The organism is Streptomyces sindenensis (assembly GCF_014649035.1).
GTDB classification, from domain to species: Bacteria; Actinomycetota; Actinomycetes; order Streptomycetales; family Streptomycetaceae; genus Streptomyces; species Streptomyces sindenensis.
On record NZ_BMSG01000005.1, the window covers coordinates 170,835 to 226,809 of the forward strand.

Annotated in this window: 51 protein-coding genes and 1 pseudogene (1 of these 52 running past the window's edge); 26 read left to right on the forward strand and 26 right to left on the reverse strand. The window is 73.1% G+C overall.

The window, feature by feature from the left end; genetic code table 11:
• Window positions 1-812 carry the end of a malto-oligosyltrehalose synthase gene (gene treY / locus IE145_RS09030; protein ID WP_189520388.1) on the forward strand. Its footprint begins 1,567 nt before the window's first position, so the window shows 812 of its 2,379 coding nt (coding positions 1,568-2,379); the start codon falls outside the window, past its left edge; its stop codon occupies window positions 810-812.
• A gap of 27 nt (window positions 813-839) precedes the next feature.
• Here treY and IE145_RS09035 read toward each other — a convergent pair whose 3' ends face one another.
• Together IE145_RS09035 and IE145_RS09040 are read right to left on the reverse strand one after the other, a co-directional pair.
• Window positions 840-1,874, reverse strand: a complete 1,035-nt coding sequence (locus IE145_RS09035; protein WP_189520393.1) for a cytochrome P450 — start codon at window positions 1,872-1,874, stop codon at window positions 840-842.
• Between the two features lie 333 nt (window positions 1,875-2,207).
• Window positions 2,208-2,945, reverse strand: a complete 738-nt coding sequence (locus IE145_RS09040) for a DUF1707 and FHA domain-containing protein (RefSeq protein WP_189520394.1) — start codon at window positions 2,943-2,945, stop codon at window positions 2,208-2,210.
• 453 nt (window positions 2,946-3,398) lie between these two features.
• On the opposite strand from IE145_RS09040, the gene IE145_RS09045 reads away from it, so the two are divergent.
• Window positions 3,399-4,310, forward strand: coding sequence for a GNAT family N-acetyltransferase (locus tag IE145_RS09045; RefSeq protein WP_189520396.1), 912 nt, complete (start codon window positions 3,399-3,401; stop codon window positions 4,308-4,310).
• Here IE145_RS09045 and IE145_RS09050 read toward each other — a convergent pair.
• On the reverse strand, window positions 4,282-5,433 hold the full coding sequence (locus IE145_RS09050; protein ID WP_189520397.1) for an alpha-L-fucosidase: 1,152 nt from the start codon (window positions 5,431-5,433) through the stop codon (window positions 4,282-4,284). The two genes, IE145_RS09045 and IE145_RS09050, sit on opposite strands and share 29 nt — an antisense overlap.
• A complete protein-coding gene (locus IE145_RS09055) occupies window positions 5,430-6,851 on the reverse strand; it encodes a GH1 family beta-glucosidase (protein WP_189520399.1) in 1,422 nt (473 codons plus the stop codon). Before IE145_RS09055 ends, IE145_RS09050 begins: the two co-directional genes overlap by 4 nt.
• 171 nt (window positions 6,852-7,022) lie before the next feature.
• Here IE145_RS09055 and treZ point away from each other — a divergent pair, with 171 nt between their 5' ends.
• Entirely contained in the window at window positions 7,023-8,783 is a 1,761-nt protein-coding gene (gene treZ / locus IE145_RS09060) for a malto-oligosyltrehalose trehalohydrolase (RefSeq protein WP_189520401.1), read from the forward strand.
• Between the two features lie 18 nt (window positions 8,784-8,801).
• Here the strand turns inward: treZ and IE145_RS09065 are convergent, their stop codons facing one another.
• Window positions 8,802-9,956 (reverse strand): aminopeptidase P family protein, encoded by a 1,155-nt coding sequence (locus IE145_RS09065; protein ID WP_189520403.1) that lies wholly within the window; start codon window positions 9,954-9,956, stop codon window positions 8,802-8,804.
• 149 nt (window positions 9,957-10,105) lie between these two features.
• Window positions 10,106-10,777 carry a nucleoside/nucleotide kinase family protein gene (locus IE145_RS09070; RefSeq protein WP_189520404.1) on the reverse strand — a complete coding sequence of 224 codons (672 nt, stop codon included), beginning with the start codon at window positions 10,775-10,777 and terminating at the stop codon, window positions 10,106-10,108.
• A 103-nt stretch (window positions 10,778-10,880) separates the two neighbouring features.
• On the opposite strand from IE145_RS09070, the gene IE145_RS09075 reads away from it, so the two are divergent.
• Complete coding sequence (locus IE145_RS09075) at window positions 10,881-11,273, forward strand: VOC family protein (RefSeq protein ID WP_073778806.1); 393 nt, start codon at window positions 10,881-10,883, stop codon at window positions 11,271-11,273.
• 92 nt (window positions 11,274-11,365) lie between these two features.
• On the opposite strand, the gene IE145_RS09080 is transcribed toward IE145_RS09075, so the two are convergent.
• From IE145_RS09080 to IE145_RS09105, 6 genes are all read right to left on the reverse strand, one after another.
• On the reverse strand, window positions 11,366-12,292 hold the full coding sequence (locus tag IE145_RS09080; RefSeq protein WP_069739914.1) for a LysR family transcriptional regulator: 927 nt from the start codon (window positions 12,290-12,292) through the stop codon (window positions 11,366-11,368).
• Window positions 12,293-12,341: 49 nt separating this feature from the next.
• Window positions 12,342-13,544 carry a glycine C-acetyltransferase gene (locus tag IE145_RS09085; protein ID WP_189520405.1) on the reverse strand — a complete coding sequence of 401 codons (1,203 nt, stop codon included), beginning with the start codon at window positions 13,542-13,544 and terminating at the stop codon, window positions 12,342-12,344.
• 36 nt (window positions 13,545-13,580) lie between these two features.
• Entirely contained in the window at window positions 13,581-14,609 is a 1,029-nt protein-coding gene (gene tdh, locus IE145_RS09090; RefSeq protein ID WP_189520406.1) for an L-threonine 3-dehydrogenase, read from the reverse strand.
• Window positions 14,610-14,903: 294 nt separating this feature from the next.
• Window positions 14,904-17,207: a bifunctional serine/threonine-protein kinase/ABC transporter substrate-binding protein gene (locus IE145_RS09095; protein WP_189520407.1), complete on the reverse strand. Its 2,304-nt coding sequence runs from the start codon at window positions 17,205-17,207 to the stop codon at window positions 14,904-14,906.
• Between the two features lies 1 nt (window position 17,208).
• Complete coding sequence (locus IE145_RS09100) at window positions 17,209-19,389, reverse strand: bifunctional serine/threonine-protein kinase/ABC transporter substrate-binding protein (RefSeq protein ID WP_189520408.1); 2,181 nt, start codon at window positions 19,387-19,389, stop codon at window positions 17,209-17,211.
• Between the two features lie 8 nt (window positions 19,390-19,397).
• Window positions 19,398-20,219, reverse strand: coding sequence for a hypothetical protein (locus IE145_RS09105; RefSeq protein WP_189520409.1), 822 nt, complete (start codon window positions 20,217-20,219; stop codon window positions 19,398-19,400).
• Window positions 20,220-20,584: 365 nt separating this feature from the next.
• Between IE145_RS09105 and IE145_RS09110 the strand changes: the two genes are divergently transcribed.
• Window positions 20,585-23,095, forward strand: a complete 2,511-nt coding sequence (locus IE145_RS09110; RefSeq protein ID WP_189520410.1) for a GTPase-associated protein 1-related protein — start codon at window positions 20,585-20,587, stop codon at window positions 23,093-23,095.
• 34 nt (window positions 23,096-23,129) lie between these two features.
• On the opposite strand, the gene IE145_RS09115 is transcribed toward IE145_RS09110, so the two are convergent.
• Window positions 23,130-23,888: a hypothetical protein gene (locus tag IE145_RS09115; RefSeq protein ID WP_189520411.1), complete on the reverse strand. Its 759-nt coding sequence runs from the start codon at window positions 23,886-23,888 to the stop codon at window positions 23,130-23,132.
• A gap of 332 nt (window positions 23,889-24,220) precedes the next feature.
• Window positions 24,221-24,552: pseudogene (locus IE145_RS09120) on the reverse strand (VOC family protein); the annotation flags it as partial.
• 242 nt (window positions 24,553-24,794) lie between these two features.
• Here IE145_RS09120 and IE145_RS09125 point away from each other — a divergent pair.
• A complete protein-coding gene (locus tag IE145_RS09125) occupies window positions 24,795-25,154 on the forward strand; it encodes a GvpU-like protein (protein WP_189520412.1) in 360 nt (119 codons plus the stop codon).
• A gap of 62 nt (window positions 25,155-25,216) precedes the next feature.
• Here IE145_RS09125 and IE145_RS09130 read toward each other — a convergent pair whose 3' ends face one another.
• Complete coding sequence (locus IE145_RS09130; protein ID WP_189520413.1) at window positions 25,217-26,446, reverse strand: serine hydrolase domain-containing protein; 1,230 nt, start codon at window positions 26,444-26,446, stop codon at window positions 25,217-25,219.
• Between the two features lie 283 nt (window positions 26,447-26,729).
• Here IE145_RS09130 and IE145_RS09135 point away from each other — a divergent pair, with 283 nt between their 5' ends.
• Window positions 26,730-27,671 (forward strand): LysR family transcriptional regulator, encoded by a 942-nt coding sequence (locus IE145_RS09135; RefSeq protein ID WP_229825442.1) that lies wholly within the window; start codon window positions 26,730-26,732, stop codon window positions 27,669-27,671.
• A 154-nt stretch (window positions 27,672-27,825) separates the two neighbouring features.
• On the opposite strand, the gene IE145_RS09140 is transcribed toward IE145_RS09135, so the two are convergent.
• Entirely contained in the window at window positions 27,826-28,287 is a 462-nt protein-coding gene (locus IE145_RS09140) for an ATP-binding protein (RefSeq protein ID WP_189520414.1), read from the reverse strand.
• Window positions 28,288-28,440: 153 nt separating this feature from the next.
• On the opposite strand from IE145_RS09140, the gene IE145_RS09145 reads away from it, so the two are divergent.
• Complete coding sequence (locus tag IE145_RS09145; protein WP_189520415.1) at window positions 28,441-29,319, forward strand: helix-turn-helix domain-containing protein; 879 nt, start codon at window positions 28,441-28,443, stop codon at window positions 29,317-29,319.
• Complete coding sequence (locus IE145_RS09150; protein ID WP_189520416.1) at window positions 29,316-29,561, forward strand: DUF397 domain-containing protein; 246 nt, start codon at window positions 29,316-29,318, stop codon at window positions 29,559-29,561. The genes IE145_RS09145 and IE145_RS09150 overlap by 4 nt, the downstream gene beginning before the upstream one ends.
• A gap of 7 nt (window positions 29,562-29,568) precedes the next feature.
• On the opposite strand, the gene IE145_RS09155 is transcribed toward IE145_RS09150, so the two are convergent.
• On the reverse strand, window positions 29,569-30,396 hold the full coding sequence (locus tag IE145_RS09155) for a hypothetical protein (RefSeq protein ID WP_189520417.1): 828 nt from the start codon (window positions 30,394-30,396) through the stop codon (window positions 29,569-29,571).
• Between the two features lie 272 nt (window positions 30,397-30,668).
• Here IE145_RS09155 and IE145_RS09160 point away from each other — a divergent pair, with 272 nt between their 5' ends.
• The 3 genes from IE145_RS09160 (at window position 30,669) to IE145_RS09170 (ending at window position 32,066) form a co-directional block, all read left to right on the forward strand.
• On the forward strand, window positions 30,669-31,139 hold the full coding sequence (locus IE145_RS09160; RefSeq protein WP_189520418.1) for a hypothetical protein: 471 nt from the start codon (window positions 30,669-30,671) through the stop codon (window positions 31,137-31,139).
• Window positions 31,140-31,209: 70 nt separating this feature from the next.
• Entirely contained in the window at window positions 31,210-31,851 is a 642-nt protein-coding gene (locus IE145_RS09165; protein ID WP_189520419.1) for a VOC family protein, read from the forward strand.
• 68 nt (window positions 31,852-31,919) lie between these two features.
• Window positions 31,920-32,066 carry a hypothetical protein gene (locus IE145_RS09170; RefSeq protein ID WP_164873563.1) on the forward strand — a complete coding sequence of 49 codons (147 nt, stop codon included), beginning with the start codon at window positions 31,920-31,922 and terminating at the stop codon, window positions 32,064-32,066.
• A 114-nt stretch (window positions 32,067-32,180) separates the two neighbouring features.
• Here the strand turns inward: IE145_RS09170 and msrB are convergent, their stop codons facing one another.
• From msrB to IE145_RS09190, 4 genes are all read right to left on the reverse strand, one after another.
• A complete protein-coding gene (gene msrB, locus IE145_RS09175) occupies window positions 32,181-32,588 on the reverse strand; it encodes a peptide-methionine (R)-S-oxide reductase MsrB (RefSeq protein WP_189520420.1) in 408 nt (135 codons plus the stop codon).
• A 52-nt stretch (window positions 32,589-32,640) separates the two neighbouring features.
• Window positions 32,641-34,041: a UDP-N-acetylmuramate--L-alanine ligase gene (murC, locus tag IE145_RS09180; protein ID WP_189520421.1), complete on the reverse strand. Its 1,401-nt coding sequence runs from the start codon at window positions 34,039-34,041 to the stop codon at window positions 32,641-32,643.
• A gap of 72 nt (window positions 34,042-34,113) precedes the next feature.
• The gene (locus IE145_RS09185) at window positions 34,114-34,566 is read right to left on the reverse strand and encodes an indole-3-glycerol phosphate synthase (RefSeq protein ID WP_175467699.1); all 453 of its coding nucleotides are present in this window, start codon (window positions 34,564-34,566) and stop codon (window positions 34,114-34,116) included.
• Between the two features lie 162 nt (window positions 34,567-34,728).
• Window positions 34,729-35,517, reverse strand: a complete 789-nt coding sequence (locus IE145_RS09190; RefSeq protein ID WP_189520422.1) for a pyrimidine reductase family protein — start codon at window positions 35,515-35,517, stop codon at window positions 34,729-34,731.
• Window positions 35,518-35,554: 37 nt separating this feature from the next.
• Here IE145_RS09190 and zapE point away from each other — a divergent pair, with 37 nt between their 5' ends.
• The 4 genes from zapE (at window position 35,555) to IE145_RS09210 (ending at window position 39,767) form a co-directional block, all read left to right on the forward strand.
• Window positions 35,555-36,649: a cell division protein ZapE gene (zapE, locus tag IE145_RS09195; protein WP_189520423.1), complete on the forward strand. Its 1,095-nt coding sequence runs from the start codon at window positions 35,555-35,557 to the stop codon at window positions 36,647-36,649.
• Between the two features lie 104 nt (window positions 36,650-36,753).
• Window positions 36,754-37,179 (forward strand): OsmC family protein, encoded by a 426-nt coding sequence (locus IE145_RS09200; protein ID WP_069739933.1) that lies wholly within the window; start codon window positions 36,754-36,756, stop codon window positions 37,177-37,179.
• A gap of 206 nt (window positions 37,180-37,385) precedes the next feature.
• Complete coding sequence (locus IE145_RS09205) at window positions 37,386-38,759, forward strand: alkaline phosphatase PhoX (RefSeq protein ID WP_189520424.1); 1,374 nt, start codon at window positions 37,386-37,388, stop codon at window positions 38,757-38,759.
• A 267-nt stretch (window positions 38,760-39,026) separates the two neighbouring features.
• The gene (locus IE145_RS09210) at window positions 39,027-39,767 is read left to right on the forward strand and encodes a polysaccharide deacetylase family protein (protein ID WP_229825446.1); all 741 of its coding nucleotides are present in this window, start codon (window positions 39,027-39,029) and stop codon (window positions 39,765-39,767) included.
• Between the two features lie 193 nt (window positions 39,768-39,960).
• Here the strand turns inward: IE145_RS09210 and IE145_RS09215 are convergent, their stop codons facing one another.
• Together IE145_RS09215 and IE145_RS09220 are read right to left on the reverse strand one after the other, a co-directional pair.
• Window positions 39,961-40,158 carry a hypothetical protein gene (locus IE145_RS09215; RefSeq protein WP_444545673.1) on the reverse strand — a complete coding sequence of 66 codons (198 nt, stop codon included), beginning with the start codon at window positions 40,156-40,158 and terminating at the stop codon, window positions 39,961-39,963.
• 109 nt (window positions 40,159-40,267) lie between these two features.
• Window positions 40,268-40,942, reverse strand: coding sequence for an AIM24 family protein (locus IE145_RS09220; RefSeq protein ID WP_189520426.1), 675 nt, complete (start codon window positions 40,940-40,942; stop codon window positions 40,268-40,270).
• Between the two features lie 71 nt (window positions 40,943-41,013).
• On the opposite strand from IE145_RS09220, the gene IE145_RS09225 reads away from it, so the two are divergent.
• The 5 genes from IE145_RS09225 to IE145_RS09245 all read left to right on the forward strand — a co-directional run bounded on the left by IE145_RS09225 (window position 41,014) and on the right by IE145_RS09245 (window position 46,876).
• A complete protein-coding gene (locus IE145_RS09225; RefSeq protein ID WP_189520427.1) occupies window positions 41,014-41,742 on the forward strand; it encodes a peptidyl-tRNA hydrolase in 729 nt (242 codons plus the stop codon).
• 140 nt (window positions 41,743-41,882) lie between these two features.
• Window positions 41,883-42,629, forward strand: coding sequence for a DUF4142 domain-containing protein (locus tag IE145_RS09230; RefSeq protein ID WP_229825459.1), 747 nt, complete (start codon window positions 41,883-41,885; stop codon window positions 42,627-42,629).
• Between the two features lie 121 nt (window positions 42,630-42,750).
• A complete protein-coding gene (locus IE145_RS09235) occupies window positions 42,751-44,127 on the forward strand; it encodes an MbnB/TglH/ChrH family RiPP precursor modification enzyme (RefSeq protein ID WP_189520429.1) in 1,377 nt (458 codons plus the stop codon).
• Window positions 44,128-44,132: 5 nt separating this feature from the next.
• The gene (locus IE145_RS09240; protein ID WP_189520430.1) at window positions 44,133-45,155 is read left to right on the forward strand and encodes a TIGR04222 domain-containing membrane protein; all 1,023 of its coding nucleotides are present in this window, start codon (window positions 44,133-44,135) and stop codon (window positions 45,153-45,155) included.
• A gap of 158 nt (window positions 45,156-45,313) precedes the next feature.
• Window positions 45,314-46,876 (forward strand): alpha/beta hydrolase, encoded by a 1,563-nt coding sequence (locus IE145_RS09245; RefSeq protein WP_189520431.1) that lies wholly within the window; start codon window positions 45,314-45,316, stop codon window positions 46,874-46,876.
• Between the two features lie 160 nt (window positions 46,877-47,036).
• On the opposite strand, the gene hemQ is transcribed toward IE145_RS09245, so the two are convergent.
• A complete protein-coding gene (gene hemQ, locus IE145_RS09250) occupies window positions 47,037-47,765 on the reverse strand; it encodes a hydrogen peroxide-dependent heme synthase (RefSeq protein ID WP_189520432.1) in 729 nt (242 codons plus the stop codon).
• A 4-nt stretch (window positions 47,766-47,769) separates the two neighbouring features.
• On the reverse strand, window positions 47,770-49,233 hold the full coding sequence (gene hemG / locus IE145_RS09255; RefSeq protein ID WP_189520433.1) for a protoporphyrinogen oxidase: 1,464 nt from the start codon (window positions 49,231-49,233) through the stop codon (window positions 47,770-47,772).
• Window positions 49,234-49,359: 126 nt separating this feature from the next.
• Between hemG and IE145_RS09260 the strand changes: the two genes are divergently transcribed.
• Window positions 49,360-50,343, forward strand: a complete 984-nt coding sequence (locus IE145_RS09260; protein WP_189520434.1) for a DUF4349 domain-containing protein — start codon at window positions 49,360-49,362, stop codon at window positions 50,341-50,343.
• A 68-nt stretch (window positions 50,344-50,411) separates the two neighbouring features.
• On the forward strand, window positions 50,412-51,803 hold the full coding sequence (locus IE145_RS09265) for an FAD-dependent oxidoreductase (protein WP_189520435.1): 1,392 nt from the start codon (window positions 50,412-50,414) through the stop codon (window positions 51,801-51,803).
• A gap of 31 nt (window positions 51,804-51,834) precedes the next feature.
• Here IE145_RS09265 and hemE read toward each other — a convergent pair whose 3' ends face one another.
• Window positions 51,835-52,932: a uroporphyrinogen decarboxylase gene (hemE, locus tag IE145_RS09270; RefSeq protein WP_065477806.1), complete on the reverse strand. Its 1,098-nt coding sequence runs from the start codon at window positions 52,930-52,932 to the stop codon at window positions 51,835-51,837.
• A 92-nt stretch (window positions 52,933-53,024) separates the two neighbouring features.
• On the opposite strand from hemE, the gene IE145_RS09275 reads away from it, so the two are divergent.
• From IE145_RS09275 to IE145_RS09285, 3 genes are all read left to right on the forward strand, one after another.
• Window positions 53,025-53,687 carry a DUF3000 domain-containing protein gene (locus IE145_RS09275; protein WP_189520436.1) on the forward strand — a complete coding sequence of 221 codons (663 nt, stop codon included), beginning with the start codon at window positions 53,025-53,027 and terminating at the stop codon, window positions 53,685-53,687.
• A gap of 211 nt (window positions 53,688-53,898) precedes the next feature.
• Entirely contained in the window at window positions 53,899-54,561 is a 663-nt protein-coding gene (locus IE145_RS09280; RefSeq protein ID WP_003965521.1) for a response regulator transcription factor, read from the forward strand.
• A gap of 115 nt (window positions 54,562-54,676) precedes the next feature.
• Window positions 54,677-55,951 (forward strand): HRDC domain-containing protein, encoded by a 1,275-nt coding sequence (locus IE145_RS09285; RefSeq protein WP_189520437.1) that lies wholly within the window; start codon window positions 54,677-54,679, stop codon window positions 55,949-55,951.
• Window positions 55,952-55,975: the final 24 nt, after the last annotated feature.

Genomic DNA, 55,975 nt, shown 5'->3' on the forward strand with positions numbered 1-55,975 from the left:
TGTCGCAGTGCCCGGAGCGGTGGGCGGCCCTGGTGACGGAGCTGACGGCGGCGACGCCGGTCGCCGCCCCGGACCCCCAACTGGCTTGGTCCGCGTGGCAGTCGGCGTACGGCTGCGCGGAGCTGCCGGCCGAGGAGCTGTTCGAGCGGCTGGAGCCGGCCCTGTTGAAGGCGGTCCGCGAGGCGGGGCTCTTCACCAGTTGGACGGAGTCGGACCCGGCCTACGAACGCGCCGTGTCGGACTTCGTCGCGGCCGGGCCGGGACGCGGGGAGGGTGTGCCCCGGAGACTGATCGCCGAGTTCGCGGACGCGCTCGCCCCGCATGTCCGGGCGCAGGTGCTGGGGGCGGCGCTGGTGCATCTGACGATGCCGGGCGTGCCGGATCTCTACCAGGGCACGGAGGGCGAGTATCTGGCCCTGGTCGACCCGGACAACCGGCGGCCGTTCCGGCGGCTTGAGGTACCGGACGAGAAGCAGGAACTGACGGGTACCGCGCTTGCGCTGCGCCGCGAACTGCCCGGTGTGTTCGGTGAGTCGGGGACGTACGCCCCCCTCACGGCGACCGGACCCGCCGCCCCGCATCTGCTGGCGTTCTGCCGCTCGGGCAAGGTGGTCACGGCGGTGACCCGGCTGTCGCTGCGGCTGGCCGAGGGCGGCGGCTGGCGGGACACGGTGCTGGAGCTGCCCGCCGGCGGGCCCTGGCGGGATCTGCTGTCGGCCACCCCCGGCCGGGAGTTCCCGGGCGGCGCGGTGGCGGCGGCGGAGCTGTTCGCCGAGCGGCCGGTGGCGCTGCTGCGGCGGGTGCGGGACTGACCAGCCCGGGGGCCGTGGCCCCGCCCGTCAGGACGGGCGTACGAGCAGGGTTCGCGGACCCCGGGTCAGCAGGCCGCCCGCCACCGGGCGGAAGCCCTCGGCCCAGCGGATGCCGGGCATCGCCGTCAGCAGGGCGCGCAGACCGTGCTCGGCCTCCAGCCGGCCGAGGAGGGCGGCGGGGCAGCCGGCCGGGCCGATGAGCAGCGGGTCGGCGTCGGTGCGCAGCGGGTCGAACCGGTCGGGTGCGCCGAACCGGGCCGGGTCACGGCCCGCCGCGCCGATGAGGCAGGCGACGGGCGCGTCGGCGGGGAGCGTGCCGCCGCTCACGGCCACCTCGGTACGGGTGCGGCGCAGCACGATCTGGACGGGCGGATCGCGGCGCAGCGTTTCGGTCCAGGCCCGTCCCAGCAGCGTCCCGGGCCCGGATCCGGTCCCGGGGCCGGCCGTCGCGGCGGCCAGCAGATCCGGGTCGTCGAGCATGTTCGCGAGGAACGAGGCGAGGGCGTGCTCGCGGAGCGCGGTGGCCCCGGCGCAGTCACCGGCTCCCCCGCCGGTACGCCGGTGGCGGGCGCCCCGGGGCAGGGTGCTCAGGTCCGGGTAGGAGAGCCCGGCCGCCGCCTCGGCGGCCCCGGCGGGCAGCCATCGGCAGAAGTCGGCGACCAGGTCCGCCCGCTCGCGCCCGGCGATCCGGCGGGCCAGGACGTACGCGGTCCGCTCGACGGCGGGTGCGGCGGCGCTCCACGGCACGGCGGGCGGGCCGCAGACCAGGCTGCCCCGGCAGAGGCCGAGCGGGACGGGTGCCCGGCCGCGCGGACCGTCGTCGTGCGGGTAGCCGGTGAATCGGGGGTCGGTGAGGGCCTGGGCGACATCCGTGTAGCGGCTCAGCAGCCAGGCGCCGAGGCCCGGGTCGTAGCCGAGGGGGTAGTCGGTGCGCAGCAGGCGGTAGAGGCGCAGCCGGTACGGATCCGTCGTGGCCCCGGGCGTCAGCAGTCCCGGCTGCCCGCCCGCGAGCCGGTGCGGACGGCGGGCGGCGGGCAGGGATTCGGGGCGTTCGACTGACATCTCGCACCCCCTGGAAATCGGTGCGCCGGCGGCCGGCGCGGGTTCTCCCAGGGGACCACCGCCGGGGGCGCACCGCAGTCGGCGTACGCCCGTTCGGGTGAGGTGGCGGTGGGGTGCGGAGGGCGTATCCCGGTGACCGGCGGGAGATGACCGCGGAGAGCCGGCTGGTGGTCGGCCGGGACGCGGAGCCCGCCGAGGTGGCCCAGCACATCCACGCCCGTCCGACGCTCTCCGAGGCGGTGGGCGAGGTGTTCCTGACGTTGGCCGGACGCGGGCTGCCCAGCGGCACTGACGCCCGGGGCCGGGCACGGGCCCGGGCGCCCCGGCGTGGGGTCAGCCGGGCGGGAGGCAGGGGCCCTGCGGCGGGCGGTCGGAGCCGCCCTCCGGGAGGCCGGGCCCGTGCGACGGGGGTTCGGGGGCGGGCGGCGGGAGCTGGGGCGGGACGGCGGCGGAAGGCCGGGGCGCGTGCGGCGGCAGCTCGGGCGGGTGGTCCTGCGGCCGGGACGTCGGGGTCGGGAGCCGGTCGGGGGCGGTCAGGCGGAAGCTCATCCGGCCGAAGCTCACCTGGTCGCCGTCGCGCACCGGGATGGAGCCGACGAGCCGCTGGCCGTTGACGCAGGTGCCGTTGGTGGAGCCGAGGTCGCGCAGCACCCAGCGGCCGTTCTGCGCGGAGAGTTCGGCGTGCAGCCGCGAGACCGTCTCGTGGTTGAGGCGCAGCCCGTTCGCCGGGTCGCGGCCGATGAGCAGCGGATACGGGCCGGGCGCGGGGAGCAGCAGCTTGGGGAGCCGCTCGGTCTGCCAGGCGCGGCGCAGCCGCCCGGGGAAGGCGGAGATCCCGCCCACCGCGCGGACCAGCCCCTTCGACCAGCGGCCGTCGCTCTCCAGATCGGCGGTGAGGGCGGCCAGCTCCTCCGGGCGACGGGCGACGAGGGCGAGTTCCATGCGTCGCATGAAGGTGTCGTGCGACAGCTTGCCCTGTGCGGCACCTTCTCTGAGCACGCCGACGACACGGTCGCGCTGGGCGTCCGACAGCCGCGCGGGACTCATGGGGAACTCGAAGGAGGATGTCACGTCGACGATTGTCGGGCCGAAGGCCCCGGAGTGTCCAGACAAGCCCGTGTTTCCTCCCGCGCTGACCTGCGCCGCTGTCTCACGCGGCGGCCGCGGGCGAAGCAGGGCCGCCCGCCGTCGGCAGGCCGCGCTCCGCGATCGCCGCGAGGCGTTGCAGCGCCGGAGCCACGACCTGGAGTGAGGGGCCAGGCCCGACCGGGAGTGAGGGGCCCGGGCGCGCCCGCGAGCAGGGTTCCGGACGCTCACCGGATATTCGGTGGACAGCGGGTGCCGGTGGTGGCTACGGTCTGCTTCGACATCCGACGCCCGTCGTGGAAGGAGGCGAGAGACATGCGCGCGAACAGCCGCACCAGCAATCGCAGTACACCCCTTTCGCGCTCCCGTCCCGTCCGCCGGGCGGTGTCGGACCTCGTCTGACCGGGAGCGCGGCATTCCGTCCCGGAGGACACCTTCATGACCGATCCGGTCATCCGCGCGCTCACGCCGAGCGACGCCGCACTCTTCACCACGTTCCAGGACAGCCCCTTCGTGGGCCGGGCCGCCTTCGGCCAGGCCTACACCTCGACCGCCGACGGCGGCGAGTACCGCCCCGACTGGTCGTGGGTCGCCCTGCGCGGGGACACCGTCATCGCCAGGGCCGCCTGGTGGGGCGGGCCCGGAGACACCGAGCCCGTCGTGCTCAACTGGTTCGACTTCGCGGACGGGGAGGCGGAGGCGGGCGCCGAACTCCTGCGCCGCGCCCCGTTCGACAAGGAGTACGAGCTGATCGCACCCGCCGGATGGCGGGACGACCCGGCGGCGCGGGCCGCCGTCGAGGAGCGGGTCGCCGCCGCGACGGCGGCCGGGATGAAGCCGCTGGTCGAGCGCTACCGCTACCGCTGGACCCCCGGCTGCCCGCTCCCCGAGCGGACGGGCCGGCTCACCTACCGCCCCGAGCCGGACGACGAGGTCATCCTCGATGTGCTGCGCCGGGTGCACTCGGCGACGCTGGACGCCCACGCCCGCAAGGCCATCGAGGGCCCCGGCGGTCTGGAGGCGGCGGCCCGGGAGGAGTTGGACTTCTTCCACTGGTGCCCGTCGCCGCGTGAGTGGTGGCGGCTCGCGTACACGCCGGACGGCGAGGTGGCGGGCATCCAGGTGCCCGCGCACAACCCGTCGGGGCCCTGCGTCGGTTTCATCGGGGTCGTGCCCGAGGCGCGCGGGCACGGGTACGGCTACGACCTGCTGGTGGAGTGCACGAACTTTCTGGTCGAACAGGGCGCCGAGTTCGTCGCGGGGGCGACGGACCAGGGGAACGCGCCGATGGCCGCCGCGTTCGCCCGCGCCGGCTACCCGGTCACCCAGGAATGGGTCCATCTGGCGTGAGAGCCCCGGCCTCCTCGGCCAGCCACTCCAGGCGGAGCCGCTGCTCGGCGGGGATCGTCGCGTCCTCGCCGCGCGGCCCCACGTTGAGCAGCACGTTCCCGCCGTCGGCCGCCGTGTCGCGGACCAGTGAGGTCAGCGCCTCACGGCCGATGAAGGCGTCCGGAGCGGAGTTGCGGTTGTAGCCGAAGCTGTGGTCGACGCCCCGGGTGATCTCGTACGGGTCGGAGCCCTCGTAGCGGGCGTACTCCGGGGTGCGGAAGTCGAAGACGGGCGGTGTGCGCGGGACGAAGCCCTCGCCCTGCGCCACCGTCCGGCGATCCCACCAGTTGTACAGCGCCTTCGCTCCCGGCAGGCGCAGGCCTCGCCAGTACGGTGCGTAGGGCAGCAGCCGGTCGTTGACGACGCCGTGCGGGACGGTGAAGCGGTAGAAGTCGACCAGCGAACGGATCTCGTCGGCGGAGGCGGGCCAGGCGATGTCGTTCCAGAGGATGTCGGGCCGGTAGCGGCGGATCAGCTCCCGCAGCTGGGCATCGGCGTAGGCGGGGTAGCGTCCGCGCGGGACGGCGGAGAACATGTCGGCCGCCGTGCCGATGGGCCGGTCGTCGAAGGTCCAGTCGAGTCCGCCGGAGTAGTAGACACCGAAGCGCAGGCCCTCTGCCCGTACGGCTTCGGCGAACTCGCCGACCACGTCCCGGGTGGTGTGCCAGCCGGAGCGGTGGGGGTTCTCCGTCTCCGAGGGCCAGAGGCAGAACCCGTCGTGGTGCTTGGTGACCAGGACCGCGTATCCGGCCCCCGCCTCGCGGAAGGAGCGGGCCCAGGCGGCCGGGTCCCAGCCGGCGAGGCCGTCCTCGAAGTCGCGGCCGAAGTCCGTGTAGGGGCGGTTCCCGTAGGTGGCGCGGTGGTGGGCGGCGACCGGGGAGCCGGGGAAGCGGAGCGCGTTCTCGTACCACTCCGCGTACGGGGTCCAGCCCAGCGGCGCACGCCGGCCCGCCGCCGGGAGTTCGGCGGCGGGGGCGTGGGGCGGGGCCCACCCGGGGACGGATGCGGGTGTCCAGTGAACGAAGATCCCCAGCCGGGCCCGGGACCACCATGAAGCAACGACCATGGCGGGAGTATTGATCATTCGGGCGGTGCCGCGTAAGCCCCCTCGACCGCCGGATTCCGCTTCCGGGCCGCCTGGGTCTCCTGCGCGCTCCGTGTCCTCTGGGCGCGGATCAGGTCGCGGTACCAGGCGTACGAGGCCTTCGGCGTACGGGCCAGGGTCTCGTAATCGATGTGGACCAGGCCGAACCGCTGCGAGGCCCCTTCGGTCCACTCCACGTTGTCGGTCAGTGACCAGGTGAAGTAGCCGCGTACGTCCACCCCGGCGTCCATCGCCGCGCGCAGGGCGGTGAGGTGGCTCTCCAGATAGGCGATGCGGCGGTCGTCGGCGTGGGGCTCCTCCAGGGCGCAGCCGTTCTCCGTGATGTAGAGCGGCGGGAGGCGGTCGCCGTAGCGGGTGTGCAGGGTGGTGAGGATCTCGGTGAGGCCCTCGGGGACGACGGGCCAGCCGAAGCCGGTCTTCTCGTACCCTTCGATCTCCCGTATCCCGAAGGGGAGTTCGGGGGGCATGGTGTAGCCGGAGAAGGTCTCCAGGGCTTCCGGGCGGGGTGCGCCGACGAGGGTCGGGTTGTAGTAGTTGATCCCGTACCAGTCGAGCGGGGTGGAGATGACCTTCAGGTCGTCGGCGACCGGCCCCGGCATCAGGGCGGCGAGGTTCTCGTCCGGGTAGCGGCCGGTGAGGACGGGGTCGGCGAAGAGCCAGTTGGTGAGCGTGTCGTACAGCTCCGCGCCGAAGCGGTCCTCGTCGCTGTCCCCGGCCGTCCAGACCGGGGCGTGCGAGAAGGCGGCCCCGATGTTGTCCGCGCCCGCCGCGCGCAGGGCGCGGACGGCGAGGCCGTGGGCGAGGAGCTGGTGGTGGGCGGCGGGCAGGGCGTCGAAGAGGAGGGTGCGGCCGGGGGCGTGCTCGCCGAGGGCGTAGCCGAGGAGGGTGACCTCGGCGGGTTCGTTGATCGTGATCCACATGGGGACCCGGTCGGCGAGGCGTTCGGCGACGATGCCCGCGTACTCGGCGAAGCGGTAGGCGGTGTCCCGGTCGAGCCAGCCGCCCGCCTCCTCCAGCGGGAGCGGGGTGTCCCAGTGGTAGAGGGTCGGGGCGGGGGTGATGCCGTGGGCGCACAGCTCGTCGACGAGCCGGTCGTAGAAGTCGAGCCCGTCGGCGTTGACGGCGCCGCTGCCGCCGGGCACCACGCGGGGCCAGCTGACGGAGAACCGGAAGGCGTCGGCGCCGAGCCCGGCCAGCAGGGCGACGTCCTCGCGGTAGCGGGCGTGGAAGCCGGTGCCCCGGGTGGTGTCGGTGCCGTCCTTGATCCGGCCGGGCAGCGCGGCGAAGGCGTCCCAGCCCGAGGGGCCCTTGCCGTCCGCGTCCACCGCCCCCTCGGTCTGGAACGCGGAGGCGGAGGCTCCCCAGAGGAAACCGGGCGGGAAGATCGGCAGGGTCATCGCGGCCTCCAGCAGCCGTACGTGGGAATCCGTATGAGCGGGCGCCTCGCCGGGCAATGATCAGGACCAGACCTTAATCGCCGGTGGCGGGCGGCAACAGAGCCTGTCGCGAGGATCGTGGAGCCCGTCCCCGGGCGTCCGCGCGCCCCGCCCAGGGACGAGGAGTGGTGGATGCAGTTCGAGGTGTGGGCCCCCGACGCGGAATCGGTCGTGCTGGAGGCGGCGGACGTCCGGTGCCCGATGGAGCGTGACGCGGGGCGCGAGGGGTGGTGGACGGCCGAGGCGGCGGCGTCGGACGGGGACCGGTACGGGTTCCGGGTGGACGACGGGCCCCGGTTGCCGGACCCCCGTTCGCGGCGGCAGCCGGACGGGCCCGACGGGCCGAGCGCGGTCGTGGACCAGGAGGCGTACGCCTGGCGCAACGGGTGGGCGGGGCGGCGGCTGAACCGGGCCGTGCTGTACGAGCTGCACGTGGGGACGTACACCCGGGAGGGCACGTTCGACGCGGCGGCGGCCCGGCTGGGCCATCTGGCGGAGCTGGGGGTCACCCATGTGTCGCTGATGCCCGTGTGCCCGTTCCCGGGGGTCAACGGCTGGGGGTACGAGGGCGTCTCGCTGTGGGCCGTGCACGAACCGTACGGCGGGCCCGAGGCGCTGAAACGCTTCGTCGACACGGCGCACGGGCTGGGGCTCGGAGTGGTCCTGGACGTCGTCCACAACCACCTGGGCCCCTCCGGCAACCACCTCCCCGCCTTCGGCCCCTACTTCACCGACACCCACCACACCCCGTGGGGCGCGGCGGTCAACCTGGACGCGCCGGGCTCGGACGAGGTGCGGGCGTTCCTGCTGGGCAGCGCGCTGGCCTGGCTGCGCGACTACCGGCTGGACGGGCTGCGCCTGGACGCGGTGCACGCGCTGGCGGACACCCGGGCGCTGACGTTCCTGGAGGAGCTGTCGGCGGCGGTGGACGCGCTGGCGGTGGAGCTGGGACGGCCGCTCGGGCTGATCGCCGAGTCCGACCTCTGCGATCCGCGCACCACGACCCCGCGCCCGGCGGGCGGCCTCGGGCTGCACGCCCAGTGGAACGACGACTTCCACCACGCCCTGCACACCGCGCTCACCGGTGAGTCCCAGGGCTACTACGCCGACTTCGCCCGGGCCCCGCTGGCCGCCCTCGCCAAGACGGTGACGTCGGCGTTCTTCCACAACGGGACGTGGTCCAGCTTCCGGGGCCGGAGCCACGGCCGCCCGGTCGACGTGTCCCGTACCCCGGCGCACCGCTTCGTCGGGTACGCGCAGACGCACGACCAGATCGGCAACCGGGCGCTGGGCGACCGGCTGGCCTCCGCCCTCTCCCCCGGTCTCCAGGCGTGCGCCGCCGCGCTCGTGCTGACGGGTCCCTTCACCCCGATGCTGTTCATGGGCGAGGAGTGGGGGGCGCGCACCCCCTGGCAGTTCTTCACCGACCACACGGACCCGGAGCTGGCCGAGGCCGTGCGGAGCGGCAGGCGGCGGGAGTTCGGGGCGCACGGCTGGGCGCAGGAGGAGATCCCCGACCCGCAGGACCCGGCGACCCGGGACCGGTCCTGCCTCGACTGGTCCGAGCCGAAGCGTGAACCGCATGCGCGGCTGCTCGCCTGGTACCGCAAACTGATCGCGCTGCGGCGCACGTTGCCCGATCTGCACGACCCCGATCTGGCGTCGGTGAAGACCGCGTTCGACGAGGACGCGCGCTGGTTCGCCTACCGCCGGGGGGACCTGCGGGTCGTGGTGAACCTGGCCGGCAAGCCGGCCGCGATCCCGCTCGGCCTCGGACGCCACCGCCGCTCCGGGGGGCGGGTGCTGGCGGCCTGGGAGCCGGTCGGGGCGCCGGGGCCGGACGGGGTGCTGCACCTGCCGCCGGAGTCCTGCGTGGTGCTGGCGGACGACTGAACTACCGCGCCCGCGCGGCTACTCCACGACGGCGAGCTCGCGGGCGGTGGTGTTGAGCCGCCGCCCGCCGTCCTCGGTCACCGCCACGATGTCCTCGATCCGGACGCCGAAGCGGCCGGGGAGGTAGATGCCCGGCTCCACGGAGAAGCACATGCCGGGAACGAGGGGCTGCTCCTCGCCCTCGATCATGTACGGCGGTTCGTGGGTGGTGACGCCGATGCCGTGGCCGGTGCGGTGGATGAACCGGTCGCCGTAGCCGAACTCGGTGATCACCGCGCGGGCGGCCCGGTCGATCTCCTGGCAGGCGACGCCGGGCCGCACGGCGGCGCAGCCCGCCTGCTGGGCCTCGCGGACGATGTCGTGGACCCGCTGCTCCTCGGCGGTGGGCTCGCCGACATGGACCGTACGGGAGGTGTCGGAGCCGTAACCGTGCTTCAGGCCGCCGAAGTCGAGGACGACCATGTCACCGCGCTCGATGGTGCGTGTCCCCGCTTCGTGGTGCGGGTTGGCCCCGTTGGGGCCGGAGCCGACGACGGTGAAGTCCACCTGGGAGTGCCCGAACTCCCGCAGCAGCGCGGCGAGATCGGTCGCCACGTCGACCTCCCGGCGGCCGGAGAAGCGCACCTTGAGGATTTCCTCGTACGTGGCGTCGGCGGCGGCTCCGGCGGCGGCGAGCCGTTCCAGTTCGGCGGCGTCCTTCACCGCGCGGAGCATCGGGAGGGCCTCGGTGAGCGCGGTGTAGGAGGTGCCGGGCAACTCCCGCTGGAGGCCCAGCAGATGCATGGCCCAGGCGTTGTCGCTGACGCCGAAGCGGCCCTCGGCGGCCAGCAGCGGGGCGGTCACCGCGTACGGGTCCTTGCCGTCGGTCCAGTCGCGCAGGGTCAGCGCGGGCGCCCCGGTGGCGGCTGCCGCGTCGGGGGCCTCCAGGGTCGGGACCACCAGCACGGGGTCGTGGCCGGCCCGCAGCACGAGGAGCGTGAGGCGCTCGGTGCTGACGGGGCGGTAGCCGGTGAGGTGGACGAGGTCGGGGCCCGGCGCGACGATCACCCCGGCGAGCCCGGCCTCGGCGGCGGACTCGGCGGCCCGCGCCATCCGGGCCCGGTAGTCGTCGGCGGTGAAGGGCGGGGGCGCGGCGGACTGCTGGGCGAACGGGCTCGGGGTCGGGCTCGGCATCAGGACCTCCTGGCGGTGCGACACGGCACACAGCATCCTGCCCGCCGGGCAGGGCGTACGCGACCGACTTCCGGGCGCGTGTCAGGCGCCGGCGTGTTCGTGACCGGCTTCCGGCTTCCGGATCCGCGTGCCTGTCGGGCCGTCAGCCTTCAGTCGCCGGCCGCCGGTCGTCGCCCGTCGGGCAGCCGCACGATCAGGTCCGCCCGTGCGCGGCCCCGCAGCACCAGCCGGGCGTTCGCCTCGTCGGACCGGGCCACCCACTCCTCCGCGTCGCGCCGGAGCCTGCCGTGGTGCACATGGCGGTCGACAAGCCGGCGTACCCGCACGTCCGGGGCGAGGTCCAGGAACCACACCTCGTCCAGCAGCCCGCGCACCGGGGCCCAGGGCCCGTCGTCGAGCAGCAGGTAGTTGCCCTCGGTGACGACGAGGGGGACGTCCGGCGGGACGGGCAGCGACCCCGCGACCGGCTCCTCCAGGGACCGGTCGAAGGCCGGGGCGTAGACCGCGTGCACCGGGTCCGGCGTCCGCAGCCGCCGCAGCAGGGCCGCGTACCCAACCGCGTCGAAGGTGTCGGGCGCGCCTTTGCGGTCGGCGCGGCCGAGGCGGTCCAGTTCGGCGGCGGCGAGATGGAAGCCGTCCATCGGGACGAGGGCGGCGCGTCCGTCCAGGGCCGCGACCAGCCGGTCCGCCAGAGTGGACTTCCCGGCTCCGGGTGGGCCCGCGATCCCGAGGATGCACCGTTGTCCGGTGTCCGCGAGGGCGCGGGCCCGGTCGTTCAGCGCGGCCCGGCCGCCGGTGGTCGTAGCGTCCACGAAGTCCATGCGGCGCATTGTGCCCGGCGGCCGGGGACCGACGCGCTAGTGTTACGTATAACTTCATCGCTCCCGGACTCCCCGCCCCCGCCGAGCCTCCGAAAGGCCCCCCATGTCCCACATCGCCCTGGTCACCCTGGTCGTCCGCGACTACGACGAGGCGCTCGCGTTCTACCGCGACGCGCTCGGCTTCGAGCTGGTGGAGGACACCGACCGGGGCGACGGCACCCGCTGGGTGGTGGTGCGCCCGCGCGGGGCGGCGGACGGCACGGGGCTGCTGCTGGCCCGGGCGAAGGACGAGGCGCAGGCCGGGGCCGTGGGGGCGCAGACGGGCGGCCGGGTCGGCTTCTTCCTGCACACCGAGGACTTCGCGGCCGACCACGCGCGGATGCGCGCGGCCGGGGTGCGCTTCCTGGAGGAGCCGCGCCACGAGACGTACGGCTCGGTCGCGGTCTTCGAGGACCTGTACGGCAACCGGTGGGATCTGCTCCAGCCGGCCGGCTGAGCAGTCGCCTTTCGGCCCACGGCCGAGGCGCGGCCGGACGCCCTCCGACGACGGGTCCATCCCCGTGGCGGCGACGACCTGGAACCCCGGCGTCAGGACCGGGCAGCCAGCCCCGCCTCGCGTACGGCCACCGCCTCCATCGCGTCCAGCACCGGCCGGATCAGCGGATGGCCCTCGGCCCCCTGGCGTACGGCGGCGAAGACCCGGCGGGTGGGGGCGCTGCCCTCGACCGGGCGGACGACGGCCCCCGTCAGCTCCATCCCGCGCAGCGCGGAGCGGGGCACCAGCGCCACCCCGGCGTCCGCCCCGGCCAGGGCGACCACGGCGTGGAAGTCGTCGGACGAGTGATCGAGGCGCGGGGCGAAACCGGCGTACTCGCAGGCCAGGACCACCACGTCGTGGCAGGGGTTGCCCGGGTACGGACCGATCCACGGGTCCTTCGCCAGGTCGGCGACCGCCACCTGGGCCTGGCCTGCGAGGCGGTGGCCCACGGGAAGCACCGCGTCGAACGGCTCCGAGTACAGCGGGACGCGGGTGAGCCGGCGGTCGTCCTCGGCGGGCGCGCCCCGGTATTCGACGGCCACCGCCACGTCCACCTGCCGGTCCAGCACCATGGGGACGCTCGCGTCGCCCTCCGCGTCCTGGACCTTGACCCGGATGCCGGGCGCGGTGCGGGCCAGCTCGGTGAGGGCGGGGGCGAGGACGAGGCCGATGCCGGTGGCGAACGCGGCGACCGTGACCGTACCGGCGATGCCCGCGCTGTAGTCGGCCAGCTCCGCCTCGGCCCGCTCCAGCTGGGCGAGGACCAGGTTGGTGTGGCTGAGCAGGATCTCCCCGGCGGCGGTGAGCCGGGCCCCGCGCGCGCCGCGTTCGACGAGGCGGTGGCCGGTCTCCTGCTCCAGGGCGGCGAGCTGCTGGGAGACGGCGGAGGGGGTCAGGTACAACGCGGCGGCGGCCGCGGTCACCGTGCGGTGGTCGGCCACCGCACGGAGGATTCGCAGCCGCCGCGCATCGATCATGTGCCCATTGTCCCAGGTGGCGGCGGAACCACCGACCGGGTCGGACGTGTCAGGCGGCCTCCGCCTCCAGCGCGGACCGGGCGTCGATGAACGCGTCCACGGCGCGGTTCACGTCGGCGGTGGAGTGGGCGGCCGAGAGCTGGACCCGGATGCGGGCCGCGCCCTGCGGGACGACGGGGTACGAGAAGCCGATCACGTACACACCGCGCTCCAGGAGCAGTTCCGCCATCCGGCCCGCCTTGCCCGCGTCGCCGATCATGACGGGGGCGATGGCGTGGTCGCCGGGGAGGATGTCGAAGCCCTCCGCGGTCATCCGGGTGCGGAACAGCTCGGTGTTGGCGGCGAGCTGCTCGCGCAGGTCCCCGGCGGACTCCAGCAGGTCGATGACCTTGAGGGAGGCGGCGGCGATGACCGGGGCGAGGGTGTTGGAGAAGAGGTACGGGCGCGAGCGCTGGCGCAGCAGGGCGACGATCTCGGCGCGGGCCGCGACGTAGCCGCCGGAGGCTCCGCCGAGCGCCTTGCCGAGGGTGCCGGTGATGATGTCGACCCGGTCCATCACCCCGTGCAGCTCGGGCGTGCCGCGGCCGCCGGGGCCGACGAAGCCGACGGCGTGCGAGTCGTCGACCATGACCATGGCGTCGTAGCGGTCGGCCAGGTCGCAGATCTCCTGGAGGGGGGCGACGTAACCGTCCATGGAGAAGACGCCGTCGGTCACGATGAGGCGGCGGCGGGCCCCGGACGCCTCCTTGAGCTGCGTCTCCAGCTCGGCCATGTCGCGGTTGGCGTAACGGTGGCGCTTGGCCTTGGAGAGCCGGATGCCGTCGATGATGGAGGCGTGGTTGAGGGCGTCGGAGATGACCGCGTCCTCGGGGCCGAGAAGGGTCTCGAAGACACCGCCGTTGGCATCGAAGCAGGAGGAGTAGAGGATCGTGTCCTCCTGGCCGAGGAAGGCCGAGAGCCGCTGCTCCAGCTCCTTGTGGACCTCCTGGGTGCCGCAGATGAAGCGGACCGAGGCCATCCCGTAGCCCCAGCGGTCCAGCGCCTCGTGGGCGGCGGCGACGACGTCGGGGTGGTCGGCGAGGCCGAGGTAGTTGTTGGCGCAGAAGTTGAGGACCTCGCCCGGGCGGCCGCCGGAGGTGACCTCGACGGTCGCGGACTGCGGGGTGCCGATCACGCGCTCGGGCTTGTGCAGCCCGGCGGCGCGGATCTCGTCGAGGGTGGTGCGCAGATCGTCGCGTACGGAGTCGAACATGCGGGTTCCTTAAGGATGCGAGGAGAGGTTCGAAGGTCAGGCGGTCCAGTCGAGGATGACCTTGCCGCCGAGTCCGCTCGCCGCGTCGTCGAAGGCCGCCTCGAAGTCGCGGAAGCCGTACCGGCCGGTGATCACGGGGCTGAGGTCGAGGCCGCCCTCCAGCAGGACGGACATGGCGTACCAGGTCTCGTACATCTCGCGGCCGTAGATGCCCTTGATGGTGATCATCGAGGTGACGACGCGGGCCCAGTCGACGGCGAACTCCTCGGCGGGCAGGCCGAGCATGGCGATCCGGCCGCCGTGCGTCATGTTCGCGACCATCTCGCGCATCGCCTCGGGGCGGCCGGACATCTCCAGGCCGATGTCGAAGCCCTCGCGCAGGCCGAGTTCGCGCTGCCCGTCCGCGATGGTGCGGTCCGCGACGTTCAGCGCGAGGCTGACGCCGACCTTGCGGGCGAGGGCGAGGCGGGCCTCGCTGACGTCGGTGATGACGACGTTGCGGGCGCCGGCGTGCCGGGCGACGGCGGCGGCCATGATGCCGATCGGGCCGGCGCCGGTGATCAGGACGTCCTCGCCGACCAGCGGGAAGGAGAGCGCGGTGTGCACGGCGTTGCCGAACGGGTCGAAGATCGCCGCGATGTCGAGGTCGACGGGGACCCGGTGCACCCACACGTTCGAGGCGGGCAGGACCACGTACTCCGCGAACGCCCCGTCCCGGCCGACCCCGAGGCCGACGGTGGAGCGGCAGAGGTGGCGGCGGCCGGCGAGGCAGTTGCGGCACTTGCCGCAGACGAGGTGGCCCTCGCCGCTGACCAGGTCGCCGGTGGCGATGTCGGTGACGTCGGAGCCGGTCGCGGCGACCTCGCCGACGAACTCGTGGCCGAGGATCAGCGGGGTGGTGACCGCCTGCTGGGCCCAGCCGTCATAGGCGCGGATGTGCAGGTCGGTGCCGCAGATACCGGTGCGCAGAACCTTGATCAGGACGTCGGTGGGGCCGTACTCCGGTTCCGGCACGTCCATCAGCCACAGTCCGGGCTCGGCCTTCTGCTTGACGAGTGCCTTCACGGCTGTGGCTCCCTGACGTCGGTACGCGAGTGAATACCCCGGGCCGCGGGGCATGTCGGAGGAACCCTGCGGCCCGGGGTGGTCTTGGGTGTCACCCCCCATGGTGGGGGTTCGGCCGGACGGGACGGAGCATCTCGGAAAGCTCCACGCGCCGTCCCCGGCCGTCACCGAAAAGGCTGCCGTACGGCGGTGCCCCGGGTCCATCGAGGATTTCTTAAGCACCGCCGCAGGAGATCTTCACACCTGGCCGTGGCTTCACCGACCGCTGCCGCTCTCCGGGCTTCGTTTCCTCGGTCACAGCTCGCCGAACGGGCCGAGGAAGCGGGGGCGGCCCTGCTCGATCCGGTAGAGGAAGATCCCGTTCTCGTACCGCACCTGGCGGATCGACGGACGGAAGGCGAGCGGACGCACGATCCCCCGGTGCTCGGTACCGCGGATCAGCCGGGCCATGCCCCCGCGCACCGACCCCGGGGCTGCGGCGGCCCCGGCGGCGCGGGCGATCAGACCGACCGCGTCGTACGCCTCGGCGGCCCACGTGGCCGGGGGCGCGCCGAAGCGCCTGCGGTGGTCGGCGGTGAACGTCCTGGCCGACGGGAGGGCCGCGGGGTCGGCGTACGCCTCGGCGAAGACCCAGCCGTCGGCGGCGGCGCCCGCGCCGGTGAGGAAGGCGGGCCCGAGGGCGGGTCCGGCGGCGATCCGGGTACCGGAGTAGTCCTCGTCCGCCAGTGCGGTGGCGAGGCGGGCGGCCCGGGCCGCATCGCCGCTCGCGAGCACCACGGCGTCCGCCCTGCTGGTCACGGCCTTCCGGGCGGCCGCACCGTAGCCCGTGTCGCCCCGTGGCAGTGCCTGGGTGATGACGGTGGTGTCCGCGGGCACGGCCTCGCGGAAGTCGCCGGCCAGCTCTCCGCCGAGGCCGGTGTGGTCCTGGACGAGGAGGACGCGCTCGGCGGGACGGGTGTGGACGACGTAGCTGATGAGTCCCGGAGCGAGCATGCGGTCGTACGGGCGGGTCACGCAGAGGTGGGCGGCCGTTTCGGACGCGGTCGTGGAGCCTGCCGCGACGACGACGAGGGCGAGCCGTGCCTCGGCGTACCGCTGGACGACGTCTTCGGCCAGCACGGCGCCGGTCGGCCCGACCGCGGCGATGACCTCGGGGCCGGACCCCAGCAGACCGGCCGCCCGCAAGGCCCGTCGCGGGTCGCCGGCGTCGTTCTCGGTCCGCAGGGCGAGGCGGAACGCCGTATCGGTTCGGGCGTTGTGATCGGCGACCGCGAGCCGTACGCCACGCTGGTGCGCCAGCCCGGCGGCGCGGCCGGGGCCGCTGAGGTCGGCATGGAGCCCGATCGTGTACGTGGGCGGTGTGCCGGAGCCCGACGCGGCCCGGGCGGACCGCCGCCGGGCGAGCCAGGCCGCGGTGGAGCCGCCGGTGACCACGACACCTCCGGCGGCTCCGGCGATCAGGAGCCGCCGTCGCGTCAGGCCCTTCGCGGGTGCCGCTTCGTCCTCGCCCGGGGCGACGGGGGCGGGCGGCGGCTCGGGATCCGGCAGCGCGAGGGCCTGCGCCGAACGTTCCGCGATCAGCGCGGCGAGGCCGGGCGGCGCGAACCAGTCCCCCGCGTGCGGGGCGGTGTCCGGCTCCTGGGGCGGGGCCCTGTCCGGGGCGGTCCCGGCAGCTCCGTCGGGAGCCGTCCCGAAGGCTCCGCCGCCCCCGCCCAGGGGCGTCCCCGCAGCCCCGCCGGGAGCCCAGGCCACTCGCGGATCCGGCGGGCTCTTCCCCGTCCGGTCGCTGTCCGCTCCCCCGGCCGCCTCCAGCTCGTCGCCGATCCGCCCCGCCGACGGCCGGGTGGCCGGGTCCTTGCTGAGGCAGGCGGCGAGCAGCGGCAACAGTCCGGGCGGCACGCCCGTCAGGTCCGGCTCCTCGTGGACCGTGCGGAACAGCACTCCGGCCGCTCCGCCCTCGCCGAACGGTCGCCGGCCCGTCGCCGCGTACGCCAGGACGCAGCCGAGCGAGAACACGTCGCACGCCGGTCCCACCGACCCGGCCGACGCCTGTTCGGGGGCGAGGTAGCCGGGCGTGCCGATCACCGCGCCGGTGGCGGTGAGCGCCGTGGCGCCCTCGTGGCGGGCGATCCCGAAGTCGATGAGGCGGGGGCCGTCGAGGGCGAGGAGCACGTTGTCCGGTTTGACGTCGCGGTGGATCAGCCCGGCCCGGTGGACCGCGACGAGAGCCGAGGCCAGCCGGCTGCCGATCGCCCGGACGGTGGCCGTGGGCAGCGCGCCCCTCGCGCCGACCACCTCGGCCAGCGAGGGCCCGGGGACGAACGCGGTCGCCAGCCACGGCTCGCGGGCCTCGGTGTCCGCGCCGAGCACCGGAACGACCCACGGGCCGGTGATGCGGGTGGCGGACTCCGCCTCGCGCCGGAAGCGGGCCCGGAACGCCGGGTCGGCGGCGTGCTCGGCGCGGATCACCTTGACGGCGACGAGCGTCCCGCCCGCCGAGCGCGCCAGGTAGACCACGCCCATGCCGCCCGCGCCGAGCCGGACGAGGGTGCGGTACGGACCGACGGCACGGGGGTCCTCGGAGGTGAGGGGCCGCACGTCAGCTCTTCGGTTTCGGGGCCGGGCCGAGGTAGTCCAGGCGTCCGTCCTTCACCCGGTACAGGTGCGCGTCCTGGCCGACGAGCTGCTGCCGCTCCTCGTCGAACGCGTAGCTGCGCGAGACCCCCTCGTACCGGGAGGCGGCTATCGCGGCGGTGAGCTGGGGGCGGGTGGGGCGGGGCGCCCCGGAGGGACCGGCGCTCGGCTTCGTGCTCTTGGCCGCGCCGTCGGCCAGGGCGGCCAGCTCGCGGGCGACGAGCCCCGCCACGTCGTACGCCTCGGCCGACCAGGCGGCGGGGGCGGCGCCGAAGCGCTTGCTGTGGGCGGCGGCGAACGTCGCGGCGGCCGGGGCGCTCGCGTCGGTGAACGGGGCGATGAACTCCCAGCCGTCGGCCGCTGCCCCCGCCTGTTTCAGGAACTCCGGCCCCATGACGGTGTGCTGGGCCATGCGCGGTCCGGTGTAGGAGAGGTCGGCCAGGATGCGGGCGACCCGGGAGGCGCCGGTCGCGTCACCGGCGTAGAAGACGGCGTCGCTGCGGTGGGAGAGCAGGTCGGCGACGACCGGGTCGAAGACGCTCGTCCCGGCGGGCACCACCCGGGGGTGGGTGGTACCGGTGGTGAGGTTGGGCGTCATCAGGTTCGTCGCGTAGCCCGCCTGGTACGCCGCCTGTCCGCCGGCCCGGTCGATCAGGATGCCCAGCCGCTCGACCTCGGGGCGCAGCAGGAGGCGGTTGACGATGGGGATCGAGAGGGACGCGTAGGAGGGGCCGGCCTGGAAGAAGGAGGCGTTGGCCCGGTCCGGAAAGGCAATCTGGAGGGCGGACACCGTCAGCACCGGCAGGGTCGCTTCGTCATACCGGGACAGCGCCGCCGCGGCCGTGACGTCGCTCGTGGGACCGATGACCGCGGCGACCTCCGGGTCGCCGGCGAACTGCTCGGCGACCTGCGCGGAGCGGGTGGGGTCCCCCGCGTCGTCGAGGACCTTCACCGCGAGCCGGAAGGGCCGGTCGTCGAGGGCGTTGAAGCGGTCCACGGCAAGCCGGACGCCACGTTCCTGGGCTCGCCCGGCGGCGCTCTGCGGCCCCGTCAGGTCGGCGTGTACACCGATGATCCAGCGGCGCCCGCCCGGTGCGCCGTCGGCGTTGCCGCCGGTCCCGTCGGCGCCGATCCGCAGGGCGGCGAACGCACCCGCGCCGAGGGCCACCGCGCCGCCCGCCGTGAGCAGCAGGAAGCGCCGTCGGCCGGGGGCGGGTTCCGGCGGGCCGGGCTCCTCGGCGACGGTGGCGTCGATGCCGGGCAGGGCCAGCAGGGCGGCGGACCGGTCCGCGATGATCCGGACGATGTCCTCGGGCAGCCAGTCCGCTCGCTCCCCGGCCGGCACGTCCTCGGTGATCAGCCCGTCGAGAGCGGCGGCTTCCGGCCGTTCGGCGGGTTCCTTGGCCAGGCACCGTTGCAGCAGTCCCCGGAGCCACGGCTCCTCGATGCCGTCGAGGTCGGGCTCGTCGTGGAGGGTCCGGTAGAGCAGCGCGTCGACCGCTCCGCTGCCGAACGGCGGCCGGCCGGTGGCCGCGTACGCGAGGAGGCAGCCGAGCGAGAAGACGTCCCCGGCCGAGCCCGCGGTGTTGCCGGACGCCTGCTCGGGCGGCAGGAAGCCGGGGGTGCCGACGACGAGTCCGGTGGCGGTCAGGACGGTGGCGTCGGCCGCGCGAGCGATCCCGAAGTCGATCAGCCGGGGGCCGTCGGCCGTCAGCAGGACGTTGCCCGGCTTGACGTCGCGGTGGACAAGCCCGGCACCGTGCACGGCGGCCAGGGCGCGGGAGAGCAGCCGGCCCAGGACCGCGACACTGCGCACGGGCAGCGGTCCGCGCCGCGCGACGACGTCGGAAAGGGTCGGTCCGGGAACGAACTCCGTGGCGAGCCAGGGGCGTTCGGACTCGGTGTCAGCATCGGTCACCCGTACGGCCCAGGGGCTGTCGACCCGGCGGGCGGCCTCGGCCTCGCGCCGGAAGCGGGTCCGGAAATCCTCGTCCTCCGCGAGTTCGGGCAGGATCACCTTGACGGCGGCGAGCGCACCGGCATCGGTCCGCCCGAGGTAGACGACACCCATGCCGCCCGCTCCGAGGCGGCCCAGGAGCCGGTGGCCGCCGACACGGGCGGGATCAGTGGGTCGCAGATCGTCCATGCCCGGCCTCAGCTCTGCTTCTCGACGGCGTTCTCGAGCCGGGAGAGCATGACTCCCTGCGCCTCATTGACGAACCTGTCGATCTCCTTCGTGGTGCGGCCCTCGGCTCCCTTGCCGGTCACGGCGACGGTGAACTGGAGGGTCTGCGCCTGCTGCCAGGAGTAGTGGTGCGGCCCGCCCAGTTCGGAGCTCTGGTATTTCCCCACCTCGCTGAGGAAGTCCTCCGAGCTGTTCTGGGCGCTCTCGCCGCCGAGGAGCGCCGCGGCGACCATGGATCCGATCGTCTCGCCTTTGCGCAGTTGCTGGGTGGGGCAGCGCATGGTCTCCTCGATCGACTCCGCCATCTCCCAGGTGGCGTCCTCACGGGTGCGGTGCACGGTGACCACCGCGGCGAGGCGCACCGGCCCCTTGCCCGCCTCGGCCGGCGCCTCGAACGACCGTGTGAGGGTGGCCAGGACGCTGCGGGCGGGCTTCCGCTGCTGCCAGACGCAGTCCTCGCCGAGCACGGGCCAGGTGTCCGGGTCGCTCTCGTACGGGCTCCGCTTCACCACCTTGGCGCCGAAGCTGTCGGGCCCGGCGATGACGCGGTCGATGAGGTCGCGCGCCTCGGCCCCGGTGCGGGGGAGCCGGGCGGGATCGGGCACGAACGACTCCTCGGGCGACGGCCCGGCAGCGGTGTCACCGGCGTCCGCGCTCGCGCCGGCCGACGCGTCCCGCTCTCCGGCTTTCCCCGGACCGTCCGCCGTGCCGGAACAGCCGACGAGTAGCACGGTCGTCAAAGCCAATGCCAGACCGAACTCGCCCCCTCTTAAGGGCACATGACAGGTCACAGCGATTCCCCCGTTCCTCCTCGACGCCGTGTCGATCATAAATTCGACCGGCGTGGCCGGCAGGGCTGTTAGGGGACTGTTACAGCGCCGGGACCCGGACGGCACCGCCCCGGGGCCACCCGGACGACGATGCCGGCCGTCTCGGCCAGGAAGGCGGCGATGTGCTCGGCGAGGGCGTCCGGCCCGGCCTCGGGCCGACCTCGCGCGGGGCCTCGGCCCGACCTGAGGCCGGGGCCTGACACAGCGTAGGGAATACCTCCCCGTCCTTGATAGCGTCGCCCCCGCGGCTGCGGACTTCTCCCCCGACCCAGCCGTACGGGGGCAGGCACGGGGACCGGGCGCGGCAGGACGAAGAGGGCCGACAGATGAGCCTTGCACAGGTGCACTACACCTCCGCCGCTCCGGGGGCCGAAGGGTCCGAAGGGCCGGCGGGCCGGTTCACGGCGGTCGGGCCCGGGGTGTCGGCTGCTCTGCTGACGGAGATCGAGCCCTTGGTGCGCTACGAGCTTCCCGAGGGCGTCGCCGACCGCCCGTCGGACGGTGAACTGCGCTCACTGCCACAGTCGTTCACGTACGCCGTCCTCTCCGACGGCAGCCGTCTGGTGTCCCGGTCGGCGCCGGTACGGGACACCGGTGGCGGCAGCGGCGGCGACGCGGCGAGGGGGGCAGGGCCGGGGCCCAGACAGGGCATCCGGTTCCATGCGCACGCGGTGCATCTGCCGCCGGGGGTTCCGCTGCCGGGCGACCGGCTGCCGGTCGAGGCGTGGCGCTCGCCGCTGTGGGTGTCGACGACGCCCGCCGGGGCGATACCGGACCCGCTGACACTGCCGCCGGGCCCGACGGCGGTCTCGGAGGGCCTGGACGACTTCGCCGTCTCGCGCGGCCCCTGGCTGGCGGCCGTCCTGGCGGATCTGCGCCGGGCGAGCGGGCCGACGGAGTCCGGCGGGCGGCCGGTGGTGCTGGTGGAGCGGCAGTGCGCGGACGTGGCCCGGTGGCTGGGGATCGCGTCCGTGACCCTGCCGAGGGAGAGCGCGGAGCGGCTGACGTTCACCACGTACACGCGGCGGCCGGGGAGTTCGGCGGCGCGGGTGGTGGGCGTGCTGCCCGAGGACGCGGCGGCGGCGCGGGCGGCGGGACTGCGGGTGCACGAGTGCGCGGAGCAGCCCCCGCCGGGCGGCGGCACGGACGACGTGTGGGCGACGACGGCGGCCCGGGTCTGGCGGAGCCGGTCCCCGGAGCTGTTCGGGGAGGCGCGCGAGCTTCCCGGCGAGCCGTTCGCGGCAGGCCCGTTGGCGGTGACGGCGCTCTGCGCGGGGATCGCGCTCGCCCCGGACGGACGTGCGGCGGCGGCCGGTTGGGCGGCGGACCGCCCGTACGCCCTGGACGCGAAGCGCACCGGCCAGTTGATCGAGGCCCTCACCTCTCCCGGTATCGACGACCGAACCGGACCCGAATTCGACGCGGCCGGGCGGCTGTTCGGCGCGCTGGAGGGCCGCTGCCCGGCCTCGGTCACCGCGCCGCTCGCGGCGATGCTGGTCACCGAGGCGGTACGGGGCGGCAACGGCTCGCTGGAACTGCCGCGCCGGGACGCGTTCATGGGGCCGGAGGGCGCGGCGGTCGCGGAGCGGCTCGCCCCGGAGATCCTGACCGAGCTCGGCGACACGACCGGGCCCCGATCGGTCGCGCGAACCGTACAACTGCTGCGGGTGGCGCGGCTGCTGGGCGTGGACCGCACGGATGCGCTGCCGGAGATCGTGGACCGCCTGGCGCCGGCGGTGCTGGCAGAGGCGGCGGCAGGGGAGGAGTCGAGGGCGGGGGCCGAGGGCTTGCCGGACTTCGCACCGGCCCTGCTGGAGCTGCTGGACGAGCAGTTCGAGGTGCGGACGGCGCTGCTCGGCGCACTGGACCGGATCGCGCCGCAGGACCCCGGGGCGGTGGCCCGGTTCCTGGAACGGGTCACGCTGCCGTTCACGGGTACGCAGGCACTGCCGCATCTGCGGATGTGCGCCGAGGTGCCGGGCGCGATGGCGACGCTGGGCGGTGACCGGGCGGCGGTGTGGCACCGGGTGCTGCGGGCGGCGGGCCTCTCCCCCTTCGCCGAGCCGCTGGTGCTGCGCACGGCGGTGGGCCTGGTCTGGGAGGACCGCGCCCCGACGGTGGCGGAGGCCCGCCTGCTGCTGGAGGCGGCCACCTCCGACTCGCACCGCGCGGCCGGTACGTGGGCCCGCCTGGTCGACGCGGCGCTCAGCGCCTCCGCCGCCGGCACGGACGAGGCGGCCTCCCTCGCCCACGACCTCCTGCGCGGTTTCCCGACCGAGATCGGCGGCCGTGAACGGGCCGGTCTCCTCCTGCTGGACCTGGTCCGCGAACTGCGCACGGGCGCACCGGACCCCGGCTGGGCGGAGCGGGTCCGCACGCTGTGCGCCCAGGCGGAGCCGGTCGAGCCGGCGCTCCGGGAACGGGCGTACGCGGCCCTGGTGGAACGCCTGCTGGCCCCGGACCGCCCGGGTGCCGAGCTGTACGACTTCGTCCACGGCGACGACCCCGACCTGATCGCCGCGTACGACCGCACCGCCCGGACGGAAGCCGTACGGACCCGGCTGCGCGCCCAGCCCGCCTACGCGGCGGACTGCTTCTCCGTCTGGACCGCCCACCCGCACGCGGGCCGCACCTGGCCCCCGATGGCCGCCGCCCTCCTGGAGGAGGTCCTGCGCCCCGCCGTCCGCGCGATGCCGGCCGAGGACGTCGCGGAGGTCGAGGCGACGGTGGGCCGCACGGGCAGCAGCGGCCGGGCCGACGCCTTCCGCGCCTGGAACCGCGTCAGCACCCTGGGCCGCCTCGGCCGCCGGATCGCGGGACGGGTGCGGCGGGGGTGAGAGGGGGGCGCAGGGCTTCGCCGGCGCGCGGCGGTCAGCCTGCGCTTTGCTCGCAGTTGGAGGCAAGAGCCCTGGCAGCGGGCGCTTCCGAACGCGACGCGACGGTGGGACGCGCCGCCTTCAATGCCGCCACGAGGGCATCGGCGCTCTTGCCGGCGAGTTCGTCCTCAAGCCGGGGCACGGGATCGTCGGAGCCGGTCAGGGCGGCGGCGACCTCTTCAGCCGACTGCTCCCCGCCTTCCATCTCCCCCTGGCCGATGGTGTCGTCGTCGTACGGCACCGTGCTTCCCTCGCCGAGCCCGACCCAGCGCGCCGGCTCCTCGGGGTCACCTTCGGAACAGGTGGCGCCCCGCCAGGCGAGCGCGATGATGTAGTGGTGCCCCAACTCGATGCGCGGCCTTTCAGCGAGGGCATATTCGGTGCGGTTGTCGAGGTCGCCCTCCTTGAACACCCACCCCGATGAACTGCGTTGCCAGGTTGTCGGTGCGGGCTGGGCCGGATCGCTTCTCGACCAGAGCACCTTCTCGACCTTCATCCGCACATCGCGGCCGATCATCCCCTCTCCCCGGTCCATCTCGCTCCGGCTCGGAACCACTTCGCTTTCCTTGGTCGGTGAAGCGATGACGACATGGTCCGCATAGGTCACCCAGTCCTCGGCCGTGCGACTGGGCATACGGTCCTTGCCCTCACCTCGAATCGGTCCGACCACCGTATCCGCACTGTCGGAACACCCCGCCAGTAATACGGCGGAGACGGCGAAGCCCAGAAAACCGAAGATACGCGCACGTCTCATCACGAATTACGCCACGCATTCGCTTAGCAGGTGCCATCGATGTCGCTCACGTTGCTGCTTCCGAGGGCACGCGGGGTACGCGCTGTTTCTGCCGACGTGCCTCGGGAACCACGTAAATACCGTCCGAACGATCGCATGCCGTTCCCCGCTTCGCCTACCGACTTCCCATGGAGCAGCATGCGGAGAAAATCCGCTCTCGGCATGACGCTGAATGTCGCGGCAGCCTAGCCCGTCCAAGAGCGGGAAGACACCGTTCCGGTGCACGACAGCATTGCCGCCGAAAAGAACGGTGCAATTTCAGCCAGGAAAGGCATCCACCCAACCCCTTGGACGCGGTCGTGGAGGGTGATGTGGTGGCCGTCGGGCTCGGCGAAGGTGAACGTCCGGCCGCAAGGGCCGTCGACGGGGGCCGAGACGGTGGTGTGGCCGGCGGCGGCGAGCGCGTCGTGGATGGCCTGCACGTCCGTGGCGTGGAACCAGAGCGCCACGCCGACGCGGGCCGGGCGACGGGCGCGACGTCCGTGCCGGGGACGAGCTCGCGGAGTGCGAACGCGATCGGCTTCGTCTCGAGGACGTCGGCGTGCGGAGGCCCTGCCTGCGAGCGGACGAGGCCGAGGTACTGCTCGTAGAACGCCTGCGATGCCGCGCGGCGCGTTCGTGACACGGCAGACCATGAACGTGCTGCTCCAGGCCCCGGAGCGGGACGGCTACGTGGTCAGGCCCGCGGAAGCGGCGGTCGGGAAAGTCCTTCGGGCGCAGCTCACGCCCCGCGGCAGGCAGAGCCTGGAGAAGGCGACCGCGGCGACGGCGCCTGACAGGGGCTGCTGCGCCGGGATCCTCGGCGCGGCAGGTCCGGGTTCCGACCGGACAGCCGGGGAGGGGAACCGCCGACTAGAATGTTCTTTCATGTCGAAGCCTGACGAGTTGCTCTCCGCTGTCGCAGCCCTGGTGGAGTCCGGGCACAGCAACCAGATGTCCCTGACCGTGGTCACCGGGGGCGCTGTCATCACCGGCCGCCTGGCCCCGGAGTCCGTCTGGAGGCAGCGGGTCTCCGAGGTCCTGGCGGACTCGGACCGGCTGAGCGAGTTCGCCGCCGTCTTCACCTCCGCCACGCGCAAGGAAGGGCCGCCCACGCATCTGCATTTCCATGTGGCGCGGATCCTCCAGGGTTCGGTGGGAATCCCGGAGACCGGCGGGATGTACCGCGTGGCCATCGATGACGTCAGCGCCTGGACCATGGGCGACTTCAGCTACTCCGACCACTGACCCCGCCCGGCACCCTCTCAGTCGGGTAGCCGGGTCACGGAGACGTGACCCGGCTACCCGACTCAGTCGTCGATCGCCTGATAGAGAGTGGTCCAGAAGTCGTTCATCACCTGGACCGGGGCGGGGAGGGTCGTGCCGACCTGGGTGAGCAGGATTCCCGTGAGACCGGTGACCGGGTCCGCGTACGTGGAGGTGCCCGCGCCGCCGTCCCAGCCGAACTGGCCTGCAGGCGCGTAGTCGCCGCGGTAGGTGCGCACGGCCATCCCGAGGCCCCAGCCGCCTTGTTGTCCCTGCCCGAATGAGATGTGGACGTTGTCCAGGGCCAGTTTGGTCCGGGCGGCCAGCTGCTCCGGAGTGAGGCGGTTGGTGGTCATCAACTCGACGGCCTGCCGGGACAGGATCCGCTCGCTGCCGTGTGTGCCGCCGTTCAGCAGCATGCGGAAGTACGCGTGATAGTCGTCGGCTGTCGAGGTCAGGCCGGCGCCGCCGCTCGGGAACGACGGTGGGGCGCTGTGGCGTCCGCCTTCGGCCTCGTCCCACACGTGGAACTCGCCGCTCTCCGGGTCCGGGGCGTACAGCGGGGGCAGCCGGTGCACCTGGTCGGCGGGCACATGGAAACCGGTGTCCTTCATACCGAGCGGCCCGAAGACGCGCTCGTTCAGGAAGGAATCGTACGACTGGCCCGTGACGCGTTCGACGAGCACGCCGACCAGGTCGCTGGCGATCTGGTACTGCCAGCGTTCGCCCGGTTGGTACATCAGCGGCAGTTCGCCCAGCCGGCGCATCCACTCGTCCGGCTCCGGCATCGGTGTCGGCAGGTTGGGCGTGATCCCCTGCTCGAAGAGCGCGCTCATGATGGGCGTGCCGAGCACCGTCATATCCATGCCGAGTCCGAACGTGGAGGTCAGCACGTCCCGTACGGTGATGGGCCGTCGCGCGGCGACGGTGTCGTCGACGGGGCTGTCGATCCGCTTGAGCACCTGCCGGTCGGCGAGTTCGGGCAACCACTCCCGCACTGTGTCGTCCAGGCGCAGCCGGCACTCGTCGAGCAGGACCATCGCGGCCGCGATCGAGACCGGCTTGGATGTGGAGGCCATGCGGAAGAGCGTGTCCCGGCGCATCGGCTCTCCGCCCTGGTGGCGCATCGTGCCGATCGTCTCGACGTGCGTCTCGTCGCCCCGGCTGAACAGCGCCACCAGGCCGGGGATCTTGCCCGAATCGACGTGCCGGACCAGCACGTCGCGTACGCGCTGCAGCCCGGACCTGGTGAAACCGCCGGTGTTCTGGCCCATCCGAAAGCTCCTTGGGGTAAGTGGGATCGTGCGATACACGGGTACAGAGCCGGCTGCTGCACCGTACCGACCTCCAGCGACGCAGAGGAAGACCGGCGACCGTGACGGGTGCCCAGCGCGGCCCGATCCGGCCTGCGGTCGCGGCGCCCTGGCCGGAACCACTCTGGCCCGTGGCCGAAGGGCCATCAACAGCCGGATCGACAAGACACCGTTGCCCGTCGGCGCATCGATGCGCGTTGTGTCAACGCACCGTCGACCATTAGGTTCACGTCAGGAAGGGGTGGTGGGACGGGCGATGGAGCTGCGCGAGATCGAGATTTTTCTGACTCTGGCGGAGGAGCTGCACTTCGGACGCACCGCCGAACGCCTCCACGTCACCCCGTCCCGAGTGAGCCACGTCATCAAGAAGCAGGAACGCCGCATCGGCTCCCCGCTGTTCGAGCGCACGTCCCGCACCGTGCGTCTCACCGTGCTCGGCGAGCAGCTACGCGACGAGCTGCTGCCGGCGCACCAGCGCATCCGCAAGGCCCTGGAACGGGCCACCGCCCAGGGGCGGGCCACGGAAGGGGAGCTGCACATCGGCTATACGACCCCCTGGTGCGCCGAACTGCTGCTGCGAGCGGGCGACGCGTTCCGGGCCCAGTACCCCGGCTGGTCCGTGCGGGCCAGGGAGATCCCGTTCACCGATCCCTACGGCTCGATCCAGCGCGGCGAGGTCCACGTGCAGATCGCGGAGTTCCCCGTGCTCGAACCCGGCATCGTCACCGGACCGGTGCTCTTTCGTGAGCCCAAGGCCCTGATGCTGCCCGCCGACCACCCGCTGGCCCGCGCCTCGGCGGTGTCCCTGGAAGACCTGGCCGACGTGCCGATGATCCGGCTGGAGCTGGACACCATCCGATCGAAGGCCGCTGTCGACACCCACTTCCCTCAGCGCACACCCATGGGCCGCTCCATCCCGCGAGGTCCCTCCTGCTCCTCCTGGTACGAGATCCCCGTGATGGTCGCCGCCGGGTTCGGGGCCTCGATCGTGGCGGCGCGGGCCGCGGAGTACCACGCTCGACCGGGCATCACCTTCGTCCCCATCAGTGACGCGCCGACGCTGGACTACGGCGTGCTGCTGCCCGCCGCCGGTGCCGGTCCGCTGGTGGAGCCCTTCGTCGACCTGCTCCGTACCCAGGCGGCCGGCGCTCTCCTCCATGCCCGGGAGGACCGGCTCCGGCGCTGACCCCGGAGTCCGCGGCAGGCCCCGGCACCGGCCGGGCCGGCTGTTCGCCGACCGAGACTACGACTACCACCTCGTTCTGAAACGATCAGTAACAGCACAACCGATACGGCACGGACCGATACCGCACGACCGGCCGGCCCCACGCCGGACCCCGTCAGCACAGCAGGTCCAGCTCCGCACGGACCGTCTTGCCCGGGTTGCGGTCGAAGACCGCCCAGCGGTCGGCCAGGGCCTCGACGATGAGCAGGCCGCGCCCGCCGTCGGAGCCGCCGTCCGGCACGGTGATCTCACCGGGGCCGGGCGGCCGCCGCTCGCCCCGCGTGTCGGACACCTCGATCCGCAGAAGGCCGGGCACGGCCGGATCGCCCGGCAGGTACGCCAGCCGCAGTTCGAAGTTGCGGCCGGGCACCCGGCCATGGGTCGCCGCGTTGGCCGCCAGCTCACCGATGATCAGGGCCGCCGACTCCGATGCGTCACTGAGGTACAGGATGCCCCAGGTGTGCAGTTTGTGGAGGCCGACGCGGCGGGCGAGCCGGGCGCCATGAGGATCCGCGCGGTATTGGTGATTGAACACACGTACGGTTACGGGGGGTTGGGCCTTCGTAGACGCTTCCATGCCCCCAGATTCCGAGCCCCGGACCCGGTCCACCAGGTCAGCGACCCGTACGCTCAGTCAGCGTACGGGCGCGAAGGGTAGACGGTACGGGTCACGTTCCGTGAGCATGGACGGGTCTCGGACCAGGACAGGCGCACGGGGAGGTGGCCGTACATGACGCACGGCACGGACGGCATCGACAGCACGACGTACGGGACCTTCGGCAACGGCGGCGGTCGCAGCGGCGAACCCGAACCGCAGTACATCCTCAAGATGTTCGGAGAGGTGGTCAAGACCTTCCGCAAACGGGCGAGGCTGACGCAGGAGCAGTTCGCCCCGCTCGTCGGGTACTCACCCGAGACCGTCGCCTCCATCGAGCAGGGCCGCCGCCTCCCACCGCCGGACTTCGCGGAACGGGCGGACAGCGTGCTCGACGCGTTCGGCGTGATTCTGGCGGCGGCAAAGCATCTGACGCGGCGCAAGGGGCTGGCGAGCTGGTTCCGGCAGTGGGCACAGCTGGAGCTGACGGCGCTGAGCCTGTACACGTACGAGTGCCGGTTGGTTCCGGGGCTGTTGCAGACGCCTGCGTATGCGCGGACGCTGTTCACGGACCAGTTGCCACCGCTCTCCGACGAGCAGATCGAGGCCCAGCTCGCGGCTCGGCTGGAACGTCAGCAACTGCTGCGCGAGCGGCCGAACACCTCCTTCAGTTTCATCCTCGAAGAGCATCTGTTCCTGCGCGACTTGGGCGGCGAAGAGGTCACCAGGGAGCTGCTGGACCACATCCTTGATCTGACCGAGCTGCGCAACGTCAACATCCAGATCATGCCGTTGGTACGGCATCACCACGCGGGCCTGGACGGGCCGATGCAGTTGCTGGAGACGCAGGAACACCAGTGGTTCGGGTACCTGGAAGGACAGAAGTACGGCCAGTTCGTCTCCGACCCGGCAGTGATCAGCGCACTCCAGATGCGGTGTGCCAATATGCGTTCACAGGCTCTCTCGTTGGACGACTCCAAGAGCCTGATGCGGCGGATGCGAGGAGCAAGATGAGCACCACACACCTGGCCTGGTTCAAGAGCAGTTACAGCGGCGGCGACGGCGACTCCTGCGTCGAAGTCGCGCTGGAGTGGCACAAGTCAACCTACAGCAGTGGCTCCGGCGACTCCTGCGTCGAGGTCGCCGCCTGCCCCTCCACCGTCCACGTACGCGACTCCAAACTCGACGAGAGCCCGCAGCTCGCCCTCGCCCCGGCCGCCTGGACGCGTTTCCTCGCGTACGCCGCCCAGGGCTGACCAGCCGTCAGCGACGGGTCGGCTGCAGGCGCTCGATGCGGTAGGGGTCGCCGCCGAGCAGGTCGCGGTGGCTGATGGTGAAGTCCCCGTTCGGCAGGGCCTGCCCGTCCCCGTAGTGCCGGCCGATGACCGCCGCGGGAAGGAATTCGCGCAGGTTGTGGCGCATGCCCCCGGAGTACGCGACGGGCGCGCCCCAGCCGGCGGCGGCCTCGTCGGTGGAGAACAGCACCCAGTGGTCCACCGGCACGGCGGCGTCGAGGTCAGGTGCCTTGCCGGTGTGGCTGTCCAGGGCCGGAACGGTCAGCCGGTCGGGGTCCAGGGGCTGGTACCGGAGCAGCAGGGGCTTGGCCCGTCGCGCCTCGGCGTTGTCGAAACAGCACACCACGATGGTGTGGTCCGGGAAGTGCTCGGCGTAGAAGTCCAGGAGCTCCGGGTCGAGATCGGGGCGCCGGTGCGGCGGCACCTGCCACAGTGCGGCGGGGATCGCGGTGGGGTCATCCGCCAGCAGCACCGAGTAGACGTCATGATCGAAGACCTGGACGGCCGCCTGCGGTTTTGCACTCATCCACACGATGCCGTCGGCCGCCGCGACAGCGTCCTCCACTGCGGAGACCATGCGGTGCAGGACGTCGGCGGAGCGCCCCGCCGAGAGGAAGTGCTGCGGCGTGAGCTGCCTGGTGGGCACATGCAGCAGCATGGCGTTCGGCCCGTCCGCCAGGTTGACCGCCGTGTTCTGGTAGCCCAGGACGTGGACGAGGCCGTGCTCGCCGTGGTGCTGACGCCCGCAGTACAGGATCGTGCCGGAGAACGCCGCCTCACCTGTCGATATGCACATGCGGGCACGGTAGACCACGACCTGCGCGGCGCGTACCGCCCACCGCGAGGCGGCAGCACCCGGGAAGCGGGCGAGGGAGAATCCGTCGTCGTGATGCCCCGAACCCGCCGCACCGCCCGGCCCGGCACCTCACGCCGTGTGACGATCCGCCTCCGCCGCACGGGGGAGGCGGGAGCGTGCGGGCCGGGCCGGTACCGTAAAGGCAGATCCGTACGACTCATGAGCCTCCTGACGGGCTGCGTGAACCCAGACCCAGGAGGACCCGCCCCACCATGACGACCAACCGTGGACGCAAGGACGTCATCCGCGACCGGATGGCCGCCACCGGCGAGTCGTACAACGTCGCCGCCCGCAATCTCAAGGCCATGAAGGACACCGCCGCCACCCGCGACGCCGTCCTCGTGCAGCGCTGGACGCCCGCCGATTCGCTCGACGTGCCCTGTCCCTGCGGCGGGACCTGCGAGCCGGGCGAGACCTGCGACCACTGCCACGCCCGCCACCGGCACGTGAAGCGCTACCCGGGCTCCACCACCGAGGTCGAGACCTGGGCCGACCGCTACGAGTGCACCGGCTGCTCCTCCTCGTACACCCTCACCGTCCACCTGGCCGGGCGGCCCTGGGGCGTCGCGGAGACCGTCGTCAAGGGCGGGTCGGCCGAGGAGGTCGTGCAGGCGACCGTCTTCCCGGGGGTCATTCACCCGCTGCTGCGGTCGGAGGCGACCGAGGGCCCCGGCCAGGAGTGACGGCGGGCGGGGCGGGACCGGTCAGGATTCGAGAAGCCTTGGCCGCCTCCCCGCCTCTAGCGTGAAGGACATGGCAACCACCACTTCCTCCGCAGCCCCCACGACCCTCGCCTCCGTCACCCTTGAGGTGGCCGACCCCGCGGCCGCCCGCCTTTTCCACAGCGCCTTCGGTGTGGACAGATACATCACCGTGCGGGCGTCCGAAGCGGCCTCGACCGGCTTTCGCGGCTTCACCCTGGCCCTGACGGTCTCCGGCCCGGCCACCGTGGACGGTTTCGTCGACGCCGCCGTCGGCGCCGGCGCCACGGTGCTGAAGCCCGCCACGAAGTCGCTGTGGGGGTACGGCGGCGTCGTCCAGGCCCCGGACGGGACGATCTGGAAGATCGCGACCTCGGCGAAGAAGGACACCGGGCCCGCCACCCGCGACATCGACGAGGTCGTCCTGCTGCTCGGTGTCGAGGACGTGAAGGCCACCAAGCAGTTCTACGTGGGGCGGGGTCTGACCGTGGCCAAGAGCTTCGGCGGGAAGTACGCCGAGTTCACCTCCGGTGACGGCTGCCCCGTCAAGCTGGCGCTGTACAAGCACCGGGCGCTGGCCAAGGACCTGGGTGTGCCCGCCGACGGCACCGGCTCGCACCGCATCGTCATCGGCTCCACCGGTGGCACGTTCACCGACCCGGACGGCTTCCGCTCGGAGGCCGCGCGGTCCTGATCCACCGGGAGCGTGCGACCGGGCGTTTTCGGGGTAGGCGAAAGGCCGGACGCCACGGAGGAGGAAGCATGTCCCGCCTGATCGCTCGTATCACTCGGTTCACCCGCAGCCCCCAGGGCCGCCGGACCATCGCGTCGGCCCGGCGCGCCGCGGCCGACCCCCGCAAGCGCGCCCAGGCCCGCAGCCTGCTCGGACGGCTGCGCGGACGCCGGTGACCTCGCCGCTCCGGTGGCGGACGGCCGGAGCAGCACCGGGAGGAGTACGCAGAAGACGCCCGCACAGGTCTCCCTGTGCGGGCGTCTTCGCGTTCCGTTCCGTCGGCGTACGGCTCAGCTCTCGTCCGGCGCCAGCGTCAGCGAGATCGAGTTGATGCAGTAACGCTGGTCCGTCGGGGTGGGGTAGCCCTCGCCCTCGAAGACGTGGCCCAGGTGCGAGCCGCAGCGGGCGCAGCGCACCTCGGTGCGGACCATGCCGTGGCTGCGGTCCTCGATCAGCTCGACCGCGTCGGTGTCCTTCGGATCGTAGAAGGACGGCCAGCCGCAGTGCGACTCGAACTTGGTGTCGGAGCGGAACAGCTCCGCCCCGCAGGCCCGGCAGGAGTAGACGCCCGCCGTCCTGGTGTCGGTGTACTCACCCCGGAAGGCGGGCTCGGTGCCGGCCTGGCGCAGCACCGCGTACTCGGCGGGGGTCAGCTCTTCCCGCCACTGCTCGTCCGGCTTCTCGACGTCGTACGGCACGGCTCGCTCCTCAGCTCGGCAATGTCATCGGCTCGCTCGGTGACCGGATCGGCTACCGGGCGCTCGACAGGTGGTCCAGGATGCGCGGGCCGAGGTCGGTGACGTCGCCCGCTCCCATGGTGAGAACGAGATCGCCGGGCTTCGCCATTCCCGCGATGGCGGCGGGTACGTCGGCCTGGTCGTGGACGGCGGTGACCTCGGCGCCGGCCGCCTTCGCCGCGTCGATGATCAGGGCGCTGGTGATACCGGGGATCGGGTCCTCGCGGGCCGGGTAGACGTCCAGGACCACGGAGGCGTCGGCCAGGGCGAGGGCCTGGCCCATCTCGGTGCCCAGCTCCTGCGTGCGGGAGAACAGATGCGGCTGGAAGACGACCAGGATGCGGGAGTCGGCGGCCGCGCCGCGCATGGCCTCCAGGTCGGCGGTCATCTCGGTCGGGTGGTGCGCGTACGAGTCGATGACCTGCACGCCCGCCGCCTCGCCCTTGAGCTGGAGGCGGCGCTTGACCCCGGTGTAGCTGCCGAGGGCGGAGGCCAGGTTGTGCGCCGGGATGCCGAGGGCGACCCCGGCGGCGAGCGCGGCGACCGCGTTGTGGGCGTAGTGCGCGCCGGGGACCGAGACCGTGAAGGTGAGGAACTTCCCGTTGAGCAGGACGGTGACCTCGCTGGTCAGGCCGCGCGGGGTGACCTTGTGGACGCGTACGTCGGCGTCCTCGGCGGAGCCGTAGGTGACGACCTTGAGGTCGGAGAGGTCGCGGACCCGGCGGGTCAGCTCGACCGCGCCGGGCTGGTCGGCGGAGACGACGAGGGTGCCGCCGGGGACGACCTTGCCGACGAAGGTCTCGAAGGAGTCGTAGATCTCGTCCATCGAGGCGTAGTTCGCGTGGTGGTCCAGCTCGACGTTGAGGACGATCGCGACCTCGGGGTCGTACTTCTGGAAGCTGCGGTCGCTCTCGTCCGCCTCCGCGACGAAGATGTCCCCCTCGCCGTGCGTGGCGTTGGTGCCCGGGCCCTCCAGGTCGCCGCCGATGGCGTACGAGGGGGCCAGGCCCAGCGAGGAGAGGGCGACGGCCAGCATGGAGGTCGTGGTGGTCTTGCCGTGGGTGCCGGCCACCGCGATGGCCCGCAGTCCGTTCATCAGGGAGGCCAGGGCGTCCGAGCGGTGGACGACGGGGACGGCCAGCTCGTTCGCCCGGAGCAGCTCCGGGTTGTCGGCGCGGATGGCGCTGGAGACGACCACGCAGGACGCGTCGTCGGCCAGGTGGCCGGCCGCGTGCCCGATGTGCACGGTCGCCCCCAGCGCTCGCAGGGACTCGGCGGTGGCGGACTCCTTGGCGTCGCTGCCCGCCACCTTCGCTCCGCGCTGGGCGAGGATCTTCGCGATGCCCGACATTCCGGCGCCGCCGATGCCGATGAAGTGCGGTCGTTCCATGGCGGCGGGAATGCCGGGTGCCATCTGTACTCCTGCGGTCGTGGTTCGGGTTCCGATGAGGCGGCCGAGGGCCAACCCGGACCGCGCGGCTTCAGCCTATTCGCTGTGCGCGAAGAGCTTGAGCACCGGGACGCCCACCTTGTGGCGGGCCCGGGAGGCCCAGTCGCGGTGGAAGAACTCCTCCACGTAGTGCGGGGCCGTCAGGACGATGACCTCGTCGGCGCCCGCGTCGTCGACGACGGTCTTCAGCTTGTCCAGGGGGTGGTCCTCGACCACCTGTCCGACGGCTTCGGCGCCTGCCTGGCGCAGGGCCCGTAGGGAGTACTCCAGGCCGATCTCGGCGGGTTCGCGGGCCTCGCTGCCCTCCGGCTCCTCGCCCTCGCGCACCGCTTCCTTCAGCTCCCCCATCGCCACGTCGTCGATCGCGCGCAGCAGAACATCGGCCTGGTCACCGCGCGGCTGCAACAGAACGACGAACGAGATCCGCTCCTCGCCGTGGAGCGTGGTGACGAAGTCCACGTCCTCGGCCGTGAGCGGCTTCTCGATCATCAAAACGCTTGTGAACACGACAGGCGCCCTTCCGCTTCTTCGTCTCGTCGACTGCCGGATCGACCGTCGACGGTCGTTTGCTGAAACCATCCTTCCCCGTGCTTCCACGGGGTTGCAGGGGTAAGTGTGCCCAGCCGAAGCTAAGCGGAACGGTAAATTCCGCTAACTGTCAGTCCGACGGTACCGAGAGAAAAGAAAACCGGCCTCTTCCAGCAGCGATGCCAGGAAAAAACGTTCCGGCACGGCGACCCCGGGACCCCCTGCGATGCGCTGAGCGTGACCCGCAGTGAGCATCGGGGAGAGCGTCAGGCAGAGCTCGTCCAGCACGCCGGCCGCCACGAACTGGCCGAGCAGCCGGGGTCCGCCCTCGGTGAGCTGGCGGCGCAGCCCCCGGGCGGCCAGCTCGCGCACCACCCGGGCCGGGTCCACCCGGGCCCCGTCGCCCGCGATCACCACCTCGGCGCCCGCCTTCCGGGCCGCCTCGATCCGGTCGGCGGGGGCCCCGGCGCCGGTCACCACCAGGGTCGGGACGAGCGGCTCGGTGAACAGCGGCAGCGAGAAGTCCAGGTCCAGGGAACCGGTCACCACCGCGACGGCGGGCGCGGGGCCCTGCCCGGCGGCGGCCCGGCGCTCGGCGAACGCCTCCCGGGCGCGGGCCGGACGGTACCCCTCCTGCCGTACGGTCTCGGCCCCGGCGATCACCACATCGGCCAGGCCCCGCAGGGTCCCGAAGATCCGCATGTCGGCGGCGCAGGAGATGGGCTGCGAACGGCCGTCGTGCTGCGCGGCCCCGTCGAGGGTGGAGACCATGTTGGCGCGCAGCCAGGAGGTGCCGTCGGGGAGGCCGGCGGGGTAGGCGTAGGCCTCCGCCAGCTCGTCGAGGCTCCACTCGCGGTCGGGGGCGGCGGCGGCCGTCGTTGTCAGGTCCGTCACAGGGAACAGGCTTCGCATGGGTTGCAGTCTGGCACGGGCCTTAGGGTGGAGAGTTGTGTCGTCATCCACCGCGTTTCCGGGGCAGAGCCCCCTTGCCGAAACGGCCCCGCTGTCCCTGTGCGCCCGCGAGCCGCACGTCCCCGCCGACCGTCTGGTCGCCGAGATGGTGCCCCCGCCGCGCTTCGATTCGGTGCGCTTCGACACGTACGTACCCGACCCGAACCAGCCCAGTCAGAGCGAGGCCGTCACGGTCCTGGCGGGGTTCGCCGCCGGGCTCGGCGGGGCGCACGCGACGGGTTCCGGCCGCCGCAAGTGGTTCGGGAGCAGGAAGCCGGCCGCGCCGACCGGGCCGCGCGGGGTGTATCTCGACGGCGGCTACGGCGTCGGCAAGACCCACCTGCTGGCCTCCCTCTGGCACGCAACGCCCGCCGAGCCGTCGCTGAAGGCGTTCGGGACGTTCGTGGAGCTGACCAACCTCGTGGGCGCGCTGGGCTTCCAGCAGACCGTGCGGACGCTCAGCGGTCACCGGCTCCTGTGCATCGACGAATTCGAGCTGGACGACCCGGGCGACACCGTGCTGGTGTCCTCGCTGCTCAGCCGGCTCGTGGAGTCGGGGGTGGCGCTGGCCGCGACCTCGAACACGCTGCCGGGCAAGCTCGGCCAGGGCCGGTTCGCCGCGGCCGACTTCCTGCGGGAGATCCAGGGCCTGTCCGCGCACTTCCGCCCCCTGCGCATCGACGGCGAGGACTACCGCCACCGCGGGCTGCCCGAGGCCCCGCCGCCGTACGACGACGAGCAGGTGACCCGGGCCGCGTACGCCACGCCGGGCGCGTCGCTGGACGACTTCCCGGGGCTGCTGGACCACCTGGCGAAGGTGCACCCGAGCCGGTACGGCGCGCTCACCGACGAGCTGGGCGCGGTCTGCCTGACCGGGGTGACTCCGGTGCCCGACCAGTCCACCGCGTTGCGCCTGGTGGTGCTGGCCGACCGGCTGTACGACCGGGAGGTTCCGGTGCTCGCCTCCGGGCTGCCGTTCGACAAGCTGTTCAGCGACGAGATGCTGAACGGCGGGTACCGGAAGAAGTACTTCCGGGCGATCTCCCGGCTGACGGCACTGGCGCGTGACGCGAAGGGTCTGGTGGCGCAGTAGGTTCGGGGGCGTAACGCGATAGGGCGCGGCGCACAACGGCGTGTGCCTTGCCCGCATATCCCGTTGTCCCGTACAACCGCGCACACCGTTCGAAGGGATCCAGCATGGCTACCACGCGTCAGGCGCACACGGTCTGGGAAGGCAACCTGATCGAGGGCAAGGGGGTCGTCACCTTCGACTCCTCCGGCATCGGCGAGTACGACGTCTCCTGGCCGTCCCGCTCCGAGGCGGCGAACGGCAAGACCAGCCCGGAGGAGCTGATCGCCGCCGCGCACTCCAGCTGCTTCTCGATGGCGCTCTCGCACGGTCTCGCCGGGGCCGGTACCCCGCCCACCAAGCTGGAGACGAAGGCGGACGTCACCTTCCAGCCCGGCACCGGCATCACCGGCATCCACCTCACGGTCGAGGGCACGGTCCCCGGTCTCGACGAGGCGGCCTTCGTGAAGGCGGCCGAGGACGCCAAGGCGAACTGCCCGGTCAGCCAGGCGCTGACGGGCACGACGATCACGCTGTCGGCCAAGCTGGCCTGACCGGCCGTCACCGCCGACGCGGCCCACCGGTCCCGTCGGCCCGGCCACCGGCTTCGTCGGTCCGGCCTTCCACGGACGGCCCTTCCCGCTGTGGGCCGTCCCAGCAGCAACACGGAGGCGCGGGGGCACGCATGGTTCCCCCGCGCCTTTGTGCGTGCTACACACGTGCGGGTCACTTCACCTGTCCGCCAACAGGGAGTCACCTCATGTCAACCGCACCCCGCACCACCGCAAGCCGACGTCAGGTCCTGGCCGGAGGCGGCGCCGCCGCCGCGATCGCCTTCACGGGGGCCTTCTCCGAACTCTTCGCGGGCACGGCAGCCGCGCGCGGCCACCACGGTTACGGCCCCCTCGTCCCCGATCCAAACGGTCTGCTCGACCTGCCGAAGGGGTTCCGCTACCGGGTGCTCTCCCGGGAGGGCGAGCCGCTGCGCTCCGGCGAGGGCCCGGTGCCGAGCAACCACGACGGCATGGCGGCCCTCCAGGGCCGCAACGGCCGGATCCACCTCGTGCGCAATCACGAGAACCGGCACACGGCCAGGATCGGCGTGCCGACCGTCGAGGGGCTGACGTACGACCCGGCGGCCAAGGGCGGCTGTACGTCGCTGGAGCTGGACGGCCGCAACAAGGTGCTCGGCGAGCGGGTCGCCATCGCGGGTACGGCGGTCAACTGCGCGGGCGGGCCCACCCCCTGGCGTACCTGGCTGACCTGCGAGGAGAACGAGGACAAGGCCGGGACCAACGGGTACACCAAGGACCACGGCTTCATCTTCGAGGTGGACGGCGCCGATCCGCACCGCACCGGGGCCGTCCCACTGACCGCGATGGGCCGCTTCCAGCACGAGGCGATCGCCGTCGACCCGAAGTCCGGGATCGTGTACGAGACGGAGGACGCTTTCGACGAGCCGTTCGGGCTCTTCTACCGCTTCCTCCCCGAGAAGCCGCTCGGCGGCACCGGTTCGCTCCGGGCGGGCGGGGAACTGGAGGCGATGCGGGTGCCGGGCGTGCCGGACCTCTCCGCCGTCCGGGAGACGGGAACCAGCTTCGACCGGATCGAATGGGTCCCCGTACCGGACCCGCTGGCGAAGGAGACCCCGATCCGGCTCCAGGACTTCGGGCCCAGGGGCATCACCCACGCCCAGAAGCTGGAAGGCTGCTACTGGGGCGGCTCGTCGGTCTACTTCGTCTCCAGCTTCGCCCGCCGCGACGAGGGCTCGGCGGGCGATCACTACGGGCAGGTGTGGCGCTACGAGCCGAAGAAGCGCCGGCTGACCCTGGTGGTGATCTTCGGCCCGGACACCGACATCCAGCTGCCCGGCGAGTCCCCCGACAACATCTGCCTGGCCGCCGACGGCGGACTGATGGTCTGCGAGGACGGGGGCGGCGCTCAGCACGTGCTCGGGGTGACCCGGCGCGGCGAGGTGTACGCGATGGCGCGCGGACGCCAGAACATCGGGTCGCCCGAGGAGCCGGAGTGGGGTGAGTTCGCGGGGGTCACGTTCTCCCCGGACGGCTCGACGATGTACGTGAACTGCTACACGCCGGGGACGACGTTCGCGGTGACGGGGCCGTGGTGCTGAGGTAGCCACTCCCCTGGCTCCCGCCTCCGGAGCGCCGTCGGCCGATATATCCATATTGTCGGATATTTTCCGTGAGTGATCACTGCTGCACGGAAGACGCGGAAGATTCGGCAGACACGGCAGACACGGAGGGCGGCGGTTCTGGCGGTCGCGGGGGCGCTGACCGGCGCCGCCCTGACCGGGTGCGGGGGCGGTCAGCCCGCCCCCGCACCCCCGCCCGCCTCACCCTCCGCCTCGGTATCCCCGCCCCCCGAGAAGCCGCCGACGATGGCCCCCGGCCCGGCGGGCCGCACCCCGGTCTTCGAGCGGAGGACGACGGACGGGGGCGGGGGCGGCGGCATGGACGGCGGCTCGGGCGGCGGCTCGGCGGAGAAGGTCGTGGCGCTCACCTTCGACGCCGACATGACGGCTGATCAGGGCCCCCGGGCCGCCTCGGGCGAGCGGTTCGACAATCCGGAGCTGGTCGCGTCGCTGCGCCGGCTGAAGGTGCCCTCCACGGTCTTCATGACCGGCCGCTGGGCCGAGGAGTACCCGGCCCAGGCGAAGGCGATCGGCGCGGACCCCCTGTTCGAGGTCGCCAACCACTCGTACAGCCACCATGCGTTCAGCTCCCCCTGCTACGGGCTGCCGGTGGTCGAGAAGAACGCGATGACCCGAGACGTCGAACGCGCCTTCACCGCGTTCCGGAAGGCGGGCGTGCGGAACGTGGTGCCGTACTTCCGCTTCCCCGGCGGCTGTTACGACGACACGGCCCTGCGCGCCCTGGCCCCGGCGAACGTGACGGCCGTCCAGTGGGACGTGGTCAGCGGCGACGCCTTCGCCACGGACGCGGGCGCGGTCGCCGAGCAGGTGCTGGACGGGGTCCGGCCGGGCTCGCTGGTGGTGATGCACTGCACCCGCAGCGCGGCCCCGGCCACCGAGGCGGCGGTACGCCGGATCGTGCCGGAGCTGCGCGAGCGCGGCTACCGGTTCGTGAAGGTGTCGGAGCTGATGGAGGACAGTGCGTGAATTCGGGCCACGAACCGGCCTAGGTTCTGTCGTCAGACTGCCGTCGTCGCCCGGAGGGCGGCCGCGCGGCGTCCGGTGCGTGCGATCGCAAGGCGCCTGAATGGTCTTGTAGCGGAGCTACCAGGGCATTTGGGCAAAGCCGCGAGCGCGCGTGCCGGACGTCGCGCGGCAGACGGCAGTGTGACGACAGGTCCTAGCCGCCACAGGCCGTACGGCCCGCCTCCTGCCAGGCGCAGACCGGGCAGAGCGTGGCGCCCTTCGTCGACTCCGGGTACTCGGTCGGCTCGCGGCACAGCACGCATTCGGCGTACGGAGGGCATGCGGCGGTTCCGGCGGGCGGTTCGGGTGCGGTCTGCCCCGGGGTCTCGCAGTACGTGTCGTCCACGTCCACGAGCCTACTCACCCGCGCCGGGCGGCGAGCCGGCAGACGAGGTCGACCCCGCGCAGCACCCAGCGGTCGGCGGGGCTGCAGCGGTGTCCCACGCCCTGCAGGTCCAGGATCAGCTGGAGGTCTTCTCGGGCCGGGCCTCGCTCGGACGGACGATGACGAAGCCCTCGCCCTGGAGCATCAGCTGGACGGCCTCGCCGGAGCCGCCGCGGACCATCGAGCCGACGCTCTGGGAGCGGTTCAGGCTCGTCGTGAGCTGCTGGCTCCAGCCGACGACCGCGTCCGTGTCCACGTACACCGGCTGGGCGGCCGTCACGGGGATCACGATCGGGGTGCCCTCGCACATCAGGCCGAGCTTGCCGTAGCCCGTGAAGACGCTGTTGAAGAGGCCGCCGCCGACCATTCCGGCGCCCTTCACGGTCTTGATCTCGTAGGAGAGCGTGGGGTCGAAGCACAGGATGTTGCGGCCGTTGATGGTGATGGCGTCGCCCTGGTCCAGCTCCACGATGAAACAGTTCGCCGCCTCGTGCGCGAACCAGGCCTCGCCCTGGCCCCGGACGGCCATCAGCGGGAGCCCTTCGCCGGTGACGGCCCGCTTGAGCATGCCGCCGATGCCCTGGCCCTTGCGCTCGAACTGGAGGTTGCCGCGGAAGGCGATCATCGAGCCCTGCCGGGCGTGCATCTCCCCGTTGACGGCGTACTTGATGGATTTCGCGTTCTGCAGGGTCATACCGGGGGCGGTGGCCGGCTGGGCCATGTGCTCGCTGGAAAAGAGATCGCTCTTCATGCGGAGCATCCTCACCCGGACCAGGCCGTTCCGCCAAGCAGGTGACCGTGTCCGCCTGGCAGACTGGGACGGTGACCAGCCATGACACCCCCTCCCCCGCCTCCGGGAGCCCGTTCCACAGCGGCCCGAGCGACCGCGACCAGGCACCGCAGTTCGTGCTGCCCCTGGTGCTCCACCTGGAGAAGACGGACCCGCCCGCCCGCACCGACGCGCTGCGGGCCGCCGCCCGGGCGGTGCTGACGATCCTCGCGGACGAGCGGTCCCTGGGCGACGGCGAGTGGGCGGCGGCCGTGCGGGACTGGCAGGACGCCCGGATCCGCAAGGTCGTGCGCCGGGCGCGCGGTGCGGAGTGGCGCAAGGCGGCGGCGCTCGACGGCATCACGGTGACGGGCGAGAAGGGCGCGGAGGTACGGGTGTTCCCGCCGATCCCGCTGGACGGCTGGCCCAAGGAGCTGGCCAGGCTCCAGGTGTCGGGCACCGATCTGGACGACCCCGAGCCGCCCGCCGCTCCCGATCTTTCGGGCCCGGTGCTGTGGCTGAACCCCGATGTCGACATGTCGGCGGGCAAGTCGATGGCGCAGGCCGGGCACGGGGCACAGCTCGCCTGGTGGGAGCTGTCCGACGCCGAGCGCAAGGCCTGGCGCGAGGCCGGGTTCCCGCTCTCCGTGGCCACCCCCGGGGCGGAGCGCTGGCGGGAGCTGACGGCGAGCGGGCTGCCGGTGGTGCGCGACGCGGGGTTCACCGAGATCGCGCCGGGCTCCTGCACGGTGATCGCCGACCACCCGGCGCTGCGCCGCTGAACACTTCTGCCTCCTCCTGCGTATCTCCCGGTACTGCCCTGTCGGCAGTACCGCCAAGCGGCCTGCCCAGCTGGTCGATGGGCGGTTGCTCGACGCCTGTTCGATCGACGCTGTCACGCCTCGGCCCGGGAGACACCTTGTTGCGACGCATCAACGGCACGGCCCTCATCATCGCGGCACTGGTCGCCACACTCGGCGCGCTCGCGTTCCCCGTCTGGTCCTACGCCGACCGTTCGGGCACCGGCGAGGCGAATCTCAACGCCTCCAGCGTCGCCACCCAGTGGGGGCCGCTCTCCGCGACCGACCGGGACTTCCTGGTCAAGGTGCGGCTCGCCGGGCTGTGGGAACTGCCCGCCGGGCAGCAGGCGATCGAACGGGCGCCCAGCGAGGCGACGAAGGCCGCCGGGGACCACCTCGTCGTCGGGCACACCGACCTGGACGGGCGGGCCCGGGACGTCGCGGCGAAGCTCGGGGTGGAGCTGCCCAACCAGCCGACCGCCCAGCAGCAGGAGTGGCTGCGGGAGCTGACGGCGGCGAGCGGGGACGCGTACGAGCGGAAGTTCGCGAATATCCTGCGCGCCGCCCACGGCAAGGTCTTCGGCCTGATCGCCCAGGTCCGCCACACCACCCGGAACTCGCTGATCCGGCAATTGGCGAGCGACGCCAACCAGACCGTGCTGGACCACATCACCATGCTGGAGGCGACCGGCCTCATCGACTTCGACGCCCTGGCGCGCGAAGCGGCGAGCGGGTCGACGGCCAGCCCTTCCGGACCGTCGATGCCCCGGGACGGCCAGGCCCCGCTGGCCCCGGTTCCGGCGACGCCGACCGGCGACCAGTCGTTCACCTCGCGCCCGGTGCCGCCCACGATGATGCCGATGCCATAACGGCGGCCTCGGGCCCAGAACCTCAAATGTAGCTCTGAACGTCCCACCGGTCGGGTTCATCGCCGGGCGACAGGGCCATGACCCCTGAACAGCACGAGGTGAGCAGGGGGGCGGGGGCACCATGGAACTGGGCATCGGCATCGGCTGGCGGCCGGAGATCGCGGCCGAGGTGGAGGCGCTGAGCGGAATCGACTGGGTGGAGGCGGTCGCGGAGAACCTCTGCGCCGACCACCTCCCGGACTCCCTGGTGCGGCTGCGGGAGCGCGGGGTGACCGTCGTGCCGCACGGGGTGGCACTCGGCCTCGGCGGCGCGGACCGGCCCGACCCCGACCGGCTCGCCGGTCTCGCGGCGCGCGCCCAACTGCTGGGGGCGCCCCTGGTGACCGAGCACATCGCGTTCGTACGGGCCGGGGGGCCGCTGACCGCGTCGCCGAGACTGGAGGCGGGGCACCTGCTGCCGGTGCCCCGCACCTGGGACGCGCTGGACGTGCTGTGCGAGAACGTGCGGATCGCGCAGGACTCGCTGCCGGTGCCGCTCGCCCTGGAGAACATCGCCGCGCTGATCACCTGGCCGGACGAGGAGCTCACCGAGGGGCAGTTCCTGGCGGAGCTGGTCGAGCGGACCGGGGTGCGGCTGCTGATCGACGTGGCCAATCTGCACACCAACCACGTCAATCTCGGCCAGGATCCGGCGAAGGCGCTGGACGAGCTGCCGGTGGAGGCCATCGCGTACGTCCATGTGGCGGGCGGGGTCGAGAAGAACGGCCTCTGGCACGACACGCACGCCCACCCGGTGTCCGAACCCGTCCTGGAGGTGCTGGCCGAGCTGCGCTCCCGGGTCGATCCGCGCGGCGTGCTGCTGGAGCGGGACGACGCGTTCCCGCCGGGCGCGGAGCTGGCGGGCGAACTGGACGCGATCCGGTCGACGCTGCGGAAGGCGGCGCCCTCGGTGGACCGGGCGGCGAGCGGGGTGGCCGGCCCGGGGCCGGGCCGGGCGGCGGGCCGGGGTGCCGCTCCCGCGGCCGACGCCACCGCGGGCGTCGAAACCCGTGCGGTCTCGGCCGCACCTGCCCCCGCACCCGCACCCGCCGACGTCCGTGACCGTACCGCCGTCGCACAGACCGCCCTGCTTTCCGCCCTGGTCGCCGGAACCCCGGCCCCCGAGGGCTTCGACCACCGGCGGCTGCGGGTGCAGAGCCGGGCACTGGCGGCCAAGCGCGCCGACGTCGTCGCCAAGGTGGCACCCGAACTGCCGGAGATCCTCGGCGACGGCTACCACGCCGCGTTCCTCGCGTACGCCGGTAGCCGCCCCCTGTCCGGCGGCTATCGCCGCGACGCCCTGAACTTCGCGGAGCATGTGCTCATCACGGGCGGTCCCGCCGATCCGGCGGCGCGGCGCCGGCTGACGTACTGGTGGCAGGACCGGTCCGGCGCCCGGCCGCCGCGCCGTACCACCCGTCTGGTCCGGGCGGCCCGTGCCGTCCTCGTGGGGAAGTGACCGCTGTGAACGTCTTCGCTCTGCCGGCGACCCTCGGGGTCGTCGTCTCATCGGTGCTGCTCGTCGTCACGACGGTGGCCGAGCGGTTCCGCCGCCCCTCTGCCGGCCCCGACGTCGCCCTTCACGACCTGTACGAGGTCGCGTTCCTGAACGGCGGTCCGGCCAGGGTCGTGGACACCGCCCTGACCGCCCTGCACGCGGACGGCCGGCTGGCCGTCGGCGGGCCCGGCATCGTCGCCGTACAGCGGGAGCAGGCGAACGACCCGGTGGAGCGCGCGGTGTTCGAGGCGGTGGCCGACGCCCCGAGCGGCGCCCTGCACGCCCTGCGGGAAGCGGTGATGCGGCACCCGGCGGTCCAGGAGGTCGGCGACGGGCTCGCCGCGCGCGGCCTGCTGGTGCCTCCCCACCGGCTCCGTCCGCTGCGGCGGTGGGGGTTGATCCAGGGGGTGGCGTGCCTCATCGCCCTGCCGGTGAGCGTGGTGCTCACGTTCGTCCAGTTCGCCGCGACCGACCCCCTGGAAGTCTCGGTCCCGTTCATCGTGAAGATGCTGCCCGCGATCGTCATCGGCGCGTTCACCGGGCTGATCGTCACGGTCTCCTCCGCGAGCCGCCTCACGAAGTCGGGGCGGCACGCCGCGCTGTCGTTCCGGACCTCCTACGCCCATGTGGCGACCCCCGCCCATCTCGTCGCCACGCTGGGACTGCGCGCGTTGCCGGACCCGGTCTTCCAGGGCCAGTTGGTGGCGGCGGCACGGCTGAGCGCGCCGCGTCGGCGGTCCTCGTCGTACGTCGCCGGCGGCACGGCGGCGGGGGTCACCGCGGTCGCCGCCACGACGGTCTGGTGCGCCGCCTCCGGCCCCGGCGGCTCCAGCTGCGGCGGGTCGACCGGGGGCGGCTCCGGTTCGAGCTGCGGCGGCGGGTCCGGGTGCGGAGGCGGAGGCGGGTCGAGCTGTGGTGGCGGTTCCAGCTGCGGTGGTTCGAGCGGTTCCAGCTGCGGTGGTGGCTCCAGCTGTGGGGGCGGGTCCTGAACCGGCCCCCCTCCCCCTTCCGAACCTGAATCGGGCCCGTACGCAAGCATCTTGACCGCCCATCGGAGTGGTTCCCGGTGACCCTCCGGGGCGGTGCTGGACATATCCCTGCGGCCGCCCGACCATTCCTCTCCGCATCCGCAGAGAGGCCCCCGCGCGTGAGAACTGCTGCGCTCTACACATCGATCGGCTCCCTGGTCCTGTCCGCCCTCGCCGCCGCTCCGGCGGGGGCCTGGGACCGCCCCGGTTCCGCCGAGGCCCGGGGCACCGCGATCGCCGCCGCCCGGGCCACGGCCGCCGGGATCGACTTCGCCGCCTGCCCCGAGGAGGAGATGCTCCCGGACTCCCTGAAGTGCGGCACGGTCACGGTGCCCCTCGACTACGCGGATCCGGACGGGCGGCAGCTCGAACTGACCGTCAGCCGGACGCCCGCCACCGGTCCGGCGCAGGAGCGGCAGGGCGCGTTCGTCTACAACCCGGGCGGCCCCGGCGCGTCCAGCATCACCTTCCCGCTGGCCGGGGAGCTGCCGGAGTGGAAGGAGATCGCCGAGGCGTACGACCTGGTCGGCTACGCCCCGCGCGGTGTGAACGGCTCTTCCGCACCGCTGAGTTGCCAGGACCCCGCCGCGTACACGAAGGGTCCGACCGACGCCCCGACGCATCCGGCCCGGGAGTACAAGGAGCGGCGTGTCGCCCGTGCGAAGGCGTACGCGCGGGGCTGCGCGGAGCACGCGGGCGAGACGCTGCGGCACTACACCTCGCTGAACAACGCCCGCGACCTGGACGTGCTGCGGGCCGCGCTCGGCGAGAGCCGGCTGACGTTCATGGGGGCGTCGTACGGGACGTACTTCGGGGCGCTGTACGCGACGCTGTTCCCCTCCCACGTACGGCGCATGGTCTTCGACTCGGCGGTCGATCCCGACCCCGAGCAGATCTGGTACCGCTCCAACATGGGCCAGTCGCTGGCCTTCGAGGCGCGCTGGGAGGACTTCCGCCGCTGGGTCGCCAAGCACGACGACGTGTACCGCCTGGGGACCACCCCCGAGGCGGTGCAACGGCGCTACGACGAGGTGCGCGCCGAGCTGGCGGTGAAGCCCGCGGGCGGCAAGGTCGGGCCGGGGCAGCTGCATTCGGCGTTCCTGGGGGCGGGCTACTACGACGACTACTGGGCGATGCGGGCGACGGCGCTGTCGGAGTACGTCCGGGGCAATCCGGAGCCGCTGGTCGCACAGGCGTCCCCGCGCGCGGTGGCGGCGAAGGACAACGAGAACGCCCAGGCGGTGTACACGGCCGTCGAGTGCAACGACGCGCCCTGGCCCGAGGACTTCGAGGTCTGGGACCGCGACCACACGGAGCTGGCGCGCGTCGCGCCCTTCGAGACCTGGGACAACGCCTTCTCGAACCTGCCGTGCGCCTTCTGGCCCGCTCCCCGGCAGCGGCCGCTGGACGTCCGCGTGGGGTGGGGCGAGCTGCCGCCGGTGCTGATCCTGGCGGCGGAGCGGGACGCGGCGACTCCGTACAAGGGGGCGCTGGAGCTGCGGAAGCGGCTGCCCGGTTCGTCGCTGGTGACCGAGCGGGACGCGGGGACGCACGGCATCGGCGGGGCGGGGAACGCCTGCGTCGACGATCATCTGCGCCGGTATCTGCTGACCGGTGAGGTGCCGGGGCGGGGTGCGGACTGCGCCGCGCACCCGGAGCCCAACCCGGTCTCGCTGGACTGACCGGGCGGTCGGCGGGCGTACGGAGCGGGGGCCGCCACACCGTGACGGTGCGACGGCCCCCGAAGCCGAACCCGGTGTCGCTGGAGAGGCGGACGGCACGATCGGTGCCCGGTGCCCGACTCTCTGATCTTCCGGGTTGGGGTGGTGCGGGACTCGCTGGCTATGCGAGCCCGGCCACCAGGTCTGCGACGCTCTTCCTGCGGCCCGTGTAGAACGGGACCTCCTCGCGCACGTGGAGCCGTGCCTCGGAGGCGCGCAGGTGACGCATCAGGTCGACGATGCGGTACAGCTCGTCCGCCTCGAAGGCGAGGATCCACTCGTAGTCGCCGAGCGAGAACGAGGCGACGGTGTTGGCGCGGACGTCGGGGTAGCCCCGGGCCATCTTGCCGTGGTCCGCGAGCATACGGCGGCGGTCCTCGTCGGGCAGCAGGTACCAGTCGTAGGACCGGACGAAGGGGTAGACGCTGATGTAGTCGCGGGGCGTCTCATCGGCGAGGAACGCCGGGATGTGCGACTTGTTGAACTCGGCGGGGCGGTGCAGCGCCATGTTCGACCAGACCGGGTCGAGCGCGCGGCCGAGCCTGGTGCGCCTGAAGAGGTTGTACGCGTCCTGGAGCTGGTCCGAGGTCTCGGCGTGCCACCAGATCATGATGTCCGCGTCGGCCCGCAGCCCGGACAGGTCGTAGGTGCCCCGGACGGTGATGTCCTTGGCCGCGAGCTGGTCGAACAGCTCCTGCACCTCGTCGGCGTAGCCCGCGCGGTCCAGCGGGAGGACGTCGCGGAGCTTGAAGACCGACCACAGGGTGTAGCGGATGACCTCGTTGAGGTCCTTGGCCTTCTTGCCGGCGTTCGGACTCTTGCTTGATGTCACAGTCTCAGGAGCACTCATACGGCTATTGTCCCGCCTCGCTCCCCGTGCCCCGAACCAGGGTCGGCGTGGCGATGATCTCGCTCGCGATCTCGTCGGCCGCGCGGCGGGCGCTCGCGATGCAGGCGGGGATGCCCACCCCGTCGTAGACCGCGCCGCAGACCCGCAGGGCGGGCAGCTTGGCGACCTCGTCCCGGATGCGGGCGACCCGGGTGAGGTGGCCGACCGGGTACTGCGGCAGGCCGCCGATCCAGCGGGTGACCTCGGTGTCGACGGGCCGGGCGGTGAGGCCGGTGGCGGCGGCGAGGTCGCGCAGGGAGACGGAGACGAGCTCCTCGTCCTCGCGGTGGAGGTGGTCCTCCTCGCCGTAGCGGCCGACGGAGGTGCGGAGCACGAACAGGTCGGGGGCGGCGTCGGCGACCCACTGCCACTTGTTGCTGGAGAACGTGGACGCCTTGATCGTGTGCCCGTCGACGGGCGGCACCAGGAAGCCGGAGCGGCCGCGCAGGGCTTCGTACGCCTCGATGTCGGTGCGGCGGAAGGCCAGGGTGACCAGGGCCATCGAGGCGTACTCGACGCCGGACAGCTCGGCGGAGGCGGCCGGGGACTCGGCGGCCAGCAGGGTGGCCGCGGACCAGGCGGGGGTGGCCAGGACGATGCCGTCGGCGGCAATGGTCCGGGCGTCGGTGCGGACGGCCCAGCCCGTTTCCGTACGGGTCAGGCCGAGGACGGGCGTCTCGGTGAGGATGTCGCCGCCCTGGGCCCGTACGGCGTCGGCGACGGCGGCCGGGAGGGTGCCGATGCCGCCCGCGATGCCCTGGAAGACGGGGCCGGTCTGCTGCCGGGCGGCGGCCCGCGCCTGGATGCGGCTGACACCGTCGAGCAGCGGGCCGCCCTCCTTCACGGCCTCGAAGAGCTGGGGCACGGCGGCGCGCATGGAGATCCGGTAGGCGTCGCCCGCGTAGACCCCGCCGAGGAGGGGCTCCACCAGCCGGTCCACGACCTCGCGGCCGAGCCGGTCCGCGACGTACGCGCCGACCGCGACGTCGTCGCCGACGGGGGTCGGGGTGAGGTCGCGCTCCTCGGCGATCCGGGCCAGGCCCTCGGGGGACAGCACCTCGCCGAGGACCGCCGGGTCGCCGGGGACACCCATGACATGGCCCTTGGGCATGGGGCGCAGCGCGTCGCGCGTCCAGAGCGACGCGGTGGCGGTGGCGGGCGGCTGGAGCCGGCCGCCGAGGCCCACGGCCTCGGCCAGCGCGACCGCCTCGGGGCGCCGGGCGAGCATCGACTCGGCCCCCAGGTCGACCTGGACGCCCGCGATCTCGCCGGTCATGAGCTTGCCGCCGAGCCGGTCCGTCGCCTCCAGGAGGGTGACCCGCAGGCCGGTGGCGACCAGGCGGTGGGCGGCCGCCAGGCCGGCGATGCCGCCGCCGATGACGACGACGTGCCCCAGGGGCGTTTCCGCACGCTGTTGAGAACGCTGCATGGGTCCACTCTCTCAGACCCGATCCGACGCTCCACCGTGACCACTTCGAAACCGCCGTCCGGCAACCGGTCCGGGGGCGGCCGCTTCGAACCGGCGACATCAACCAACGTCCTGGGGGGACCAGTTATGGATGTGGAAAGCAGGAGCGGCCGGCCTTTCGTCCGGGCACGTGCGGCGCTCGTGGCCGGGTCGCTCGGCCTGCTGCTCGCCGTCGGCGGCTGCGGGGCGTCGGGCGACTCGATGGACAGCGGCGCGAAGGCGGCGCGGGGCGAGGCGGCGGCGCGTGAGGGGCTGTCGGACGAGGGCGGGGCAGCCGCCTCCGCCGCTCCCGGGGAGCGGTCGGACGACAAGGCGGCCGGGAAGAGGGCGGCGCCGAAGGCGGGCGCCTCGCACGTCATCCGTACGGCCACGCTCTCCGTCGAGGTGAAGAGCGTGCCGAAGGCCGTGGCCGCCGCGCGCGGCGTGGTGGAGGGCGCGGGGGGCCTGGTCGCGACGGAGAACACCGAGCGGCTCGACGACACCTATGAGACCTCGCACCTGGTGCTGCGGGTGCCGCAGGAGCGGTTCCAGGAGGTGCTGCGGGAGCTGGCCGGTTCCGGGAAGCTGCTGTCGCGCACCTCGAACGCGAAGGACGTCACCGACCGGGTGGTCGATGTGGAGAGCCGGATCTCCACCCAGCGCGCGAGTGTGGCGCGGGTGCGGGAGCTGATGGACCGGGCGGAGAAGATCGGCGATGTGGTGGCCCTGGAGGGCGAGCTGAGCAGCCGTCAGTCCGATCTGGAGTCGCTGCTGGCCCAGCAGGCGAGCCTGAAGGACCGCACGTCGCTGGCGACGATCACGCTGGACCTGACGCCGCCGGACGCCCCGGGCGACGACGGGTCGGAGGATGAGGACCCCGGGTTCCTGGACGCGCTGGGCGGCGGCTGGGACGCGTTCGTGACGATGCTGCGGTGGATCGCGGTGGCGTTCGGGGCCGCGTTCCCGTTCCTGCTCACGGCGGCCCTGGCGGTCGTGGTGTGGCGGGTGCTGCGGAAGCGCGGGGCCGCCCGCCGGCCCGCTCCGGCGGTTGCGGCGGCTCCGACCGGGAAGGACGGTGCCCCGGCCTCCTGAAACCGCTCCGGCGTCGTAGCGTGGGCCCCTGATTCGCCGATGCGGCGAACCGGCGGAAGGGACCCGGCATGGCAGCGGAGCGACTGGTGGTCATCGGCGGTGACGCGGCGGGCATGTCCGCCGCGTCACAGGCCCGCAGGCTGAAGGGGCCGGACGCGCTGGAGATCGTCGCCTTCGAGCGCGGCCACTTCACCTCGTACTCCGCCTGCGGCATCCCGTACTGGGTGGGCGGCGATGTCGGGGAGCGCGATGACCTGATCGCCCGCACCCCCGGGGAGCACCGGGAGCGGGACATCGATCTGCGGATGCGGACCGAGGTGACCGAGCTGGACGTGGCCGGGCAGCGGGTGCGGGCGCTGGACCGGGAGAGCGGGCAGACGTACTGGACGGGCTTCGACAAGCTGGTGATCGCCACCGGGGCCCGTCCGGTGCGCCCGGCGCTGCCGGGGATGGACGCGGCCGGGGTGCACGGGGTGCAGACCCTGGACGACGGGCAGGCGCTCCTGGACTCGCTGGACGCGCTGCGCTCCGGCGAGGGGCCCCGGCGGGCGGTCGTGGTGGGCGCGGGGTACATCGGCGTGGAGATGGCCGAGGCGATGCTGAAGCGGGGCTTCGAGGTGACCGTCCTCAACCGGGGCGAGCAGCCGATGGCGACGCTCGACGCGGACATGGGGCGGCTCGTCCACGAGGCGCTGGACGGGCTGGGCGTCACGACGGTCAACGGGGCGGCCGTGACGGAGATCCTCACGGGTCCGGACGGCCGGGTCACCGAGGTGGTGACGGAGGCGGGGGCGTATCCGGCGGACGTGGTGGTCCTCGGCATCGGCGTGGAGCCGGAGACCGGACTGGCCCGCGCGGCGGGGCTGCCGGTGGGGCCGCACGGCGGTCTGCTGACGGACCTGGCCATGCGGGTGGTGGGCCACGAGAACATCTGGGCGGGCGGCGACTGCGTGGAGGTGCTGGACCTGGTGGCGGGCCGCACCCGGCACATCGCGCTGGGCACCCACGCCAACAAGCACGGCCAGGTGATCGGTTCCAACGTCGGCGGCGGCTACGGCACGTTCCCCGGTGTGGTCGGTACGGCGGTGAGCAAGGTCTGCGACCTGGAGATCGCCCGGACCGGGCTGCGGGAGAAGGACGCCCGCGCGGTGGGACTGCGCTATGTCACGGCGACCATCGAGTCGACGCAGCGGGCGGGGTACTACCCGGGGGCGAAGCCGATGACGGTGAAGATGATCGCGGAGCTGCGTACGGGCCGGCTGCTCGGGGTGCAGATCGTGGGCCGCGAGGGGTCGGCGAAGCGGGTGGACGTGGCGGCTGTGGCGCTGACGGCCGGGATGACGGTGGAGCAGATGACGGCGCTCGACCTCGGCTACGCCCCGCCGTTCTCACCGGTCTGGGACCCGGTGCTGGTGGCCGCCCGCAAGACGGTGGCGGCGGTGCGGGGCGCGGGGAGCTGACGAGGCCCCCCGCGCCCGGGGCGCGACTGCCTCAGCGCGCGGTCTGCTCGTGGACGTACCCCACGAGGCGGGTGAGCGCGTCCGGGTCCATGTTGGGCATGACGCCGTGGCCCAGGTTGAAGACGTGGCCCTCCAGACCGGCGGCGGCGTCCAGCACCTCGCGGGTCTTGGCCTCGACGGCCGGGGTCGGCGCGAAGAGGACCGCCGGGTCGAGGTTGCCCTGGAGCGCCTTGCCGGGGCCGACGCGGCGGGCGGCCTCGTCGAGGGGGACCCGCCAGTCGACGCCGACGACGTCCGCTCCGGCCTCGCCCATCAGGCCGAGCAGTTCGCCGGTGCCGACGCCGAAGTGGATGCGGGGGACGCCGTAGGGGGCGACGGCGTCGAAGACCTTCGCGGAGGCCGGGAGCACGGCGCGGCGGTAGTCGGCGGGGGCCAGCGCGCCGACCCAGGAGTCGAAGAGCTGGACGGCGGAGGCGCCGGCCTCGATCTGGACCTTGAGGAAGGCGCCGGTGATCTCCGCGAGCCGGTCCACGAGGTCGGCCCAGAGCTGCGGGTCGCCGTACATCATGGCCTTGGTGCGCTCGTGGTTGCGCGAGGGGCCGCCCTCGACGAGATAGCTGGCGAGCGTGAACGGGGCCCCGGCGAAGCCGATGAGCGGGGTGGCGCCCAGCTCGGCGGTGAGGATCCCGATGGCCTCGGTGACGTACGGGACGTCCTCGGGGGTGAGGTCGCGCAGCCGGGCCAGGTCGGCGCGGGTGCGGATCGGCTCGGCGATGACGGGGCCGACGCCGGGCTTGATGTCGAGGTCGATGCCGATGGCCTTCAGGGGCACCACGATGTCGCTGAAGTAGATCGCGGCGTCGACCTTGTGGCGGCGTACGGGCTGCAGGGTGATCTCGGCGACCAGTTCCGGCATCATGCAGGAGTCGAGCATCGCGATGCCCTCGCGGACCTTCAGGTACTCGGGCAGCGAGCGTCCCGCCTGGCGCATGAACCACACCGGCGTGTGCGGTACGGGTTCGCGGCGGCATGCCTTGAGGAACGCCGAGTCGTGGGTGGCGTTGCGGACCGCGTCGAGGCTGGCGGAGGTCGTCGTCTGCTGGCCCGAAGGGCTGTCGTTGGCACTCACGAGCAGAATCTTCGCACGCGCGTCGAAGGAGCCCGGCCCCACGTGGGTGTCTCTCCCTGCGCGCGGCCCGCCTTCCGCCTACTCTTCCCCGCATGGCTCCGGCTCAGGGACAGTTTTCCGATCATTCCGACGGCGTTGAGGACAAGGACCGCGCGGAGGAGGGCCCTCCCGTGCCTCCCGCGTTCCTGGCGGCGGTGGACGCGCTGCGCTCGGCGCGGCTGCGCCCGGAGCTGGAGGTGGAGGCGACCAGGCCGCCCCAGCGCCTCGCGCCGCACGCGTACGCCCTGGAGGCGGCGGTGGTGGACGGTGAGGACGATCTCGCCGACGGCAGGCTGGTCCTGCTGCACGACCCGGCGGGGCACGACGCGTGGGAGGGCACGTTCCGGCTGGTGACCCTGGTCCGTGCGGAGCTGGAGCCGGAGATGGCGGCGGATCCGCTGCTGCCGGAGGTGTGCTGGTCCTGGCTGACGGGGGCGCTGGACGCGCGGGGCCTGTCGTACGGGGAGGCCGGCGGGACGGTGACACGCGCCGGATCGCACTACTTCGGTGCGCTCTCCGCGCGCCGTCCGGCGACGCAGATCGAGATCCGCGCCTCGTGGACGCCCAGGGAGTGGCGCGGCGGCATCCCGGACACGGCGTCGCACCTGATGGCCTGGGGTGATCTGCTGTGCCAGATCGCGGGGCTGCCGCCGTCCGATCTGTCGGACGCGGCGGTGGTGACGCTGCCGCAGCGGCGCGGGCCGCAGATTTCGTAACACTCCGTCACCCGCATCGCACATACGCCGGATCTCTTTTCGTACAATCGATCGCGCGTCCTATTTGCCCGAATTGTTACTCACCAAATCGTGATCTTCCCCTAAAGGAGGACGGGTCCGCTGCCGAAGAGGTCAATGACCCTTCAAGCACGGTTCCCCCCCGGCTTCATCCCCGAGCCGGCCCGTCCCGCCACTCCCCCCAGGAGGCCTGGTGTCCGTTCTCCTTGAGCAGCCCGCAAGCCTGGTCGCCTACCGCCCGAACAAGCCGACGGCCATGGTCGTCGTGGCCGACCCGCGCGTCCGTTCCACCGTCACCCGCCATCTGTGGGCCCTCGGAGTACGTGACGTCATCGAGGCGTCGTCCATCGCGGAGGCACGTCCCCGCGTCGGCAACCCGCGCGACATCTGCATTGCCGACGTCCATCTGCCCGACGGTTCCGGGCTGACCCTGCTGTCCGAGACCCGCGCCGCAGGCTGGCCCAACGGTCTCGCCCTCTCCGCCGCCGACGACATCGGCGCCGTTCGCAACGCCCTCGCGGGCGGCGTGAAGGGCTACGTCGTCACCGGCACCCGAACCAACATCGGCCACCCCACCCGCCCCGGCGTCGCCCCCATCGGCGCCAACGCCGCCCGTATGCACCGCCGTCCGCCCGGGTCCCCGAGCCACCCGGGCGGCTACCGCGAACTGTCCGGGCGCGAGGTGGAGGTGCTCCGCCTGGTCGCCGAGGGCCAGTCCAACAAGGCCATCGGCGTCTCGATGGGCCTCTCCGCCCTGACCGTCAAGTCCCACCTCGCCCGCATCGCCCGCAAGCTCGGCACCGGCGACCGGGCCGGAATGGTCGCCGTCGCCCTCCGGACGGGCATCATCCACTGACCTCACCCCCACCGGGACGTGCACCGATGCGTCTCCGGCTGGAATACGCGCATGGCCGCCCGTCGACGGAACGTTCCGTCGACGGGCTCCGCGCATACACAGATACCCTTGGCACGTGACCGACGCCCAAGAGACCGCAGCAGACACTTCACTGCGAACCACCGGGGGCGCTCCCCCGGACGACGTCGCCCCGGCGCCGATCCCCTTGCTGGAGCCACGCGAGGGCATTCCCCCGGTGGTGACGACCGACGACGCCCTCGCCCGGGTGATCGCCTCCTTCGCCGGGGGCACCGGCCCGGTGGCCGTCGACGCCGAGCGCGCCTCGGGGTATCGCTACGGCCAGCGCGCCTACCTGGTGCAGCTGCGCCGAGAGGGCGCGGGCAGCGCCCTGGTCGACCCGGTCGGCTGCCCCGACCTCTCCGGCCTCGGCACCGCGCTGGACGGCACCGAGTGGATCCTGCACGCCGCGACCCAGGACCTGCCGTGCCTGCGGGACATAGGCATGACCCCCACCTCGCTGTTCGACACCGAGCTGGCCGGACGGCTCGCGGGCTTCCCGCGCGTCGGCCTCGGCGCGATGGTGGAGAACGTCCTCGGATACGCCCTGGAGAAGGGCCACTCCGCGGTCGACTGGTCCACCCGCCCGCTGCCCGATCCCTGGCTGCGCTACGCCGCGCTCGATGTGGAGCTCCTGATCGACCTGCGCGACGCGCTGGAGGAGGAGCTGGAGCGGCAGGGGAAGCTGGAGTGGGCCCGCGAGGAGTTCGACGCCATCGCCGCCGCGCCGCCGGCCCCGCCCCGCAAGGACCCCTGGCGGCGCACGTCGGGCATGCACAAGGTGCGCCGCCGCCGTCAGATGGCTGTGGTCCGGGAGCTGTGGACCACCCGTGACCAGGTCGCCCAGCGCCGCGACGTCTCGCCGGGCAAGGTGCTCGGCGACGCCGCGATCGTCGAGGCCGCGCTCGCGCTGCCGGTCGATGTGCAGGCCCTCACCGCGCTGCCGGGATTCGGCCACCGCATGGGCCGCCGTCAGCTGGAGCAGTGGCAGGCGGCCGTGGACCGGGCCAAGGCGCTGCCGGAGTCGGCGCTGCCGCAGCCGGGTCAGCAGCCGGCCGGGCCGCCCCCGCCGCGCTCCTGGGCCGACAAGGACCCGGCCGCCGCCGCCCGGCTCTCGGCCGCCCGCGCCGCCGTCTCCGAGCTGGCCGAGCGCCTGCACATGCCCCAGGAGAACCTGATCACCCCGGACACCGTGCGCCGCCTCTGCTGGGAGCCGCCGAAGAACCCGACGCCGGGCGCCGTCGAGGACGCCCTCGCCGGGTACGGGGCGCGGAACTGGCAGATCCGGCAGGTCGCCCCGCTCCTGGTCCGGGCGCTGGACGCCACGGGCTGACCCCGGGCGGAGCAGACCCGGGGC

Excerpts from the sequence above, each read along its gene's own strand:
- IE145_RS09035 (WP_189520393.1), bottom strand. The coding sequence starts at position 1,874 with ATGTCAGTCGAACGCCCCGAATCCCTGCCCGCCGCCCGCCGTCCGCAC.
- IE145_RS09045 (WP_189520396.1), top strand. The coding sequence starts at position 3,399 with ATGACCGATCCGGTCATCCGCGCGCTCACGCCGAGCGACGCCGCACTC.
- IE145_RS09050 (WP_189520397.1), bottom strand. The coding sequence starts at position 5,433 with ATGATCAATACTCCCGCCATGGTCGTTGCTTCATGGTGGTCCCGGGCC.
- IE145_RS09055 (WP_189520399.1), bottom strand. The coding sequence starts at position 6,851 with ATGACCCTGCCGATCTTCCCGCCCGGTTTCCTCTGGGGAGCCTCCGCC.
- treZ (WP_189520401.1), top strand. The coding sequence starts at position 7,023 with ATGCAGTTCGAGGTGTGGGCCCCCGACGCGGAATCGGTCGTGCTGGAG.
- IE145_RS09065 (WP_189520403.1), bottom strand. The coding sequence starts at position 9,956 with ATGCCGAGCCCGACCCCGAGCCCGTTCGCCCAGCAGTCCGCCGCGCCC.
- IE145_RS09070 (WP_189520404.1), bottom strand. The coding sequence starts at position 10,777 with ATGGACTTCGTGGACGCTACGACCACCGGCGGCCGGGCCGCGCTGAAC.
- IE145_RS09075 (WP_073778806.1), top strand. The coding sequence starts at position 10,881 with ATGTCCCACATCGCCCTGGTCACCCTGGTCGTCCGCGACTACGACGAG.
- IE145_RS09080 (WP_069739914.1), bottom strand. The coding sequence starts at position 12,292 with ATGATCGATGCGCGGCGGCTGCGAATCCTCCGTGCGGTGGCCGACCAC.
- IE145_RS09085 (WP_189520405.1), bottom strand. The coding sequence starts at position 13,544 with ATGTTCGACTCCGTACGCGACGATCTGCGCACCACCCTCGACGAGATC.
- IE145_RS09100 (WP_189520408.1), bottom strand. The coding sequence starts at position 19,389 with ATGGACGATCTGCGACCCACTGATCCCGCCCGTGTCGGCGGCCACCGG.
- IE145_RS09110 (WP_189520410.1), top strand. The coding sequence starts at position 20,585 with ATGAGCCTTGCACAGGTGCACTACACCTCCGCCGCTCCGGGGGCCGAA.
- IE145_RS09115 (WP_189520411.1), bottom strand. The coding sequence starts at position 23,888 with ATGAGACGTGCGCGTATCTTCGGTTTTCTGGGCTTCGCCGTCTCCGCC.
- IE145_RS09125 (WP_189520412.1), top strand. The coding sequence starts at position 24,795 with ATGTCGAAGCCTGACGAGTTGCTCTCCGCTGTCGCAGCCCTGGTGGAG.
- IE145_RS09130 (WP_189520413.1), bottom strand. The coding sequence starts at position 26,446 with ATGGGCCAGAACACCGGCGGTTTCACCAGGTCCGGGCTGCAGCGCGTA.
- IE145_RS09140 (WP_189520414.1), bottom strand. The coding sequence starts at position 28,287 with ATGGAAGCGTCTACGAAGGCCCAACCCCCCGTAACCGTACGTGTGTTC.
- IE145_RS09145 (WP_189520415.1), top strand. The coding sequence starts at position 28,441 with ATGACGCACGGCACGGACGGCATCGACAGCACGACGTACGGGACCTTC.
- IE145_RS09150 (WP_189520416.1), top strand. The coding sequence starts at position 29,316 with ATGAGCACCACACACCTGGCCTGGTTCAAGAGCAGTTACAGCGGCGGC.
- IE145_RS09155 (WP_189520417.1), bottom strand. The coding sequence starts at position 30,396 with ATGTGCATATCGACAGGTGAGGCGGCGTTCTCCGGCACGATCCTGTAC.
- IE145_RS09160 (WP_189520418.1), top strand. The coding sequence starts at position 30,669 with ATGACGACCAACCGTGGACGCAAGGACGTCATCCGCGACCGGATGGCC.
- IE145_RS09165 (WP_189520419.1), top strand. The coding sequence starts at position 31,210 with ATGGCAACCACCACTTCCTCCGCAGCCCCCACGACCCTCGCCTCCGTC.
- IE145_RS09170 (WP_164873563.1), top strand. The coding sequence starts at position 31,920 with ATGTCCCGCCTGATCGCTCGTATCACTCGGTTCACCCGCAGCCCCCAG.
- murC (WP_189520421.1), bottom strand. The coding sequence starts at position 34,041 with ATGGCACCCGGCATTCCCGCCGCCATGGAACGACCGCACTTCATCGGC.
- IE145_RS09185 (WP_175467699.1), bottom strand. The coding sequence starts at position 34,566 with ATGATCGAGAAGCCGCTCACGGCCGAGGACGTGGACTTCGTCACCACG.
- IE145_RS09190 (WP_189520422.1), bottom strand. The coding sequence starts at position 35,517 with ATGCGAAGCCTGTTCCCTGTGACGGACCTGACAACGACGGCCGCCGCC.
- IE145_RS09200 (WP_069739933.1), top strand. The coding sequence starts at position 36,754 with ATGGCTACCACGCGTCAGGCGCACACGGTCTGGGAAGGCAACCTGATC.
- IE145_RS09205 (WP_189520424.1), top strand. The coding sequence starts at position 37,386 with ATGTCAACCGCACCCCGCACCACCGCAAGCCGACGTCAGGTCCTGGCC.
- IE145_RS09210 (WP_229825446.1), top strand. The coding sequence starts at position 39,027 with ATGGCCCCCGGCCCGGCGGGCCGCACCCCGGTCTTCGAGCGGAGGACG.
- IE145_RS09220 (WP_189520426.1), bottom strand. The coding sequence starts at position 40,942 with ATGAAGAGCGATCTCTTTTCCAGCGAGCACATGGCCCAGCCGGCCACC.
- IE145_RS09235 (WP_189520429.1), top strand. The coding sequence starts at position 42,751 with ATGGAACTGGGCATCGGCATCGGCTGGCGGCCGGAGATCGCGGCCGAG.
- hemQ (WP_189520432.1), bottom strand. The coding sequence starts at position 47,765 with ATGAGTGCTCCTGAGACTGTGACATCAAGCAAGAGTCCGAACGCCGGC.
- hemG (WP_189520433.1), bottom strand. The coding sequence starts at position 49,233 with ATGCAGCGTTCTCAACAGCGTGCGGAAACGCCCCTGGGGCACGTCGTC.
- IE145_RS09260 (WP_189520434.1), top strand. The coding sequence starts at position 49,360 with ATGGATGTGGAAAGCAGGAGCGGCCGGCCTTTCGTCCGGGCACGTGCG.
- IE145_RS09265 (WP_189520435.1), top strand. The coding sequence starts at position 50,412 with ATGGCAGCGGAGCGACTGGTGGTCATCGGCGGTGACGCGGCGGGCATG.
- IE145_RS09275 (WP_189520436.1), top strand. The coding sequence starts at position 53,025 with ATGGCTCCGGCTCAGGGACAGTTTTCCGATCATTCCGACGGCGTTGAG.